60 protein-coding genes and 3 pseudogenes (2 of these 63 only partly in view) are annotated in these 57671 nt (G+C 39.7%); 37 read left to right on the top strand and 26 right to left on the bottom strand.

Annotated elements, in window-relative coordinates; all coding sequences use genetic code 11:
- On the bottom strand, positions 1-1685 hold the 5' portion of the coding sequence (fdhF, locus tag AC0OMA_RS13595) for a formate dehydrogenase subunit alpha (RefSeq protein ID WP_181219968.1). 1258 nt of this gene lie to the left of the window's left edge; only the first 1685 of its 2943 coding nucleotides appear in the window; its start codon is at positions 1683-1685; the stop codon falls past the left edge of the window.
- 315 nt (positions 1686-2000) lie between these two features.
- Between fdhF and AC0OMA_RS13590 the strand changes: the two genes are divergently transcribed.
- From AC0OMA_RS13590 to cypB, 7 genes are all read left to right on the top strand, one after another.
- Entirely contained in the window at positions 2001-2369 is a 369-nt protein-coding gene (locus AC0OMA_RS13590) for a Na-translocating system protein MpsC family protein (RefSeq protein ID WP_004398508.1), read from the top strand.
- 262 nt (positions 2370-2631) lie between these two features.
- Complete coding sequence (locus AC0OMA_RS13585) at positions 2632-3432, top strand: formate/nitrite transporter family protein (RefSeq protein WP_003229815.1); 801 nt, start codon at positions 2632-2634, stop codon at positions 3430-3432.
- Between the two features lie 388 nt (positions 3433-3820).
- Positions 3821-3970, top strand: coding sequence for a YrzI family small protein (locus tag AC0OMA_RS13580; RefSeq protein ID WP_004399102.1), 150 nt, complete (start codon positions 3821-3823; stop codon positions 3968-3970).
- 156 nt (positions 3971-4126) lie between these two features.
- Positions 4127-4285 (top strand): hypothetical protein, encoded by a 159-nt coding sequence (locus AC0OMA_RS13575; RefSeq protein WP_003229817.1) that lies wholly within the window; start codon positions 4127-4129, stop codon positions 4283-4285.
- A 189-nt stretch (positions 4286-4474) separates the two neighbouring features.
- Complete coding sequence (locus AC0OMA_RS13570; RefSeq protein ID WP_181219966.1) at positions 4475-5017, top strand: class I SAM-dependent methyltransferase; 543 nt, start codon at positions 4475-4477, stop codon at positions 5015-5017.
- Between the two features lie 221 nt (positions 5018-5238).
- Positions 5239-5823, top strand: coding sequence for a transcriptional regulator FatR (gene fatR, locus AC0OMA_RS13565; RefSeq protein WP_021480200.1), 585 nt, complete (start codon positions 5239-5241; stop codon positions 5821-5823).
- A gap of 16 nt (positions 5824-5839) precedes the next feature.
- The gene (gene cypB / locus AC0OMA_RS13560) at positions 5840-9004 is read left to right on the top strand and encodes a bifunctional cytochrome P450/NADPH--P450 reductase CypB (protein WP_474222171.1); all 3165 of its coding nucleotides are present in this window, start codon (positions 5840-5842) and stop codon (positions 9002-9004) included.
- Positions 9005-9234: 230 nt separating this feature from the next.
- Here the strand turns inward: cypB and AC0OMA_RS13555 are convergent, their stop codons facing one another.
- From AC0OMA_RS13555 to AC0OMA_RS13535, 5 genes are all read right to left on the bottom strand, one after another.
- Positions 9235-9537: a YrhK family protein gene (locus AC0OMA_RS13555; protein WP_181220069.1), complete on the bottom strand. Its 303-nt coding sequence runs from the start codon at positions 9535-9537 to the stop codon at positions 9235-9237.
- Between the two features lie 83 nt (positions 9538-9620).
- Positions 9621-11540, bottom strand: coding sequence for a peptidoglycan O-acetyltransferase OatA (gene oatA, locus AC0OMA_RS13550; RefSeq protein ID WP_181219962.1), 1920 nt, complete (start codon positions 11538-11540; stop codon positions 9621-9623).
- A 110-nt stretch (positions 11541-11650) separates the two neighbouring features.
- Complete coding sequence (gene rsiV / locus AC0OMA_RS13545) at positions 11651-12508, bottom strand: anti-sigma-V factor RsiV (protein ID WP_015384210.1); 858 nt, start codon at positions 12506-12508, stop codon at positions 11651-11653.
- Positions 12508-13008: an RNA polymerase sigma factor SigV gene (gene sigV / locus AC0OMA_RS13540; protein ID WP_004398891.1), complete on the bottom strand. Its 501-nt coding sequence runs from the start codon at positions 13006-13008 to the stop codon at positions 12508-12510. The genes rsiV and sigV overlap by 1 nt, the downstream gene beginning before the upstream one ends.
- A 198-nt stretch (positions 13009-13206) precedes the next feature.
- The gene (locus AC0OMA_RS13535; RefSeq protein ID WP_181219960.1) at positions 13207-14034 is read right to left on the bottom strand and encodes a TrmB family transcriptional regulator; all 828 of its coding nucleotides are present in this window, start codon (positions 14032-14034) and stop codon (positions 13207-13209) included.
- Positions 14035-14187: 153 nt separating this feature from the next.
- Between AC0OMA_RS13535 and AC0OMA_RS13530 the strand changes: the two genes are divergently transcribed.
- The gene (locus AC0OMA_RS13530; RefSeq protein ID WP_181219959.1) at positions 14188-14820 is read left to right on the top strand and encodes a LysE family transporter; all 633 of its coding nucleotides are present in this window, start codon (positions 14188-14190) and stop codon (positions 14818-14820) included.
- Positions 14821-14915: 95 nt separating this feature from the next.
- Here AC0OMA_RS13530 and AC0OMA_RS13525 read toward each other — a convergent pair whose 3' ends face one another.
- Positions 14916-16304 (bottom strand): amino acid permease, encoded by a 1389-nt coding sequence (locus AC0OMA_RS13525; RefSeq protein WP_015483487.1) that lies wholly within the window; start codon positions 16302-16304, stop codon positions 14916-14918.
- 38 nt (positions 16305-16342) lie between these two features.
- On the bottom strand, positions 16343-16483 hold the full coding sequence (locus tag AC0OMA_RS13520; protein ID WP_181219935.1) for a hypothetical protein: 141 nt from the start codon (positions 16481-16483) through the stop codon (positions 16343-16345).
- 555 nt (positions 16484-17038) lie between these two features.
- Here AC0OMA_RS13520 and levR point away from each other — a divergent pair.
- From levR to sacC, 7 genes are all read left to right on the top strand, one after another.
- Entirely contained in the window at positions 17039-19846 is a 2808-nt protein-coding gene (gene levR / locus AC0OMA_RS13515) for a transcriptional regulator LevR (protein WP_322839726.1), read from the top strand.
- A gap of 189 nt (positions 19847-20035) precedes the next feature.
- Positions 20036-20476, top strand: a complete 441-nt coding sequence (gene levD, locus AC0OMA_RS13510; RefSeq protein WP_003246144.1) for a PTS fructose transporter subunit IIA — start codon at positions 20036-20038, stop codon at positions 20474-20476.
- Positions 20476-20964, top strand: a complete 489-nt coding sequence (gene levE / locus AC0OMA_RS13505; protein ID WP_004399158.1) for a PTS fructose transporter subunit IIB — start codon at positions 20476-20478, stop codon at positions 20962-20964. Before levD ends, levE begins: the two co-directional genes overlap by 1 nt.
- 16 nt (positions 20965-20980) lie before the next feature.
- On the top strand, positions 20981-21790 hold the full coding sequence (levF, locus tag AC0OMA_RS13500; protein ID WP_003229833.1) for a PTS fructose transporter subunit IIC: 810 nt from the start codon (positions 20981-20983) through the stop codon (positions 21788-21790).
- 21 nt (positions 21791-21811) lie between these two features.
- On the top strand, positions 21812-22639 hold the full coding sequence (gene levG, locus AC0OMA_RS13495) for a PTS fructose transporter subunit IID (RefSeq protein WP_474222170.1): 828 nt from the start codon (positions 21812-21814) through the stop codon (positions 22637-22639).
- A 116-nt stretch (positions 22640-22755) separates the two neighbouring features.
- A complete protein-coding gene (locus AC0OMA_RS13490; protein WP_223497671.1) occupies positions 22756-22887 on the top strand; it encodes a hypothetical protein in 132 nt (43 codons plus the stop codon).
- Entirely contained in the window at positions 22826-24829 is a 2004-nt protein-coding gene (gene sacC / locus AC0OMA_RS13485; protein WP_250540426.1) for a levanase, read from the top strand. The genes AC0OMA_RS13490 and sacC overlap by 62 nt, the downstream gene beginning before the upstream one ends.
- Positions 24830-24870: 41 nt before the next feature.
- Here sacC and yraA read toward each other — a convergent pair whose 3' ends face one another.
- From yraA to AC0OMA_RS13470, 3 genes are all read right to left on the bottom strand, one after another.
- Positions 24871-25380 carry a cysteine protease YraA gene (yraA, locus tag AC0OMA_RS13480; RefSeq protein WP_003229836.1) on the bottom strand — a complete coding sequence of 170 codons (510 nt, stop codon included), beginning with the start codon at positions 25378-25380 and terminating at the stop codon, positions 24871-24873.
- A 132-nt stretch (positions 25381-25512) separates the two neighbouring features.
- The gene (locus AC0OMA_RS13475) at positions 25513-26562 is read right to left on the bottom strand and encodes an NAD(P)-dependent alcohol dehydrogenase (protein WP_047182940.1); all 1050 of its coding nucleotides are present in this window, start codon (positions 26560-26562) and stop codon (positions 25513-25515) included.
- A 128-nt stretch (positions 26563-26690) separates the two neighbouring features.
- Complete coding sequence (locus AC0OMA_RS13470; protein WP_047182939.1) at positions 26691-26885, bottom strand: carboxymuconolactone decarboxylase family protein; 195 nt, start codon at positions 26883-26885, stop codon at positions 26691-26693.
- A 182-nt stretch (positions 26886-27067) separates the two neighbouring features.
- Between AC0OMA_RS13470 and adhR the strand changes: the two are divergent.
- Positions 27068-27491, top strand: a pseudogene (gene adhR, locus AC0OMA_RS13465) (aldehyde stress transcriptional regulator AdhR).
- Positions 27492-27752: 261 nt separating this feature from the next.
- Here the strand turns inward: adhR and AC0OMA_RS13460 are convergent.
- From AC0OMA_RS13460 to AC0OMA_RS13440, 5 genes are read right to left on the bottom strand one after another with little or no spacing between them, the layout of a single operon-like run.
- Complete coding sequence (locus tag AC0OMA_RS13460) at positions 27753-28052, bottom strand: spore coat protein (protein ID WP_047182938.1); 300 nt, start codon at positions 28050-28052, stop codon at positions 27753-27755.
- Positions 28053-28067: 15 nt separating this feature from the next.
- A complete protein-coding gene (locus AC0OMA_RS13455) occupies positions 28068-28265 on the bottom strand; it encodes a hypothetical protein (RefSeq protein ID WP_014480384.1) in 198 nt (65 codons plus the stop codon).
- An 18-nt stretch (positions 28266-28283) separates the two neighbouring features.
- The gene (locus AC0OMA_RS13450) at positions 28284-29420 is read right to left on the bottom strand and encodes a zinc-dependent alcohol dehydrogenase (protein ID WP_047182937.1); all 1137 of its coding nucleotides are present in this window, start codon (positions 29418-29420) and stop codon (positions 28284-28286) included.
- A 17-nt stretch (positions 29421-29437) separates the two neighbouring features.
- Positions 29438-29806: a spore coat protein gene (locus AC0OMA_RS13445; RefSeq protein ID WP_009967868.1), complete on the bottom strand. Its 369-nt coding sequence runs from the start codon at positions 29804-29806 to the stop codon at positions 29438-29440.
- A gap of 17 nt (positions 29807-29823) precedes the next feature.
- On the bottom strand, positions 29824-30069 hold the full coding sequence (locus AC0OMA_RS13440) for a hypothetical protein (RefSeq protein ID WP_014477469.1): 246 nt from the start codon (positions 30067-30069) through the stop codon (positions 29824-29826).
- A 274-nt stretch (positions 30070-30343) separates the two neighbouring features.
- Between AC0OMA_RS13440 and AC0OMA_RS13435 the strand changes: the two genes are divergently transcribed.
- From AC0OMA_RS13435 to AC0OMA_RS13420, 4 genes are all read left to right on the top strand, one after another.
- Positions 30344-30730: a VOC family protein gene (locus tag AC0OMA_RS13435; protein ID WP_015251599.1), complete on the top strand. Its 387-nt coding sequence runs from the start codon at positions 30344-30346 to the stop codon at positions 30728-30730.
- A 142-nt stretch (positions 30731-30872) separates the two neighbouring features.
- A complete protein-coding gene (locus tag AC0OMA_RS13430) occupies positions 30873-30974 on the top strand; it encodes a hypothetical protein (RefSeq protein ID WP_144052044.1) in 102 nt (33 codons plus the stop codon).
- Positions 30975-31245: 271 nt separating this feature from the next.
- Positions 31246-31605 (top strand): SH3 domain-containing protein, encoded by a 360-nt coding sequence (locus AC0OMA_RS13425; protein WP_119899611.1) that lies wholly within the window; start codon positions 31246-31248, stop codon positions 31603-31605.
- A gap of 51 nt (positions 31606-31656) precedes the next feature.
- The gene (locus AC0OMA_RS13420; RefSeq protein ID WP_004398671.1) at positions 31657-32013 is read left to right on the top strand and encodes an SH3 domain-containing protein; all 357 of its coding nucleotides are present in this window, start codon (positions 31657-31659) and stop codon (positions 32011-32013) included.
- Between the two features lie 382 nt (positions 32014-32395).
- Here the strand turns inward: AC0OMA_RS13420 and AC0OMA_RS13415 are convergent, their stop codons facing one another.
- Together AC0OMA_RS13415 and AC0OMA_RS13410 are read right to left on the bottom strand one after the other, a co-directional pair.
- Positions 32396-33217, bottom strand: coding sequence for an alpha/beta hydrolase (locus tag AC0OMA_RS13415; protein WP_322839723.1), 822 nt, complete (start codon positions 33215-33217; stop codon positions 32396-32398).
- 136 nt (positions 33218-33353) lie between these two features.
- Complete coding sequence (locus AC0OMA_RS13410; protein WP_015384191.1) at positions 33354-33617, bottom strand: CD3324 family protein; 264 nt, start codon at positions 33615-33617, stop codon at positions 33354-33356.
- Between the two features lie 436 nt (positions 33618-34053).
- Here AC0OMA_RS13410 and csn point away from each other — a divergent pair, with 436 nt between their 5' ends.
- Positions 34054-34887 carry a chitosanase gene (gene csn, locus AC0OMA_RS13405; protein ID WP_322839722.1) on the top strand — a complete coding sequence of 278 codons (834 nt, stop codon included), beginning with the start codon at positions 34054-34056 and terminating at the stop codon, positions 34885-34887.
- Between the two features lie 154 nt (positions 34888-35041).
- Here csn and AC0OMA_RS13400 read toward each other — a convergent pair whose 3' ends face one another.
- The gene (locus AC0OMA_RS13400; RefSeq protein WP_322839721.1) at positions 35042-36022 is read right to left on the bottom strand and encodes an aldo/keto reductase; all 981 of its coding nucleotides are present in this window, start codon (positions 36020-36022) and stop codon (positions 35042-35044) included.
- 135 nt (positions 36023-36157) lie between these two features.
- Here AC0OMA_RS13400 and sigZ point away from each other — a divergent pair, with 135 nt between their 5' ends.
- The 3 genes and pseudogenes from sigZ to AC0OMA_RS13385 all read left to right on the top strand — a co-directional run.
- Positions 36158-36688: an RNA polymerase sigma factor SigZ gene (gene sigZ, locus AC0OMA_RS13395; RefSeq protein ID WP_021480181.1), complete on the top strand. Its 531-nt coding sequence runs from the start codon at positions 36158-36160 to the stop codon at positions 36686-36688.
- 133 nt (positions 36689-36821) lie between these two features.
- On the top strand, positions 36822-37577 hold the full coding sequence (locus AC0OMA_RS13390; protein ID WP_322839720.1) for a metal-binding protein ZinT: 756 nt from the start codon (positions 36822-36824) through the stop codon (positions 37575-37577).
- Between the two features lie 63 nt (positions 37578-37640).
- Positions 37641-37797 (top strand): annotated as a pseudogene (locus AC0OMA_RS13385) (hypothetical protein); the annotation flags it as partial.
- Between the two features lie 278 nt (positions 37798-38075).
- Here the strand turns inward: AC0OMA_RS13385 and AC0OMA_RS13380 are convergent.
- The 4 genes from AC0OMA_RS13380 to AC0OMA_RS13365 form a co-directional block, all read right to left on the bottom strand.
- Positions 38076-38153 (bottom strand): YjcZ family sporulation protein, encoded by a 78-nt coding sequence (locus AC0OMA_RS13380; RefSeq protein WP_072175780.1) that lies wholly within the window; start codon positions 38151-38153, stop codon positions 38076-38078.
- Between the two features lie 582 nt (positions 38154-38735).
- Positions 38736-39443, bottom strand: a complete 708-nt coding sequence (locus AC0OMA_RS13375) for a YrpD family protein (RefSeq protein ID WP_015483480.1) — start codon at positions 39441-39443, stop codon at positions 38736-38738.
- 460 nt (positions 39444-39903) lie between these two features.
- Complete coding sequence (gene murI / locus AC0OMA_RS13370; protein ID WP_322839719.1) at positions 39904-40701, bottom strand: glutamate racemase; 798 nt, start codon at positions 40699-40701, stop codon at positions 39904-39906.
- Positions 40702-41048: 347 nt separating this feature from the next.
- Positions 41049-42092 (bottom strand): nitronate monooxygenase, encoded by a 1044-nt coding sequence (locus AC0OMA_RS13365; RefSeq protein ID WP_474222169.1) that lies wholly within the window; start codon positions 42090-42092, stop codon positions 41049-41051.
- A 395-nt stretch (positions 42093-42487) separates the two neighbouring features.
- Here AC0OMA_RS13365 and aadK point away from each other — a divergent pair, with 395 nt between their 5' ends.
- The 3 genes and pseudogenes from aadK to AC0OMA_RS13350 form a co-directional block, all read left to right on the top strand.
- Complete coding sequence (gene aadK / locus AC0OMA_RS13360) at positions 42488-43342, top strand: aminoglycoside 6-adenylyltransferase AadK (RefSeq protein WP_474222168.1); 855 nt, start codon at positions 42488-42490, stop codon at positions 43340-43342.
- A 226-nt stretch (positions 43343-43568) separates the two neighbouring features.
- Entirely contained in the window at positions 43569-44072 is a 504-nt protein-coding gene (locus tag AC0OMA_RS13355; protein WP_015384182.1) for a DinB family protein, read from the top strand.
- A gap of 191 nt (positions 44073-44263) precedes the next feature.
- Positions 44264-44508: pseudogene (locus AC0OMA_RS13350) on the top strand (MFS transporter); the annotation flags it as partial.
- Between the two features lie 52 nt (positions 44509-44560).
- Here AC0OMA_RS13350 and AC0OMA_RS13345 read toward each other — a convergent pair.
- Positions 44561-44827, bottom strand: a complete 267-nt coding sequence (locus AC0OMA_RS13345; RefSeq protein WP_049141109.1) for a hypothetical protein — start codon at positions 44825-44827, stop codon at positions 44561-44563.
- A 26-nt stretch (positions 44828-44853) separates the two neighbouring features.
- The gene (locus AC0OMA_RS13340; protein WP_474222167.1) at positions 44854-45651 is read right to left on the bottom strand and encodes a Hook-associated protein 2; all 798 of its coding nucleotides are present in this window, start codon (positions 45649-45651) and stop codon (positions 44854-44856) included.
- 717 nt (positions 45652-46368) lie between these two features.
- Here AC0OMA_RS13340 and AC0OMA_RS13335 point away from each other — a divergent pair.
- The 9 genes from AC0OMA_RS13335 (at position 46369) to AC0OMA_RS13295 (ending at position 55606) form a co-directional block, all read left to right on the top strand.
- Positions 46369-46740, top strand: coding sequence for a DUF2568 domain-containing protein (locus AC0OMA_RS13335; RefSeq protein WP_474222166.1), 372 nt, complete (start codon positions 46369-46371; stop codon positions 46738-46740).
- Positions 46741-46970: 230 nt separating this feature from the next.
- On the top strand, positions 46971-47537 hold the full coding sequence (locus AC0OMA_RS13330) for a cysteine hydrolase family protein (protein ID WP_474222165.1): 567 nt from the start codon (positions 46971-46973) through the stop codon (positions 47535-47537).
- A 685-nt stretch (positions 47538-48222) separates the two neighbouring features.
- Positions 48223-49428 (top strand): cytochrome P450 family protein, encoded by a 1206-nt coding sequence (locus AC0OMA_RS13325; RefSeq protein ID WP_474222438.1) that lies wholly within the window; start codon positions 48223-48225, stop codon positions 49426-49428.
- 599 nt (positions 49429-50027) lie between these two features.
- Complete coding sequence (azlB, locus tag AC0OMA_RS13320) at positions 50028-50501, top strand: azlBCD operon transcriptional regulator AzlB (protein WP_015483475.1); 474 nt, start codon at positions 50028-50030, stop codon at positions 50499-50501.
- A gap of 12 nt (positions 50502-50513) precedes the next feature.
- Positions 50514-51278, top strand: a complete 765-nt coding sequence (azlC, locus tag AC0OMA_RS13315; protein WP_309530206.1) for an azaleucine resistance protein AzlC — start codon at positions 50514-50516, stop codon at positions 51276-51278.
- Positions 51275-51607 carry a branched-chain amino acid transporter AzlD gene (azlD, locus tag AC0OMA_RS13310; RefSeq protein ID WP_003245988.1) on the top strand — a complete coding sequence of 111 codons (333 nt, stop codon included), beginning with the start codon at positions 51275-51277 and terminating at the stop codon, positions 51605-51607. The genes azlC and azlD overlap by 4 nt, the downstream gene beginning before the upstream one ends.
- Before the next feature lie 164 nt (positions 51608-51771).
- Positions 51772-53094 carry a branched-chain amino acid transport system II carrier protein gene (gene brnQ / locus AC0OMA_RS13305; protein WP_322839714.1) on the top strand — a complete coding sequence of 441 codons (1323 nt, stop codon included), beginning with the start codon at positions 51772-51774 and terminating at the stop codon, positions 53092-53094.
- A gap of 439 nt (positions 53095-53533) precedes the next feature.
- Positions 53534-54481 (top strand): CDF family zinc transporter CzcD, encoded by a 948-nt coding sequence (gene czcD / locus AC0OMA_RS13300; protein WP_474222164.1) that lies wholly within the window; start codon positions 53534-53536, stop codon positions 54479-54481.
- A gap of 87 nt (positions 54482-54568) precedes the next feature.
- On the top strand, positions 54569-55606 hold the full coding sequence (locus AC0OMA_RS13295; RefSeq protein WP_015384171.1) for a flavin-containing monooxygenase: 1038 nt from the start codon (positions 54569-54571) through the stop codon (positions 55604-55606).
- A gap of 121 nt (positions 55607-55727) precedes the next feature.
- Here the strand turns inward: AC0OMA_RS13295 and czcR are convergent, their stop codons facing one another.
- A complete protein-coding gene (gene czcR / locus AC0OMA_RS13290; protein ID WP_015384170.1) occupies positions 55728-56594 on the bottom strand; it encodes a LysR family transcriptional regulator CzcR in 867 nt (288 codons plus the stop codon).
- 125 nt (positions 56595-56719) lie between these two features.
- Here czcR and AC0OMA_RS13285 point away from each other — a divergent pair, with 125 nt between their 5' ends.
- A protein-coding gene (locus tag AC0OMA_RS13285) for a DMT family transporter (protein ID WP_063335473.1) crosses the window boundary here: on the top strand, positions 56720-57671 show its 5' portion. 14 nt of this gene lie beyond the right edge of the window; the window shows 952 of its 966 coding nt (coding positions 1-952); its start codon is at positions 56720-56722; its stop codon lies off the right edge, out of view.

Here is a 57671-nt window from a genome sequence, read left to right as displayed (position 1 = left end):
CCGCCTGTATTTTGTGTGACACCCATTCCCCAAAGGACACAAGTGCCGTCAGCATCACGAATCATTTCAGCAATTTGAATGATGTTTTCTTTTGAAAGGCCTGTGATGCGTTCTGCATAATCAAGCGTATACGTTTTAAGGGTTTCTTTATAATCTTCAAAGTAATTGACGTTCTCATCAATAAACGCCTGATCGTGCCAGCCTTGGTCGATCATATATTTCGTAACAGCCATTAGCCAAACTTGGTCTGTGCCTTGTTTAGGGCTGATGAACAGATCAGATCGCTCAGCCATCTCATTTTTACGCAGGTCGGCAACAATCAGTTTTTGACCGTGGAGCTTGTGTGCCCGTTTGACGCGTGTTGCGAGCACTGGGTGTCCTTCCGCCGGATTGGCACCGACAATGATGACGAGACCTGCTTTGGCAATATCTTTAATCGTGCCGGCGTCACCGCCCATGCCGACAGTGCGGAACAATCCGTCTGTAGCAGGAGACTGGCAGTAGCGTGAGCAGTTATCGACGTTGTTTGTTTCAAATACCTGACGCGCTAGCTTTTGAATGACGTAGTTTTCTTCATTCGTAATTTTAGAAGAAGAAATAAACCCTACAGAGCCTTTACCGTACTGCTCTTTGATTGATCCTAATCTGCTTGCGACAAGATCGAGGGCTTCTTCCCAAGAAGATTCCACAAAGGCTCCGTTTTTACGGATTAAAGGCTTTGTGATCCGTTCTTTTGAATTGACGAAATCCCAGCCGAATTTCCCTTTGACACATGTGGAAATCGCGTTAACTGGAGCATCAGAAACAGGCTGGATCTTTAAAATATCCCGTCCTTTTGTCCATACTTCAAATGAACACCCGACACCGCAGAACGTACATACAGTTTTCGTTTTTTTCGTTCTTGTTTCACGCATTGCCGCTTCGACTTCAGAAATGGCAAAAATGCTGCCATACCCCGGTTCAACATTTTTCACGAGATCAATCATCGGTTCCATGACGTCCTCTTTAATGCCTGTCATAAAACCAGCCTGCCCGAGCATTGATTTTTCCATCAGTGCATTACATGGACATACTGTTACACACTGACCGCAGCTGACACAGGAAGATTCATTGATCGAAACTCCCTCATCCCAAATGACGCGAGGGCGTTCGCGTTCCCAGTCGATTGAGAGTGTTTCATTTACCTGAAGGTTTTGACAGACCTCAACACACTGGCCGCAGGCAATACATTGGTTTGGATCATAGCGGTAAAAAGGATGAGACATATCAACCGCGCAAGAAGGATCTTCTTTTGGCGTATATGGGTATTTTTGATGCTCGATCCCCATCATTTCCGCTGTATTATGCAGCGTACAGTTTCCATTGTTGTTATCGCAAACTGTACAATACAGCAAATGATTTTCAAGAAGGCGGTCCATCGCTTCGGTTTGCGCTTCTTTCACTCGATTTCCTGAAAGATCAATTGACATCCCGTTTTCTGCAACCGTCGCGCATGAACGAACCAGCTTGCCGTTTGCCTCTACTATGCAAGTATCACAAGTTTGAATCGGGTCAACCTCTGGTACGTGGCAAATCTGCGGGTACTCAATTCCGTTTTCATTTAAAATATCTAAAATTGTGGCCCCTGCTCGTGCTTGAATTTCTGTTCCGTCTACACGGACACTGATCGACTTAACGTCCATCATATTCATATTCCCCTCCATCTTTCTTTCAAGAAGTCAAAAAAAGCCATGTATAGATACACCTGCCCTTAATTCTAAGAAGGTGTAAACACACATGGCGGAATAGTTCACTAGCAAGTCTTACTAACAGACCAATCCTTGATTTTTATAAAACGATAGACTCGTAACAAGATCCTATTACAAATCCATCAACACTGCTTTTATTATAATGTGATATTTATTATAATACAATATGGCAGGAAAATTTTAACCAAGTGAAATGTCCTGAGGGGAACCGGGAAAAGCCTTTATAAGGCAATATCGGAAGGGGTAATCAGCATGTCTAAAAAAATTCATGAATTCAATGATATCATTCGAAAACTTCGCAAAGAATTGTTCGGAAAAGGGCCTGAGAGAATTCATACTGTATTTGTAGAAAACATGGCAGTTTCAACACTATACGGAAATCTGAGTGCAAGCGAGCAGTTTATCGCCCGTACGCCTGAAGGAAGAGAAATGGTACATGCGGCCCGGACAAGCCTAATTCAAGACCTTTATTCCAAACAAACACCGGAAGGAATGGAGGAACTCATGGGAGCTAAGCTAGTCCATTTGTTTTCTGATATTAAAATTGAGGAAAACATCGCTGTATCTGTATTTGTTTTTGACCGAAAAATAGATGAGCAAAAAGAAGCTCTGCAAAGCTAGTATATTTGTCATTGACACAAATTTGTCACATTTGATATGATGTTGCTACAGTTATAGAAGGCTAAAGCAATGGAATGTATGCACGAACTGTATATATTCTCTTTCAATATCTTACATACTGCTTGATATTGTTGTATGGGTATGCATACAAGTTAGGCAGCATTCAAACGCCTGGTTTGACACAGGTTATTTGAGTGCTGCCTTTTTTATTGCCTTTCTTGCATAACTGTGAGAAAAGAAGAAGTAATGGAGGCGTTTAATTATGGCTTTTCGAAAACCGGATGAAATAGCGGAAGCAGCAATTGAAGCAGGGATGAAAAAAATAAAGCTCCCGCTGCCGTCACTGCTTGTGCTGGGGTTTTTAGGCGGTGCATTTATCGCGCTTGGGTATTTGCTTGATATCAGGGTAATCGGCGATCTTCCGAAAGAATGGGGCAGCCTGTCCAGTTTGATTGGTGCAGCAGTATTTCCAGTCGGCCTGATCCTTGTCGTTCTCGCTGGCGCTGAACTGATCACAGGCAATATGATGTCAGTTGCGATGGCGTTATTTTCGAGAAAAATATCAGTAAAAGAGTTAGCGATTAACTGGGGAATCGTCACAATTATGAACTTAATCGGCGCATTGTTTGTTGCGTACTTTTTCGGGCATTTGGTTGGATTGACTGAAACAGGTCCTTATTTAGAAAAAACGATTGCCGTTGCCCAAGGAAAGCTCGATATGAGCTTTGGCAAGGTTCTCATTTCCGCCATCGGCTGTAACTGGCTTGTATGTCTTGCAGTGTGGCTTTCTTTCGGCGCCCAAGACGCAGCAGGAAAAATCCTTGGCATCTGGTTCCCAATCATGGCTTTTGTGGCTATCGGATTTCAGCACGTTGTCGCCAACATGTTTGTGATTCCTGCTGCCATTTTTGCAGGCTCATTCACGTGGGGGCAGTTCATCGGAAACATCATTCCGGCTTTTATCGGTAATGTCATCGGCGGAGCTGTATTTGTAGGTCTCATTTATTTTATTGCATATCATAAGAAAGACCGCTCCAGAAAAGAAATGAAGCAGGTGTCATGACCAACGGGCAAATCCATTCGATGATTTGCACAATTTCCGTCCATTTTTAGAAAAAGATGTTTACAAAATGGAATTTGGTGGATATACTTACAAAGTAAGAAAAAAAGCAAAGGAGGCTGAACCAAAATGACAATGAGACAACGACGTCAACCTGTACGTGATACACATGTAAAAGTTCATGGTTTATTCAGCCTGTGGAAGAGTTCGTGTCCTTCCTTAACCGATGCTTATCGCACGCATTAAATTCGGAATAGTCGGACATACGCAACTCCCCGCAGGCAGTAGAGGCATTGGTGTCTTCTTTTGTCTGCGGTTTTTATTTGCCCGCAGCAGAAGAGTGTGCCGCGGGTTATTTCGCTTGTGCGGACTTTGAAAGGGGGTGAGCGATATGACGATTAACCTATTCTTTTTAACGTTAACGATTAAAAAACGGTTTAAAAGCCTGGAAGAATTCGAACGAGAACAGCAGATTGAGCAGATTTATGATGAAATGAAAGAGTCTCAGTTAAAGCATCTTTATTTAACAAACTGGCGTTAAAAGCAACGAAAAAAACTGAAGGGGGAATGGCATATGCTTAGAATGGAACTATTGATGCATTATACTATGGAGAAGGACCAAGTTTAGCGAAACAGCTGTCAAGAAAATGCCTGCCTGCATACAATAAATCAACGTTACTGTGAGGCAGGTGATGGCATGATGAACGATTATCAAAAAAGACTGCCGTCGATTGGCCATGGTTATGCGTCCATGCCGCATTCCTTCAAACATGGTTATGGAAATCCATTCCGACAGCAGAGGCTGATGGCAATGCAGCAGCAAAGGCTGTATGTATTCCCTTATCATTGGCATTAGAGAGAGGGCAGAAAACATTTTGTTTTCTGCTTTTTTTTGCGGAAAAAAATGAAAAAGTTTAGTTCTATTGAAACATTTTTCAATACATTGCCGTCTAGTTGGTACCTTCCTTCACTTTTAGAAATGAAGATGATGTTTATTTTTTTAAGATAATAAATAAACATAGGAAACCAAAAGCAGGTGTTTAAAATGCTAGAAAATAGACTCTATAAACGATCGGATTTTTGGAAATTATTTTCTCGGAAATATAAGCTAACCAAAACAATTGAGCATATGATGATTGACTCTATAGATATACAAGGAAATGACAGAATTTTAGAAATTGGAATTGGAAATGGCACTGTCTTTAAAAGCATAACCAAGAAACTAGAAAAGGGAAGCCTAAAAAGCATTGATCCTTCAAAACGAAAGGTAAGACAGATATCACGTGCGAATCGAAAGAACATGGGGAACGGGAAGGTTTGTCATGGCTATCCAGAGGACATTCCCTTTGATGACCGTACCTTTAATAAAGTCTTTTCTTTACATACGGTTCAAAGCTGCACCGATATTAGGCTTGCATTAAGAGAAATTTACAGGGTGCTTCAAATTGACGGCCGGTTTTATATCAGTATTGACACAAATACCGGTGAAAAAGAGAAAACGTATATTCAACTGCTGAAAGACCAGCATTTCAGGGATCTTTCTGTTATCCGGCGTGATTCCTGTCTATGTATTGTGGCTGTTAAATAAAAAATTTCTCGGGAAATATATCCAAGATCCTTGCTTTAGGATTTGGGTATATTTTCTTAATTTTTTATTTTTTGCATATACTTTATATTAAAAAAAGTTTTTTTCATATAAACTTATAACAGAAGAAATAACAAAGAGGTGATTTCAGACAGGGCAGACATTCTTTGTGAACAAAAGGAATGAATATTCATTCCGCAAACGAATCGGAGGTTGTCGATTACATGTTATCCGCATCCAGCAGTAAATACGACATGATTATGAAAGCGTCGGTCTCACTTTTTACGGAAAGGGGTTTTGACGCTACCACTATTCCTATGATAGCTGAACGTGCTCATGTAGGGACAGGAACGATCTATCGTTATTTTGACAGCAAAGAAACACTCGTTAACGTACTGTTTCAAGAAAGCATCCAGCGATTTACGGAAAAACTGAAGCAAGACGTTTCAGAATTGCCTGTCAGAGAAGGCTTTCACCACGTATTTTGCTGTCTCGTTCAGTTTACGAAAGAGAGCGACTATGCGCTTTTTTTTCTTGAAACCAAAAAAGATGCTCATTACTTAAATCATACAAGCAAAAAAATGATAGAAAATCTGACTCAAATGCTTGATGACTATTTTAATAAGGGAAAAGCGGAAGGCGTGATTCGCAGCCTGCCCTCTAATGTGTTAATTGCGATTGTATTAGGGGCGTTTCTCAAGATATATCAGCTCGTCCAAACAGGTGATATAGAGATGGACACTGATTTAATTACTGAATTGGAACAATGCTGCTGGGACGCCATTAAGCTTCATTCATCACAAAAATAAGGAAAGGGAGATGTTAATGAAACAGGCAAGCGCAATACCTCAGCCCAAAACATACGGACCTTTAAAAAATCTTCCGCATCTGGAAAAAGAACAGCTTTCTCAATCCTTATGGCGGATAGCTGATGAATTGGGACCGATTTTCCGTTTTGATTTTCCGGGAGTATCCAGTGTTTTTGTCTCGGGCCACAATCTTGTGGCTGAAGTATGTGATGAAAGCCGCTTCGACAAGAACCTTGGCAAAGGCTTGCAAAAGGTGCGCGAGTTCGGGGGAGATGGCTTATTTACAAGCTGGACGCACGAACCGAACTGGCAAAAAGCCCACCGCATTTTGCTGCCGAGTTTTAGTCAAAAAGCGATGAAAGGCTATCATTCTATGATGCTGGATATCGCAACCCAGCTGATTCAAAAGTGGAGCCGCTTAAACCCTAATGAAGAAATTGATGTAGCGGACGATATGACACGTCTGACGCTTGATACGATTGGGTTATGCGGGTTTAACTATCGATTCAACAGCTTTTACCGTGATTCACAGCATCCGTTTATCACCAGTATGCTCCGTGCCTTAAAAGAGGCGATGAATCAATCGAAAAGACTGGGCCTGCAAGATAAAATGATGGTGAAAACGAAGCTGCAGTTCCAAAAGGATATAGAAGTCATGAACTCCCTGGTTGATAGAATGATAGCGGAGCGAAAGGCGAATCCGGATGAAGACATTAAGGATCTCTTGTCTCTCATGCTTTATGCCAAAGATCCAGTAACGGGTGAAACGCTGGATGACGAAAACATTCGATACCAAATCATCACATTTTTAATTGCTGGACATGAGACAACAAGCGGGTTGCTTTCCTTTGCGATTTATTGTCTGCTTACACATCCGGAAAAACTGAAAAAAGCTCAGGAGGAAGCGGATCGCGTGTTAACAGATGACACGCCTGAATATAAACAAATCCAGCAGCTCAAATACATTCGGATGGTTTTAAATGAAACCCTCAGACTGTATCCAACAGCTCCGGCTTTTTCTCTATATGCGAAGGAGGATACTGTTCTAGGCGGGGAATATCCGATCAGTAAAGGGCAGCCAGTCACTGTTTTAATTCCAAAACTGCACCGGGATCAAAACGCTTGGGGACCGGATGCGGAAGATTTCCGTCCGGAACGGTTTGAGGATCCTTCAAGTATCCCTCACCATGCGTATAAGCCGTTTGGAAACGGACAGCGCGCTTGTATTGGCATGCAGTTTGCTCTTCAAGAAGCGACAATGGTTCTCGGTCTTGTATTAAAGCATTTTGAATTGATAAACCATACTGGCTATGAACTAAAAATCAAAGAAGCATTAACGATCAAGCCGGATGATTTTAAAATTACTGTGAAACCGCGGAAAACAGCGGCAATCAATGTACAGAGAAAAGAACAGGCAGACATCAAAGCAGAAACAAAGCCAAAAGAAACCAAACCTATACACGGCACACCTTTACTCGTTCTTTACGGTTCAAACCTTGGGACAGCTGAGGGAATAGCCGGTGAACTGGCTGCTCAAGGCCGCCAGATGGGCTTTGCAGCTGAAACGGCTCCGCTTGATGATTATATCGGCAAGCTCCCTGAAGAAGGGGCAGTCGTCATTGTAACGGCTTCTTATAATGGGGCGCCGCCTGATAATGCTGCCGGCTTTGTAGAGTGGCTGAAAGAGCTTAAGGAAGGCCAATTGAAAGGTGTTTCCTATGCGGTATTCGGCTGCGGGAACCGGAGCTGGGCCAGCACGTATCAGCGGATTCCCCGCCTGATTGATGACATGCTGAAAGCAAAGGGGGCATCGCGTTTAACAGAGATTGGGGAAGGTGACGCCGCCGATGATTTTGAAAGCCATCGCGAGTCTTGGGAAAACCGCTTCTGGAAGGAAACGATGGACGCATTTGATATTAACGAAATAGCCCAGAAAGAAGACAGGCCTTCATTATCGATTACTTTTCTCAGTGAAGCGACGGAAACGCCGGTTGCTAAAGCATATGGCGCGTTTGAAGGGGTTGTGTTAGAGAATCGAGAACTCCAGACAGCTGACAGCACGCGTTCAACCCGCCATATTGAATTGGAAATTCCGGCTGGTAAAACATATAAAGAAGGCGATCATATCGGAATCCTGCCGAAGAACAGCAGGGAGCTTGTTCAGCGGGTTCTCAGCCGATTCGGTTTGCAGTCCAATCATGTGATAAAAGTAAGCGGAAGCGCTCATATGGCTCATCTGCCGATGGATCGGCCGATCAAAGTAGTGGATTTATTGTCGTCCTATGTAGAGCTGCAGGAACCGGCATCAAGGCTTCAGCTTCGGGAGCTGGTCTCTTATACAGTTTGTCCGCCGCATCAAAAAGAGCTGGAACAGCTCGTTTCAGATGATGGCATTTACAAAGAGCAGGTACTTGCAAAACGTCTTACCATGCTTGATTTTTTAGAGGATTATCCTGCCTGCGAAATGCCGTTTGAACGGTTTTTAGCACTTTTGCCATCACTAAAACCGAGATACTATTCCATTTCAAGCTCACCGAAAGTTCATGCAAATATCGTGAGCATGACGGTAGGAGTTGTGAAAGCCTCAGCATGGAGCGGCCGAGGTGAATACCGGGGTGTCGCCTCTAATTATTTAGCAGAATTGAATACAGGTGATGCAGCAGCCTGTTTCATTCGTACGCCGCAGTCCGGATTCCAGATGCCGGATGAGCCTGAAACGCCTATGATTATGGTCGGGCCGGGCACAGGAATTGCGCCATTCAGGGGCTTTATTCAGGCAAGATCGGTTTTGAAGAAGGAAGGAAGCACTCTTGGTGAAGCACTTTTATACTTCGGCTGCCGCCGCCCGGACCATGACGACCTTTACAGAGAAGAGCTGGATCAAGCGGAACAGGACGGTTTGGTCACAATCCGCCGATGCTACTCGCGCGTCGAAAACGAACCAAAAGAATATGTCCAGCACTTGCTCAAGCAAGATACGCAGAAATTGATGACACTCATTGAAAAAGGGGCTCATATTTACGTATGCGGTGATGGATCGCAAATGGCTCCTGATGTAGAGAAAACTTTGCGATTGGCGTATGAAGCTGAAAAAGGAGCAAGCCAGGAAGAATCAGCTGAATGGCTGCAAAAGCTGCAAGACCAAAAACGTTATGTAAAAGACGTTTGGACAGGAATGTAAAATATAAAATCCCGCCAATCTGATTGGCGGGATTGCTTTGCATGTGAGAAAACCGGCACGATAATGAAATCTACTGAAAAGGATGTTATAGGGAGTATCGCGCCGGCCTTATTATTCATATCGGCATGCAGAGGCAAAAGTTTAGTTCTTTTTGCCTTATTTTTAAAAATAAATAGTCTAAAAGTCTTGTTTTTGATTTTCAACTCAGGCTTTTGGCATTTTGTTCTTGCTTATTCCTTAAGATAGTCATCTGTTGAAGATTGATGCTTGAATTGCTGTTCCACATGCTTACGGTAATGAAAGTCATGAATCAGCCGAATGGTCGGCCTGATTAACAGCAGCAAACTTCCGATCGCAAACAGCCATATCCCTGCCGACATTAATCGGTCATAAAAAAAGAAAAAGCTCCCGACGAGAAACAAAGCACCAATGATAAAATCGTTTACTGTATAAAGAATCTTATATCGTTTTTTGAAAAAAAGTTCATATCGTTTCAGCTCTTTTTGGAAGTCATGTTCTTCATTTACTGTCACCATCATCCCTCCATTCTATTTTGGCTTACCCTTACGTAAACGGAATGTAAACATAAGGGCAGCCTTGCTGAAAGGAGACATAATCAACGATCAGAAACTAAAGTGAAAAAGTGATCCGCAATAAGAGCGGTCAAAGCTTTTGCCCCTTTAGGAACCAAGTGAACACCATCAGGGGTAAAATATTCCGGATGCTGAAGGGCTTCTGTATGCCAGTCAACTAACGTAACATTTTGATGTGCGTTTGCCTGGTGCTGTAAAGATTCATTAACCTTGCTTTCCCATTGGCGGGGAACCCGTGTATTGACAAGATAGATATGGGCTTTTGAGAAAGATTGAAGCAGTTGTTCGATTTGGCTGTTTGTAAAGTAGCCATTGGTTCCAAGCTCAATGATGACAGCCTTGTTCGGCTGATTAAAAGACTTGTACTCCCTTGCGAGTTCCAAAGCTTGAGACATTTGTCTTCCTACCTTTCCATCAATCGTCACATGTGAAAGTGACTGACGCAGGTGTGAAGAAATATCAAGCATGACGGAATCTCCTATAGCTAACACCTCTTTCGCAGTGTCTGCTGGTTTTTTCGCCTGTTGAGATTGCGTGTCTTTCTTTTTATGAGTCTCTTGCCCACTATCTTTGTTTTCCTTTTGACGTTGATCGGATTCTGTTGTCTTTTGTTCAGGATTGTGTTTTTTATCTGCTGCAGCATTCTTTTTATCCCCAGAAGCCAGGCTGGTGTCAACATTTGTTTCTTGTGAGCTATATGTCCATTTGGTAGGGTGCTTTTGCTCTCCGGCTAGCCCAGACAGCCCGCCTGCAAAAATAAGTATAGCGAAAATGACGAAACCAATTGACATTTTGCTGATGACAGATGTCGTTTTCCATTCCTTGATTCTATGTATCAAAACACGGCGGAAAAATGACCTAAATCCCTGTGTCCGTATCGGCTTCTCAATAAAAAGATAGGAAAGCTCGGCAAGTATACATGTCACAATGACCTTTAGCACGATATGCCAAAAAACAGGGTTTCCGATTTCTTGAACTGGCGTGCTTAACACAATAACAGGGTAATGCCAAAGATAAATTCCGTAAGACCTCGTTCCAAGCCACCGAAGCGGCCTCCATGAAAGCAGATTGCCTAAAAAGCTGCTCGGATGGCAAACACATGCAATAAGGATTGCGGCAGTCACGCTAATGAATAGCATTCCGCCTCTGTAAAGAAAAGGCTCGTATTCATCTGTGAAATAGACACACAACACTAAAATACAAAATGCCGAAAATTCAGTGGCGTGCAAAGTGTGCTTCAGTTTGCTTGGCAGCCTGTTGGAAGACAGCCTTTTCATCGGCCATACCAAAGCCAAGGCACATCCGATGAGAAGTCCAAACGAACGAGTGTCTGTGCCATAGTAAACGCGGCTCGGATCTCCGCCAGGTTCATACAGTACGCTCATCATCACGGCTGAACAAAGCGCAAGCAATGATATCACCGCAGCCAATCTGGCGCGGCTTTTCATTATGTACATTCCAACAACTAAGAATATCGGCCATATGATATAAAATTGTTCTTCAATCGCCAGCGACCAAAGGTTTTTTAGAGGTGATGGGGAACCGAAACTATCAAAATATGATAGCTTGTGAAAAATAAACCACCAATTGCTCATATAAAAGAGAGAAGAGATCGCATCTCCACGTAGAGTGTGCAATAGTTCTCGATCAAACAATACGACCCACACAACAGTGGAAAAGATCATAAGGTACGCTGCCGGCAGAAGCCGCCGAATGCGGCGCACCCAAAAGTCCCGAAAATCAAGATTGATATCATTTCCATATGCCGGTAATAGAATAGATGTAATCAAATATCCGGATAAAACAAAAAAGATATCAACTCCGATAAAACCACCGTTAGCCCAATTGAAATTTAGGTGATAAGCGATAACTGAAAGGACGGCAAAAGCGCGAAGGCCATCAAGTCCAGGGATGTATCGATGATGCTGTGTCTTGTGATACATGGGTATTCCTCCAATAGTATGCAAATATTCTCGTTGTTTTTGATAGCGAGGTTACGACCTCGAATAGAGAAGAGAGAAAACATCCATGATCTTAGATGGATGTTTTTATTTTATCGAATATAACGTTCTCCCACGAGCAAGTTTGAAATGACGCTGGTTGGAATTGTAAACTCGGTAACGCCCATATAGCCGGGGGCGACTTCATATTCGTCAAATGAGATCACAAGTTTATGGTCTTCAGTAATGTAAAACGTCTGATCAGGAAGAATCGTTTTGAACGGTTCTGCATCTTCGTCAGTGAGCCAATATATTTTATTTGGATCTTCCTTCATTTGCTGTTTCATTTGTTCTTTGATGTTTTGACTGATGACTTTGATATAGCGCTCATCTTTGAATAAGCTTTTTAATGTAAGTAAAATATCATTCTTTTTGTCAATTGTAATATAACGGCTTTGTGTGTAGGAAGATGCTTGTGTTTTTTCAATATTGCGCCGGATAGAGAGTAAATCTGGCGTGTCTGTGACCGTCTCGTAATCACTGTAGATGCTGAGATGCCCTTTTTTGTTTTTGGATGTGGACTGTATAAACTCTTTATACAGCTGCTGGCTTTCTTTCAAGTATTTCTGGTTAATGCTGTTTTCAAGCTCTTTATTAGAAAGCCCGGACAAAGCAGGTGTTTTGACATCAATGCTTGATTGGTCTTTTTCCTCTTTGATTTCAATAAAGGTGATCGCTTTGACGATTTTGCCGATGACAGGGATCTTTGACATAGCCTGAGCAGCGTCAGGGTTGATATTAACAAGCGCAGTGAATAAAATAGCTGCAGCGATTGCTGCTGATGTCGGCCACATGACGATTCTTTTCTTTTTTGGTTCTTGCTGAAGGGCTTTTTCAACAATGATATCCAATTCTTTAGGAATCTGAACATTTTTATATTCTTCTCTTAATTGCTGTAATCTCTTATCCATTAAGAAAGATCCTCCTTCGTCAACTGAATGCGCATCAGCTTCAATGCTCTGTATAGGCGCGTTTTGACGGTATTCGTGTTTTCTCCTGTAATTTCCGCAATTTCTTCTAATTTGAGGTCTTCAAAAAAGCGTAAAATAATAATGGTTTTATAGCGGTACGGCAATTCGTCAAGCGCTTCATGGAGATCAGTATCCTTGTAATGGTCTTCCTTTCCTTTGCTTAAAAATTCTATCGTTTCGTCGTCCATCACTCTTATCTTTTTTTGTTTGCGCAAAAAATCAATGGCTGTCCGTACTAAAATTTTATAAAACCAGCTTTTTATCGTCTCAGGGTTTCTGACCGTTTCAACTGAGCTCAGCGCTTTTTTTATAGATTCTTGAACAATATCTAATGCGTCATCTTGATTTTTCACATAACTGAAAGCCAACCTGTAGAAATCCTGCTTATGGTCAGTTATACATGTGACAAGCAACGCTTTTGTTGTTTGTTTTTTCTTCATTGCAATAAAGGGCTCCTTTTTGAATATACGTATATCGTAGGCTGTTACCTAGGATAGACGCGGCAGGCTGAAAAATAGTTTGCGCAGAATCGCATTTTTTTAAAAGAGAGAAGTAAATCAGCAAGGGGGAGTTTTATGCATAAAAAAACACGGCTTGTTTTGTACAAGCCATGTTTTTGGGGTAAGAGATGCGAAACATTATTCCAAATAATGTTTTTTGAAATCTGAATGGATAGAAAATTTACGGCGCAACTGGATGAGATTTTTCCCGAAGCTCTCTTCTAAAAGCTCTCTATGCTTTTTCAGAATTTCCATGAGGTACAGATCATGAATGATCACTTCAGTAATAGGCATGACTAAACCTACATGCATCGTCCATGCAGCACGGCTGTCGTTGCCAAGTGAGACAATGCCCGCTACTACTTCTGAATCATCTCCGCTATAGACAAGCCACCGTCCGTCATACTCTTCTGTAATTTCACTGCTCATATCATGAAGGTAAACATTGGCAAAATCAGATACGATGTCTCCGTACGCAATAATGGTGACAATAACGCCTTGATCTGCCGCATGTTTGAGCTCTAATTCTATCTCCTCAAAATCCTCTTTCCATATTTCTAAGAGGATTCTTTTTTTGGCGGATAAGATACAAGCCTTCACCTTTTCAAGAATTTCACTGCGGCCGGTGATATTCCAGATGTTTTCCCGGTCATTAGCAGTCTGCTCGAACTTTTCAAAATATTTCTCAGCCTGATCAAAATGCTCTTCCGCTTTGAGCCGGCGGTTTTTAATCAGTTCTTTTGCGGGGACAGGAACATACTGAGGCGTATTTCCGTGACTGACAAAAACATCTCCCCTTATGACAAGGCTTTCCAAGACTTCATAAATTTTAGAACGGGGAACTCCGGATTTTTTGGCAACGGCATAGCCTGTTAAAGGTGATTCTTGCAATAATGCCAAATACGCTTTCGATTCATATTCTGTAAAATTGAGGTTTTTTAAAATGTCTAACATATTTTCTTTCATATATCCTCCAATATAAAGAGCAATCGCTGCCTTTGTAATCGCTATTTTAACAAACCATATTGATTTATTCCAAACTGATTGATACACTTTTATAAGTAGTTACTTTTGTAGTCACTAAATTATTGAGGGGATTTTTTAAAGGGGGAGAGAACAGTGCACAGCTTACTCGCATACATACCGATCGCTGCCATGATGGTTATCATGCCGGGGGCAGATACGATGCTTGTGATGAAAAATACGCTTAGGTATGGCCCGAAAGCCGGCCGTTATAACATTCTCGGATTGGCAACAGGACTTTCCTTTTGGACGGTGATTGCCATTTTAGGGTTATCAGTGGTGATCGCAAAGTCAGTGATTCTTTTCACAACGATCAAATATTTGGGAGCGGCATACTTAATTTATTTAGGTGTAAAAAGTTTTTTTGCTAAAAGTATGTTTTCGTTAGATGACATGCAATCCCAAGCAAAAAATATGGCAAGTTCTCCGAAACGGTATTATAAAACTTCCTTTATGCAGGGATCACTCAGTAACATTCTCAATCCTAAAACTGTTTTGGTGTATGTTACAATCATGCCCCAATTTATCAATTTGAACGGAAATATAAACCAGCAGCTCATTATTTTAGCTTCAATCCTAACCTTATTAGCGGTGTTGTGGTTCCTGTTTCTTGTTTATATTATTGATTACGCAAAAAAATGGATGAAAAACTCGAAGTTCCAGCAAGTGTTTCAAAAAATTACCGGAATAATATTAGTAGGTTTCGGCATCAAAACTGGTTTGAGTTAACACTTAAATGAAGTGAATGAAATTTGAAACCAAAGTTTAATTTAGTGTTTGGCCCTATAAAAAAGACAAGGGAGTAAGTATCCCTTGTCTTTTTTTTATTTCATCTTATGTCCTCTGCGGGTTTGCACCTTATACAAAATAATCAATAAAACAAACCAGACCGGGGTTACAAACAAAGCAATACGTGTATCATTCGCCAGTGCCAATATGACAAGAATGAACGCGAGAAATGCAAGTGTTAAATAGTTGGATAATGGGTAAAAAGGCATTTTAAATTTGTTTGCTTTCGCTTCATGCTGCCTTGTTTTTCGATATTTCAAATGGCAAATCACTGTGATGCCCCAAATAAAAATGAAGCATATTGTAGAAACACTTGTAATCAGTGTGAAGACTTGCTCGGGCATTAAATAATTCAGGCTAACGCCAATCAGAATGGCGACGGATGAAAAGAACAGCGCATTGCTTGGCACGTTAGAAGAAGTTAATTTCTTTAATAGTCCAGGTGCGTGATGATCCTTTGCAAGTGAATAGACCATTCGGCTTGTGCTGAATAAAGCGCTATTTGCAGCTGACGCGGCTGATGTTAATACAACAAAATTGATCAAACTGGCAGCCACAACGATGCCTACTGCAGAGAAGACCTGAACAAATGGGCTTTCGTTTGGATTCAACACATTCCAAGGATAGATACACATAATCACGAAAAGTGCGCCAACATAAAAAAGTAAAATCCGGACAGGGATTTGATTGATGGCTTTAGGGATCACTTTTTGGGGATTTTCTGTTTCACCTGCTGTCAGCCCAACAAGTTCAATACCCACGAAAGCGAAGACGACCATTTGGAACGATAGGATAAACCCATGCCATCCATTTGGGAACATGCCGCCGTGGCTCCAAAGGTTGGTGAGGCTGGCAGGGCCGGAAGCTGCGGAAAAACCTTTCGCAATCAGGAAAATACCAGTTACGATCAGAGCCAGTATGGCAATGACTTTGATCAATGCAAACCAAAATTCTAATTCTCCGAAAAGTTTAACGGTGGCAAGGTTCATGATCAGCAGGATAATAAGCGCAAGAAGACCCGGCAGCCATTGAGGCACATCGGGAAGCCAATATTGCGTATAAATGCCAACCGCCGTTAAATCAGCCATCGCGAGGGAAATCCAACAGAACCAGTAGGTCCACCCAGTGATAAACGCTGCCATGTTTCCTAAATAGTCCCTTACAAAATCAACAAAAGAGTGGTATCCCGCATTTGATAAGAGCAGTTCTCCGAGCGAACGCATAATGAAAAAGCAAAATACGCCGGTGATCAAGTAAGCAAATAAAATGGATGGTCCTGCAAAATGGATGGATTTACCTGAACCTAAAAATAAACCTGTACCGATTGCACCTCCAATCGCCATTAATTGTATATGCCTGTTTTTAAGGCCTCTAGACAATTTCTGTTGCTGGCCAAAATTGTCTTTGCTAGAATTGCCTATCAATTTTATTTTCCTCCAGTAATAAAAAGATGAGTAAAGTTTTATCGGATATTATAACATTTAAAAGAATAGATACTTTTATTTTTAAATTTTAAAACTATTTTAAGTGCTGTTACATGTCTTCTGGCTCTATTTTCACTCGTTGATTCTACCTGAATAGCAGAGTAAAACAGGAAAGTCATTTGGACAACTGACAGCCTAGTTTTAATCGGTAACGATTTGTATAATTGCATACCCACTATGATTGAGGCCTGCAGGGGGGATCAAATCGAGAGAATCGGAGATAAAGTTTTTAAGCTTACAGATTCCTTAACCTTCAAGGTGGATTGCAAAAATGACGAAGTTTTGCATATTGTAATACTGCGGCGGTCACATAGAGTGTCCGTCTTTTTTGTTGTGAACGAACTTAAGGGGTTATAATTAGGAAAAATGTCCTGATCTATAAGATTCATTTTTTGTCATTGATGATTTTGACATCATTACATTCCCCAAGAATGATAAACTGTTTACTGATTATTACTTTTGAAGGGGACTGGCCCTCAAGAACTGCGAATCTATCATACTAATATGAGATGCAAATGATTCAAAATGTAAATATATACGCATAAAAGCCAGCTTTGTCAATCTGCTATAGAGACCTTTTTAAACGTGTATCAGCAGATAATCTCAACGCGGACTATAAAGTTTCGAAATATTCTTGTTAATGGCTTATCTAATAAGGACAAAGGATGATAGACGTGAGAAGAAAAGATAAAATATACCATCAGCTCATGCATAATTTTCATGATTCAACCTTAGATCATCTTTTAAAAATACAAGGGAATTCAGCAAAGGAAATTGCCGAGCAGCTGAAAATGGAGCGGTCTAATGTCAGCTTTGAATTGAACAATCTCGTCCGGTCCAAAAAGGTCATCAAAATTAAAACGTTTCCTGTAAGATACATCCCAGTCGAGATAGCAGAAAAATTATTCAACAAGAAATGGGATACAGAGATGATGGAAGTGAAAGACCTTCAGGCGTTTTCCGGAAATTCAAAGCAAAAACATCAACACATTTCCACGAATCCCTTAGAGCTTATGATAGGGGCAAAAGGGAGTTTGAAGAAAGCGATCTCCCAGGCAAAAGCAGCTGTCTTTTATCCGCCGAACGGTCTGCATATGCTCCTCCTAGGGCCGACTGGTTCCGGTAAATCCCTTTTTGCGAACCGAATTTACCAGTTTGCCATTTACTCTGACATATTGAAGGCCGGCGCACCATTTATTACATTTAACTGTGCAGACTACTACAACAACCCTCAATTATTGCTTTCTCAATTATTCGGACACAAAAAAGGTTCATTTACAGGTGCTGCCGAGGATAAGGCAGGTTTAGTCGAACAAGCCAATGGGGGCATTCTTTTTATGGATGAAATCCACCGTCTCCCTCCCGAGGGACAAGAAATGCTGTTTTATTTTATTGACAGCGGTTCTTATAACAGGCTTGGAGAATCTGAACATAAACGAACATCGAATGTATTGTTTATTTGTGCGACTACAGAAAATCCGAGTTCTGCACTATTGAAAACATTTTTGCGAAGAATCCCAATGACCATTCATATTCCTTCGCTTGAAGAACGATCGCTTAAAGAAAGAGTAGATTTGACGACGTTTTTATTAGGGAAAGAAGCAGAGCGAATTAAGAAGAATCTGAGTGTGCATATCGATGTCTATAATGCGCTTATTCATTCTGCGAAATTTGGGAATGTCGGACAGCTGAAATCAAATGTCCAGTTAGTTTGCGCACACGGATTTTTGCATAACCTTGACAGAAATGAGGTTATTGAACTGACTGTTCGCGATCTGCCTGATGAAATCAAGCAAGAATGGATGTCCAGCAGCAAAAACATGCAAAGAAGCAAAGCCATTTCTGAATATGTCAATATTACAACGATTATCTCTCCGATTGTAGAAGATGAAACAACAAAAATTGACGAAGACCTCTCATTTAACTTATATCATTTGATTGAGGAAAAAGTGAAAACGCTTATGAAAGAAGGTTTATCCAAAAAGGATATTAACCAATACATCTTGACTGATGTCCATTTGCATGTCAGAAGTTTTTTTCACCATCAAGCTTTTCAAAAAGACAACCTGCTGACATTCGTTGAAGATGATGTGATTCAAATGACAAAACAGTTAAAAGAAATAGCTGAACATGAGCTGGATTGCACATTTGACCGTAAGTTTATTTATTTCTTGAGTATGCATATTGACGCATTTTTAAAGCGAGGAAAGCAAATTGATGTTTTGAATACACAGGAGACGGATGAAATTCGTGATACTCATGTGAAAGAATATCGGGTGGCGATGATTTTTAAAGATAAAATTCAGGAATATTTTAAAGTGGCTATTCCTGAAATAGAAGTCATCTACTTAACGATGTTAATCCATTCCATCAAATCGTTAAAGGAGAACAAAAGAGTCGGTATCATCGTGGCTGCTCATGGAAACAGCACGGCGAGTTCGATGGTTGAAGTCGCGACAGAACTGCTAGGGAGCACGCCGATTGCAGCAGTTGACATGCCGCTTTCTGTTTCACCTTCGGACATTATTGAATGCGTAGCGGAAAAAATGAAACAGGTTGATGAAGGTGAAGGTGTTTTAATGCTGGTAGATATGGGGTCGCTTGCAATGATGGAAAGCAGGCTGGAGGAAAAGACAGGCATTTCCATCAAAACGATCAGCAATGTTACGACTTCAATGGTGCTGGATGCTGTCAGAAAGGTAAACTATTTGAATTTAAATTTGCATGCGATCTATCAATCGGTCACGAAGGATTTTATCGAGTTGTGGGAGCGTCAGCCAGCGGCACCCGGCAAAAAGAAGGCATTGGTATCCATCTGCACGACGGGCAGCGGAACGGCCAAAAAGCTGGAAGACATTCTAACCACGATCGTAAACAAGGCCTCCGATACCCCGATTCACATATTGACCGTATCATCGATTAAGCTGGCCAACAGCATAAAAGAAATCGAAAAAGAGTATGAAATCCTTGCGACAGTCGGAACGAAAGACCCTAAAATCAATGCTCCGCATGTATCTTTAGAAGTGTTAATTGAAGGGGAGGGAGAGAAGCTGATTCAACAGGCGATTACAAAAGGAAGCATCCCCTTGAGCAATGGATTGAACGAAGCAAATATGATTGTCAGGGAGCTTTGCGAGGATAGTCTGAAAAAATACCTTGTCTTCTTGAATCCTCATCATGTGATCGAAATGTTATTGGAGTGGCTGCAAACCGTTCAAGATGAGCTGGGAGTCATTTTCAATAATGCGGTTTTGATCAAAGTCATTATGCACACGGCTTTCGCCTTTGAAAGGGTAATTAAGCAGAACCCGATCGCTTTCTCGGAGGAAGAAGAGATCAATGATCAGCTGAAGGAAATGGTGTACGTGACAGAGCGAACATTAGCCCCTTATGAAGAAAAGCTCGGACTTCGCATAAGTGATGATGAAAAATTATTTATAGCCGCCATATTTGCTGAAGAAGTGCATGGCCAGCTGTTTTAAAAATAGTTTTTTTATATGAACCTGTATTAAATGGAACACCATTTTAATACAGGTTTATTTTTTTCGTTTTAAGTGTTTCAACAACAAATTGCTATTGGCTGAAATAACAATGAAAACGCTTAACACAACTGTGTTGGCACGATCCTTGCATTATATATGGATGTACAAAACAGGAAAGGAGCAATAGATATGATTTCAGTTATTATCAGCGGTCATGGAGATTTCCCCATAGCATTAAAAGAATCTTCAGGGATGATATTCGGTGAAGAAAATAACCTGATTGCAGTGCCGTTTTTTAAAGGGGAAGGAATACAAACGTTGCAAGAAAAATATCATCAGGCGCTCAAGGATATCCCGGAAGAACATGAAGTGCTTTTTTTAGTCGATATTTTTGGAGGGACGCCATATAACGCGGCAGCTTCCTTTATTGCTGAGGATCAAAGAATGGATATGGCAGCCGGCGTAAACCTGCCGATTCTGCTGGAGGTATTAAGCCTGAGAGAACATCTGGCTCTCAAAGATTTGCTGAACAACTTAAAAGCAATGAGTCAGCAAAGCTTTCAAGTGTGCAGTGAACATTTAGAAAAAGTAAAAACAGCCAATCAAGATACAAGAGAGGATGAATTATGATGAACATTGTGTTAGCAAGAATTGATGACCGCTTTATTCACGGCCAAATCCTGACAAGGTGGATAAAAGTCCATGCAGCCGACCGAATCATCGTTGTCTCCGACGATATTGCTCAGGACGAAATGAGAAAAACGCTGATCCTTTCTGTTGCGCCTTCAAATGTAAAGGCGAGTGCCGTCTCGGTTTCTAAAATGGCAAAAGCATTTCATAGTCCGCGCTACGAAGGGGTAACGGCAATGCTCTTGTTTGAAAATCCGTCCGATATTGTATCTCTTATAGAAGCAGGTGTACCGATCAAAACCGTAAACGTGGGGGGAATGCGTTTTGAAAATCATCGCAGGCAAATCACAAAATCAGTCAGTGTCACAGAACAAGATATAAAGGCATTTGAAACATTAAGTGACAAGGGCGTGAAACTGGAATTGAGGCAGCTGCCTTCAGATGCCAGTGAGGATTTTGTACAGATTTTACGGAACGTAACAAAATAATCAAGGGGATGAGAATATGTCTTCATTACAAATTATTTTGTTGTTAATCATTGCAGCAATCACCGGAATCGCAAGTGTATTGGATGAAGGGCAGACACACCGTCCGCTTGTGGCCTGTACGTTGGTTGGCTTGGTGCTCGGGGACTTAAAAACGGGAATTATTCTTGGAGGCACACTGGAGCTGATGGCGCTCGGCTGGATGAACGTCGGGCTTGCCATGGCACCTGATACAGCGATCGCCTCTGTCATCTCAACCATTTTAGTTATTACCGCTGATCAGGGAATTGGCGAAGGGATTGCTGTCGCTGTTGCTTTAGCAGCTGCGGGTCAGGCGCTGACGATTTTTGTTCGGACGATCACTGTCTTTTTCATCCACCGCGCTGATCAATATGCAAAAGCGGGAAATATAAAAGGAATTGAAATTATGCATATTACCGCGATGGTGTTTCAAGCTTTGCGCGTCATGATTCCTACATTGATTGTTGCTTTAATTAGTGTCAGCGCTGTTCAGGCGTTCTTGGGAAATATTCCTGATGTCATTACAAAAGGACTGCAAATAGGCGGAGGCATTATTGTGGTTGTCGGGTATGCCATGGTGATCAATATGATGAATATTCCTTATTTAAAGCCATTTTTCTATATTGGTTTCTTATTAGCGGCGTTTACCGATTTTAACTTAGTGGGATTTGGAGCCCTTGGTCTCTGTCTGGCGCTTTTATACCAGCAGGTGATGCAAAAACAAAGCGCTCACGGAGCAGTCGCGGCCGCATCAGACAGTGGCAGTGTTGCTGTTTATGATGACGATGATGATGATCTTGATGCCTAAACGATGAGGGGGGAAGAAAAAATGGAGAAAGAAAAACGATTAACGAAAAAAGAAATTTTAAGCATGTTTATTCGTTCAAATTTTTTACTCGGTTCCTTTAACTTCGAACGTGTGCAGGCAATGGGATATTGTTATGTCATGATACCGGCGATCAAAAAATTGTACGGTCCCGGAGCGAAAAGAAACGAAGCCTTGCAGCGGCATTTGGAATGGTTTAATACACATCCGTGGCTGACAGCGCCTATATTTGGCGTGACGGCAGCCATGGAAGAAGAAATGGCGAACAATAAAGGAATTGACGGAAAAGCGATAAGCGGAATGAAAATCGGTTTGATGGGACCAATAGCGGGCGTAGGCGACCCGATTTTCTGGGGAACGATTCGTCCTGTCTTAGCTGCGCTAGGAGCCTCCCTTGCTTTAGGAGGAAACATTGCCGGTCCTTTGCTATTCTTTTTCTTGCTGAATGCCATAAGATTAAGCACAAAATATTACGGATTAAAGTATGGCTATGTGAAAGGAATGGAGATTCTTCAGGATTTAGCGGGGAATCGCATTCAAAAGCTTACAGAGGGCGCTTCGATTCTCGGATTATTTGTTATGGGGGCTCTCGTGTCCAAATGGACCACCATCAACATTCCAATCGTTGTATCCAGGATTAAGGATGAAAGCGGAAAAGTAGATGTTCAAACTGTACAAAACGTGTTAGACAGCATTATGCCGGGTGCGCTGCCTCTCGGATTAACGTTATTGGTGGCATGGATGCTTCGCAAAGGGGTGAATCCTCTTCTCATTATTTGCGGCATCTTTGTCATCGGGATTCTCGGGTATTGGGCTGGATTCTTAGCATAAGCTGTGTGAAGGAAAAAGAGAGAAACTGCAGCAGTCTTTTCATATATAAATCATTCGGATAACAGCGAAACAGAGGAGAATTGCCAGAAACGGACCAGCTTGCTTAGCAGTCTCTCTTGAAAGTGTTCAAACATGAAGAGAGGAGCGAAGGAACAAATGAAAAAGAGACTTATTCAAGTCATGATCATGTTCACCCTGCTGTTGACTATGGCATTTTCGGCAGATGCAGCCGATTCAAGCTACTATGATGAGGATTACCGTCCTCAATACCACTTCACACCAGAGGCAAACTGGATGAATGACCCAAACGGAATGGTATATTATGCCGGGGAATATCACTTGTTCTATCAATACCATCCATACGGGCTTCAGTGGGGGCCCATGCATTGGGGGCATGCCGTCAGCAAAGATTTGGTTACATGGGAACACCTTCCTGTTGCGCTGTATCCGGATGAAAAAGGCACGATCTTTTCTGGAAGCGCAGTTGTAGATAAAAATAACACTAGCGGTTTTCAAACAGGCAAAGAGAGGCCGCTTGTGGCCATTTATACACAGGATCGGGAAGGCCATCAAGTGCAAAGTATTGCCTATAGCAACGACAAAGGAAGAACATGGACGAAATACGCTGGCAACCCTGTCATTCCAAACCCGGGTAAAAAAGATTTTCGCGATCCAAAAGTCTTTTGGTATGAGAAAGAAAAAAAGTGGGTAATGGTGCTTGCGGCCGGTGACCGAATCCTCATTTATACATCAAAAAATCTGAAGCAGTGGACGTATGCAAGTGAATTTGGACAGGGTCAAGGAAGCCACGGGGGAGTATGGGAATGCCCGGATTTATTTGAGCTTCCGGTAGACGGCAATCCGAATCAAAAGAAATGGGTCATGCAGGTCAGTGTCGGAAACGGAGCGGTCTCGGGAGGATCAGGCATGCAATATTTTGTAGGGGACTTTGATGGAACTCATTTTAAAAATGAAAACCCGTCAAACAAAGTTCTCTGGACGGATTACGGCAGAGACTTTTATGCCGCTGTATCCTGGTCCGATATTCCAGCCACAGATAGTCGGAGACTATGGTTAGGGTGGATGAGCAATTGGCAATATGCGAATGATGTTCCGACATCCCCATGGAGAAGTGCAACGTCCATTCCAAGAGAGTTAAAATTGAAAGCGTTTACCGAAGGGGTTAGAGTGGTCCAAACACCAGTGAAAGAGCTGGAAACGATTCGCGGGACCTCTAAGAAGTGGAAGAATCTGACCATATCGCCTGCAAGTCATAATGTGTTAGCAGGGCAATCTGGAGATGCCTATGAAATAAATGCAGAATTTAAAGTAAGCCCTGGTTCAGCTGCTGAATTTGGTTTTAAGGTCCGAACAGGTGAAAATCAATTTACGAAGGTCGGCTATGACCGAAGGAACGCCAAATTGTTCGTTGACCGGAGCGAGTCGGGCAACGACACCTTTAATCCGGCCTTTAACACCGGAAAAGAAACAGCCCCATTGAAGCCGGTAAATGGGAAGGTTAAGATGCGCATTTTTGTTGACCGCTCCTCGGTTGAAGTATTTGGGAATGACGGAAAGCAGGTCATAACGGATATTATTCTCCCAGACCGATCAAGCAAAGGGCTTGAATTATATGCTGCAAAGGGCGGTGTAAAGGTAAAATCTTTAACCATACACCCTTTAAAAAAGGTATGGGGAACGTCACCTTTTATGTCCAATATGACTGGCTGGACGACTGTAAATGGCACGTGGGCCGACACAATTGAGGGGAAACAAGGGAGGTCGGACGGAGATTCCTTTATCTTGTCTTCAGCATCCGGGTCAGACTTCACTTATGAATCTGATATCACCATTAAGGATGGAAACGGAAGAGGGGCAGGAGCACTAATGTTTCGCTCTGACAAAGATGCCAAAAACGGTTATCTTGCCAATGTGGACGCGAAGCATGACCTGGTGAAATTCTTTAAATTTGAGAACGGTGTTGCTTCTGTCATTGCTGAATACAAAACACCGATAGACGTTAATAAAAAGTATCATCTGAAAACAGAGGCCGAGGGCGATCGCTTTAAAATCTATTTAGATGATCGTCTTGTGATTGATGCAAATGATTCCGCATTTTCAGAAGGCCAATTTGGCTTGAATGTGTGGGACGCGACTGCTGTCTTTCAGAATGTAAAGAAGGAGTCTTAATTTTAAAAAAGGCACAGACCCGAACAGTCTGTGCCTTCTCGTTATTTTAACAAATTTAAAGATTCGCGGTTAAATGCTTCCAAATCATCAGGTGTTCTGCTTGTGACAATGTTGTGGCTGACGACTACTTCTGCATCTTTGTAGTTTGCACCGGCATTGATTAAATCTTTGCGGATGCTGCGGTAGCCTGTGATATCTTTGCCTTTTAGAAGATCCGTATCAATCAGTACTTGCGGGCCGTGGCAAATTGCGAAAACAGGTTTTTTGTTTTCGACAAATGCTTTTGCGAATTCACCCGGACGGTCATCTGCACGAAGCAAATCCGGAGAGAATCCCCCAGGAATTAAAAGTGCATCAAAGTCACTTGCATCCACATCAGAGATGGCTTTGTCAATCTTTACTTTCTCGCCATGCTTACCGGTCACTTCTTTGCCGGCTTCCAAATCGATAGCTACAACACTGTAGCCAGCTTCTTCGTATGCTTTTACCGGACTTGTATATTCGATGTCTTCGAATTGGTCTGTAACAAGAACTGCAATTTTTTTGCTCATAAAAAACCCTCCTAATAACTCTCTATTCATAGAATAACAGGAAGATTGACCGGCCTTCAAAATATTTGCTTAACGAGATCGTTTTTCGTGAGTTTCAATAAAAGCGGGTCAGCCCATATAAGGACTTACCTATTACAATGTGGAAATATCAATCACAAATCGATAACGGACATCGCTTCGGAGGATACGTTCGTATGCTTCGTCCACTTGGTCAGCTCGGATGACTTCGATTTTAGGTTCGATGTCATGCTCAGCTGCGAAATCCAGCATCTCTTGAGTTTCTTGAATTCCGCCGACTAGAGAACCTGCAATGCTGCGGCGCCCCATGATTAGGGAAAACACACTGTATGTGTCCGGCTTGGCAGGAGCTCCAACGTTTACAAGTGTCCCGTCTATACGAAGCATTGATAAATAGGCATCCACATCAAGATTCGCCGATACCGTATTTAAGATCACGTCAAAACGCCCGGCCAATGCAGTGAATGTAGCTGGGTCACTTGTTGCAAAGTAATGATTTGCACCGAGTTCCAGAGCTTCTTCTTTCTTATTCATGGAACGGCTCAGGACGGTTACCTCTGCACCCATCGCATGTGCAAATTGAATCGCCAAATGTCCAAGGCCACCCACGCCTACAATCGCAACCTTTTTACCAGGGCCAACATTCCAGTGTTTCAGCGGGGAATACGTTGTGATACCTGCACACAACAGCGGACTGGCAACATCCATTTCCAAACGGTCTGGTATGCGAACAACAAATCTGTCAGTGACAACGATTTTTTGGCTGTACCCGCCATAAGTGGGGTTTCCGTCGTAGTCTACTGAGTTATACGTTTGAACAACACCCTTCGTGCAGAATTGTTCCTCTCCGTTGAGACAGTATTCGCATTCTCCGCAAGAGTCAACAAAACAGCCGACACCAACGCGGTCTCCGACAGCAAACTTGGTGACTTCTGCTCCAACGGCTGTTACGACACCGGCTATTTCATGTCCTGGCACCATTGGGAAGATGCCACCGCCCCATTCATCAAAAGCACTATGAATGTCTGAATGGCAAATACCGCTGAATTTAATATCGATTAAGACATCGTGCGGCCGTAATTCTCTTCGCTCAATCGTCGTTTGTTCAAATTTGGCTTTTGCATGTGACACGCTTAATACACGGGTTTGATGTTGAGTACACATATGAACCTTTCCTTTCTTCATCATAAGTGTTGTAAAAAAACATGCACTTATTTATGTTTTATGGTGTCTTCAACATAACGATAAACCTTAAAGTCTGCTTTAAGGCAAGGGTTTTTTTAAAATAGCATTTAAAATGAACCTGATTTATAAGGTGAGCTACAGTCAGCAATTAACGCAGAAACTGTAATCATGCTGCGATCCCGGGGTGAAAGTTCTTCCTCTCTTGCCCAAATGTCACCGAATAGAACATCATCATGAAGTTCAGCAAACTTTGGCGCAAATTCTCCTAATTGTTCTCTTCCGGCAGTTTGTTTATTTGCCATTCAGCAATCCCTCCATCTAAACTGTTTTTATTGCATGGAGAAGTATAGAGCTTAAAGTGTGCTTTAAGACAAGTCCCGAATATATAAACCCAGATTCAGCAGCTAACCACTTGTTTTGAGCTTGACTTAAAGTTAACTTTAAGTGTTACCTTCACAACATGCAGGATAGAGAGGTGAAGATCATGAATATTGCTCAGGTGGCAAAGCAGTTTGGCCTGACAGCCGCAACACTCAGATATTACGAACGTGTAGGATTAATCCCGCCTGTAAAACGAAAAGACAGCGGCATTCGCGACTATGATGAAGAAGATATCAAATGGATTGAATTCATTAAATGCATGCGAAATGCGGGACTATCGATAGAAGCGCTAATTGAATATACAACATTATTTACCGAAGGTGACCGTACGGTAGAAGCTCGAAAAAATATCCTGGCTGACGAACGACAGCGGCTGATAGAGAAGCGGAAAGAAATTGATGAAACAATTAAGAGATTAGACACAAAAATTAAAGATTATGATGGGAAATTGCGCGAAAATGGAGGCAAAGCTCAAAAGCAGGCCTAAAACGGAAAGTCTTCACGGATCAGTGGAGCAAAGAAGGTAGCATTCTTTGCGTGTGAAGAGGGCAGGTTAAAACCAAGGATTTTGATTCTGGCCTGTTTTCTCCATCAAGAGATCGCATAAAAAGAGGTGGTTACGATTCCTTATTTGGATTGGAGAATTTGCAAACATTATCGGAGAACAGATGGAGAAAAGCGGTTAATCTATTTACGGTCATAGAACCCGAACAAACAGTGCTCATTTTGAAGCTGAGGAACAGTTGTGCACAATCAATACTGTTCCTCAGCAAATCACTCATTGTATGTTAAAGGGTTGGCAATTGAATGGCTGTATCAATATTTTTTAAATTCAGCTTGACTTGTTCGTCTGTGTTCCAAGGATGGTACCAGCCTTTTTCCATCATATAGCTTGAGAGTTGTTCGTGCATATCGAGTGCTTCTTCCAAATGACGGACAAGGACCTCCTTCACTTCAGGCGTTCCGGCTTCAGTTGCTGCCATCGCATAATTTCTGACTCCGTTTTTTGCTGCAATTAATAAGTCCATAGCAATGATTTGGTCTGTTAGAACATTCATGCCGGTCAGATATTCAATGATAGGATTCATTATTCAATCATCTCCTCATTCATGCTTTGCATTAGATAAAATAGAGGCGAATTCCTGCAGCTGCCGTGTGGTGATGTCAACGTCTTGCTGCATGATTTCTTTAAGCTTCGGATCAGATACCAGTGCTTTCATTGTTTTAGATTTCGTCAAACAAAGTGTCTTGAAAGCAGTCATTTCTTGAACCTCAAGCACTTCATGTAAGGCGTATTCCATTTCTGTAACCTCCGTTTTTTAAGGCTTTAACACAACTTTGATACAATCATCCATTTTTGAATCAAAAATGTCATAGCCATGCTTGGCTTCACTAAGCGGCAGGACATGGCTGACAACATCTCCCGGATCAATTTTGCCTGTCGATACTAGTTCAAACATGTACGGCATATAGTGGATCACCGGAGCCTGTCCAGAGCGTATATTGACGTTTCGCTGCATAATATCTCCTAACGGAAAACCGTTATATCTGCCTCCATACACACCTGTAATTTGTATGGTTCCTCCTTTGCGAACAGCTTGGGAAGCAATGACCAATGCACTCATCGTTCCGCCATGAAGCTTTAATCCGCTGGCAAGGAACTCGAGATCGCTCATTTTACCATCCATCCCAACAGCGTCAATGACTACATCCGCTCCGCCTTTCGTGATTTCCTTTAAATAATTCCCTGTATTCTCATGGTCTTCAAAATTAACGATTTCTACTTTGTTTGTACGTTTCGCATGCTGTAAGCGATAGTTTACATAGTCAACTGCTATGACGCGTTTTGCGCCTTTTAGCCAACAAAACTTTTGAGCAAACAGGCCGACTGGTCCGCAGCCGAGAACGATAACAGTATCGCCGTCTTTTACACCGGCATTGTCCACACTCCAAAAGCCGGTGGTCATAGCATCGGCAATCACGCTTAATTTCTCATCGGGTTCCTCACAAGATTCAGGGATTTTAAAATGGGTAAAATTCGCAAACGGCACTCTTAAATATTCAGCTTGCCCGCCTGGATAACCGCCAGTTTGCCCTGAATAACCGAAATAAGCACCCATATCTCCGTTGTCATTCGATTGATCACATTGGCTTTCCAGCTGGTTTTTACAAAAAAAACATTCACCGCAGGCGATCGTAAAAGGGATAATGACGCGGTCTCCTTTTTTTACCTTTGTAACCCCTGGCCCAACTTCTTCAACAATTCCCATCGGTTCATGGCCAATGACATAGTCTTCTTGCATATTAGGAATGAATCCATGGATTAAGTGTAAATCTGATCCGCAAATGGCTGTACTGGTGACTTTGATAATCATGTCATCGGATTTTTCAATCTTTGGATCGGGGACATCTTTGACAACAACATTTTTAATGCCTTGATACGTTACTGCCTTCATGCTTAAAACCTCCAGTGTTAGTGTTCATCAGGTGTCCGGTCAAACATCCCTTTTCGATTTGTTTCATCAGGAAAGAGGTTCATATTGCCGACCATGATCGTGTTTTTTGCAGAAAGCTGATCCAGCTTATACTGTTCGCTCAGCTCATATGGATGGAACCATTTTTTGCTGATCATCAGTTCCGTAATCTCTTGGTGCATCGCAATTCCTTGCATCAGCTGTTTCCGCAGCAAGGCTCTTACATCTGGTGAAGCGGTTTCTGTCAAAGCTACAGCAGTATTCCTTACGCCTTCCTTAGCTCGTATAAGAAAATCCATCGCGAATGTAGTGTCTGCTAGTTCAGGCACATTCAGCGAATTAATGGGGTCTAAATGATCATTATTCAAAGAGGCTTACCTTCCTTTCAATTGATGATTGGCGTTGGGCGGCTTTGAGGGACAGGGGCCTGAAATGAGGCACGCTCATACACCGCCTGTAATTCAGTAAGGTCTTGAATGGATTGCTGCACATCTTTTTGCATCAAGTCCTTCAGTTCTTGGTCAAACACAAGCCCTTGCATTAACTTTGATTTCGCTATACAAAGTGTTTTAAAGTTCACGATTTCATGTAAGTCAACAGCCTCATGAGCTGCCAATGTTTGATGATCCATATTGATGTAACCTCCTTTTATCAACGTTACATTTCCCGAAATGACGTTGAAGCATACAGAAAGTACACTCGGTATCATTTTTTGTTTTAAGAATCGCTTTTTTTGCTCGTTAGCGTACATTTCTTATGACAAGGAATAAACGGCACTTAAATCTGAAATAAGGTGAAGTATGGAAATTTATTTATGTAAACTTGACATAGTGCTGTCAGGTTTCCTTTTGTATCATTAAATTGGATGACCAGTAAAAAGTATGGTTTTATAGGAGGCACTCGATATGAAGCTGTTACAAATTAGACTGTTGGTGAATGATTTTAAGAAAAGCGTCGAGTTTTACAAAGATTCATTAGGACTTCCAATAAGTTGGTTAGAGAATGAAATGGAATATGCACTCTTTGATAATGGGGAAACGAAAATAGAGCTTTTATCTCGAGAAACGATGGCTGAAATCGTTGGAGAGGAAAAAAAGTCCTTGGAAGGAGAAGCTCAATCAAAATTTTTGCTTCAGTTTAAGGTAGAAGATGTTGATAAAACATATGACGATTTACACGAAAAAGGAGTTAAATGTGTGAATAAACCGCATGATCGCAAGGAATGGAGTGCCCGAGTTGCTCACTTCAGAGATCCTGATCATAATCTGATTGAAATATATAAAATGTTATGATTTTTCGACTCGCAAAATCATAGAATAACGTTTGATAACGTACCTCATCATTTTTATACGCCCTGGTAAAAGAAAGCAAAGTCATAATAGGTTGCGGACACTGAACTTGCAACATTTACGCTGATTTGTTTGGTGTCCGTTTTTGATTGGTGAAAAAGGTGGAGTATCCATGAATCGAGGAGAAGCGTGGATACAAGGAAGCAGTACACTGATTGAGTTAATTGGTGGGCACGAAGCCGCTTAATCCATGTCCTTTTTCCTGATTGTCAATCGTGATTACCGACTGGAGAAATGATTAAGAGCCAAATGTAACACACCATCAATATCAAGCCTGAATACCATTTATTTTGTATCCTTAATTGTCGAAAACATAGGAATAATTCCACTTTTGAAAGATCTAGTTTATGGTACATTGATAAATATATGGGAGGGGAGGGGGCATGGTATCTGAAAGTAAATCCTTAACTGGATGTAAGAAAGTCAAACGTACGGCATTTATAAGGGGAGGGTATAAGGTGAATAAGTTAAAGAGGCTAAGTATGCTAACGGTGATGATTGCATCTTTGTTCATTTTTTCTAGCCATGCACTTGCAGCTCAGTATTATACGGTTTCAACAAGCAGCGGTGCTCCTGTCAATATGCGCAGCGGCCCAGGTACAAGTTGGGGAATTGTAACGACCATTCCGAGTGGAACCCGCATCCCGATCTATTGCTACAAAACCGGTACAACTGTAACTGGAAAGTATGGAACGAGTAATATTTGGAATTACACAGAGCGGACGCTTGCCAGCGGGGAGATCGTTCCTGGATTTGTCTCTGATACATATATGTATACAGGCTCAGACGGTCCGGTTGTTCCTAAATGCAGCTGGTAGCATTGTTCTATTGTTTCTTAAAATGAAGGAATTGAAGAAAGAGGGATGACATTGACTAAACTGAAAATGCTGAGTATGTTAACCGTTATGATTGCATCTTTATTCATTTTTTCCAGTCAGGCACTTGCCGTTCAGTACTTTACTGTCTCAACAAGCAGCGGTGCTCCTGTCAATATGCGCAGCGGTCCTGGTACAAATTATCCTATTATGCTTTCCATTCCGAGCGGCTCCCGTGTTCCTTATTATTGTTACGCTTATGGAACGACTGTTACAGGGAAGTATGGAACGAGTAATATCTGGGACCAAATCCAGTGGAAAGATTCCCGGGGTGTCGTGAATATTGGATATGTTTCTGACACATATGTGTACACAGGTTCAGACGGCCCTGTCGGTTACAAATGCAATTAGCTAAATACTCCGTACAATAGAATCTCTTCTTAAGGGCCTATCTAGGACGAACCATACCAACAACAATAGTTGGTATGGTTTTTGTTGCGATGAAGTCTTCCATACCTGCATTTGTGGTGATTTTCAAAAGAGATTCATGATGTTAGACACTGGTTGTTGTTGAGGCCAAAATAACGAGCCGCTTTAGAGTTGTATCTAATGGTATAAAATACGGAATTAAGATAGGAAATAATCAATAGGAGAACGTAATGTACAAACCTATTTTTCGATGAAATCCCTAATATCACTTTGGTTAGACATCTCACATTGCGTTCTCGTTAGTGAAAAGTTCTTTTTACGCTTCGTGAAATCTTCTCTAATTCTATAGTTAGTTTTACCTGTCCTATTTTGAACACGTATGTTTCTTTTCTTTTTCTAACATGTCGTGTAACCTCTCAGAAAATTCTTTATGGTACATTGTGTACCCCGTATGATTTCCGGGGAATTCAACCAATTCTGTTTCCAATAGTTCCGCTAGGGCGTTCGCGCAACGATAAGGAAAAAGCTCCCGAGAAGCACTTCCGCCAGCTGGGAGTACCTTTATCGGTGAAGATGTAAACACAGTTTTTAATGCTTCGAAATCTAATGTATAGCTGAGAATTCCTTGAATTTCATACTCAGTGAAATACGTTGAATTGCCGAGAAGCCGCTTTGTCAGCACAGCCTTTGATTGTTCGTCTGTCTCTAATCTTGACATTAACTTAATGACTTCACTTCGATGATTTTTCTTAAGGTCTTCCATGAATTGCTCGGCTTGTTTCAGCTCATTTCCATGCAGAAGCTGCAATAAGATTGGTTCGTGTGGGATCATGACATGTACTTGTTCGGGATGGCGTATGCACAGATCAAGCCCGATAACAGCCCCGGAGCTGCTTCCAAATACGTATGCCGGCTTATTGGTGATTTTGGCTAGAAGACGGTGAGCATCGTCACTGTGTGTTTCCACACGGTAATCCTCAATCTGATTGGCGAGATTGCTGCGGGAATGGCCGCGGCGATCATAAGTAACAACCGTGTACCAGTTAGCCAGATGATTGGCAACATGATGGAACTTGTCGGCATCACCGCCTCCGCCGTGGACCAAAAGAATGATGGGACCTGAGCCACGCACCTGATAGTGGATGTTCGCGCCGGGTACTTGCAACGTTCCATTGTTTATCGTCATTTGTAGGACCTTCCTTTCTTCTCATCTCCCTTAACTTTACTCAATTGGCCAATTGTATCATATGCAGGAATTAACTAAGAAACAAACCCGCCATATAAAAAGCACTGATTATATTTCATCAGTGCTTCCGTTTTGTTTATTTAGAGTAGACAATTTTTTTTATTGTTTCATCAGAGAGGTGATATTCATCAGATAATTGATGAATGGTTTTGCCGTTTTTAAATGCTTTTTTAATAGAAGCGTTTCTGTCATCGATCAGCTTTCTTGTTCCTGAACACGCACCCCATTTTTGATGAGAGGATTCAGGTTTAGGGATATATATTGTTTTTCCTTGAACATACTTTTGAATTTCCGATATCAGCTTTTCAGGTAAAATAGCGGTTGCTTTTACATATGCCATTTCTGCCAGCTCCTTATTTTTTTATGTCAAATAAGGTGCAAAGCCACTATATCAGAAAAGCTTACTTGGGCGATCTTTTAGAAAGTCTACCCCATGCAAAGTATCGCCTTCCCAATAATAGGCTTTGCATGGGACGTTGCGGAATCTGGCATTCTCATCTTGCTTGCCATTTACATCACCTCCCTAACGATTTTCGATGATCATTTCCATTATAAAATAGAGTAAAGCCTTATGGCATCTTGTTAATTAAAGTTGGCAGTATGAAAGTGACCTTCCCAGTGAGAGGGGCTAAGGCTGACTGGCAATCAAAAGAGTAAGATTCAAGCTATATTACTTTAGATTCAAAATATTGACAAATTGATGTGTTTTCAACAATAGGGCAGTCTCTTCATGTATACTGAGTCTGTATTTACAATATTTAGAAAGGGGAAGTGCAATGAAAATCAGTATGCAAACAGCAGATTTTTGGAAAAAGACAGCGATCTCATTACTTGTTTTCACCATGTTTTTTACCCTGATGATGAGCGAAACGGTTTTTGCGGCGGGACTGAATAAAGATCAAAAGCGCCGGGCGGAACAGCTGACAAGTATCTTTGAAAACGGCACAACGGAGATCCAATATGGATATGCAGAGCGATTGGATGACGGGCGAGGCTATACATGCGGACGGGCAGGCTTTACAACGGCTACCGGGGATGCATTGGAAGTAGTGGAAGTATACACAAAGGCAGTTCCGAATAACAAACTGAAAAAGTATCTGCCTGAATTGCGCCGTCTGGCCAAGGAAGAAAGCGATGATACAAGCAATCTCAAGGGATTCGCTTCTGCCTGGAAGTCGCTTGAGAATGATAAGGAATTTCGCGCCGCCCAAGACAAAGTAAATGACCGTTTGTATTATCAGCCTGCCATGAAACGATCGGATAATGCCGGACTAAAAACAGCATTGGCAAGAGCTGTGATGTACGATACGGTTATTCAGCATGGCGATGGTGATGACCCTGACTCTTTTTATGCCTTGATTAAACGTACGAACAAAAAAGCGGGCGGATCACCTAAAGACGGAATAGACGAGAAGAAGTGGTTAAATAAATTCTTGGACGTACGCTATGACGATCTGATGAATCCGGCCAATCATGACACCCGTGACGAATGGAGAGAATCAGTTGCCCGTGTGGACGTGCTTCGCTCTATCGCCAAGGAGAACAACTATAATCTAAACGGACCAATTCATGTTCGTTCAAACGAGTACGGTAATTTCGTAATCAAATAAGCATTAAATGAATAAAACGGCAGCATTTTTGTCGATGTTTAGCCAGCATTTTCAGCATGATGCGGAAAAGACAAGAGACAAACAAGCTCTTGTCTTTCCTAATATGATAGTTCAGTATAAATATTTAAGAAAAATGTCAGTATTGAGTAATGTATCACCAGGCGTATGCCTCAGGTGTCTCTCCTCCAGGTCCGGGAAAGATATTATTTAACATGCGGAGAATCTCCTCATCCAGACTGATTTCAACGGCTTTAATCGTATCACGCAGCTGCTCAACCGTTCGTGGCCCGATGATCGGAGCAGTTAAAACTGGATTTGCCAGCACCCATGCCAAAGCCACATTTGCTTCTTTTTCTCCTAGTTCTTTGCATAAATCTGAAAATTTCTCGAGTTGCAAACGATGTTTTTCAATTAAATCTGCTCTTTTTGCTGTACGAGTTCCGGCATTGCTTTTCAATGCCTTCCCGCCAAGAAGCCCTCCTGCAAGGGGACTCCACGCCACTACTCCTAAACCAAGATCCCGTGCAGCCGGCAGCACTTCCATCTCAGCTGTTCGTTCTAATAAACTATACTTGTGCTGTTCAGTGACGAGTCCCATGAATCGCCGTTTTTCAGCTTCAGCTTGCGCTTTAACTAAATGCCAGCCTGCAAAATTACTGGATCCAATATAGTCTACTTTGCCGGAGCGAACCTGAGTCTCAAAAGCTTCCCATATCTCATCCCACGGTGTCCGCCTATCGATATGATGCATTTGGTACAATTCGATATGATCTGTCTGAAGCCGCTTCAGTGATCCTTCCAGGTGACGTCTGATTTTGTATAGAGACAAGCCCCTCATATCATTTGGTCCGTCATTCGGATCAGAAATCGGTTCATATACTTTTGTCGCCAGAACAACTTTCTCGCGGCGCTGTCCTCCTTGTGCAAACCATTTTCCAATGATGCTCTCTGTCAATCCTGCGTTTTTGCCCCAGCCGTAAATATTGGCAGTATCAAAAAATTGAATGCCGTTATCAAGCGCTTCATCCATGATACGGAACGCAGTCTTTTCGTCTGTATCAACTCCAAAATTCATCGTGCCTAAACATAAACGGCTCACCCGCAATCCTGTTCTCCCTAAATAGGTATACTCCACAACAAACCTCTCCTTTATCATTATTTTTTGCAACAGCTGCAATACAATTGATTCAACAATTGTTTCGCTCTTTGTTACGATTAAAAAGACGAAGCAAATGTAAAGCAGACGCAAAATTATAGGAGGTTTTTTCAAATGAATATAGAGGATCTATGGGATCAATTTCATCAGCCGTTAAAAACATATATTTCACATAGGGTTAACGATCAATCTATCGTTGATGACCTCTTGCAAATCGTATTTATGAAAATACAAGTGCATCTCCCAAATCTGATCGATGAACAAAAGATCGACAGCTGGATTTATCGGATCACTAGAAATACGATTATTGATTTTTACCGTACAAAAAAAACAAGCGAAATATTGCCTGATGTTCTACATTTTAATGACAGTGCAGAGGAAGAAAATTTCACCAAGGAAGCAACTGTGTGTATTCGATCGACCATCAAACGGTTGCCTGAAAAGTATCGAGAGGCTCTCGAGTTAACTGAATTCCAGGGGTTATCACAAAAAGAGTTGAGTGAAAAGCTCGGCATTTCTTACTCGGGAGCAAAATCAAGGGTACAACGCGGACGGAGAAAATTAAAACAGCTGCTTGAGGGGTGCTGTCATATTGAAGCGGATCGATATGGAAATATCGTAGACTTTCGTATTTTAAAGGAATAACTGATGAACAAAGTCAGTTATTCCTTTAAAATAGGCCATCCGCATGAAGAGCATTTTCCCTTTGATGTTTGTAAGAGATGTATGTATAATATAAATCGTAACGTTTTCGATTTAATAAAAAAGGAGTGTTGGAATGAACATTTTATTTTCAAAGCCGCTAGGCATATTAACGATTGGTTCATTACTAGTTTTGGCAGGATGTCAGACTTCCGGTTCTTCTGCAGGTGAGTCTAATCAAACAACATCATCCTCAGCAGTTGAAGAAGACTCTTCCAAAACGCAAGAGCAAACATCTGACAGTCATACACACGAACATTCTCACGATCATAGTCATGCGCATGATGAAGAAACAGAAAAAATATATGAAGGCTATTTTAAAAACAGCCAAGTAAAGGATCGCTTACTTTCTGATTGGGAAGGAGATTGGCAATCTGTATATCCATACCTGCAAGATGGTACTCTTGACGAAGTGTTTTCATATAAATCAGAATACGAAGGCGGCAAGACAGCTGAAGAATATAAAGAGTATTATAAAAAAGGCTATCAAACAGATGTTGACCGTATTGTAATCCAGAAAGATACTGTAACGTTCTTCAAAAATGGAAAAGAATATTCTGGTAAGTATACGTATGACGGATACGAAATTCTAACCTATGATGCGGGCAATAGAGGGGTAAGATACATATTCAAACTAGCTAAAAAAGCAGAAGGGCTGCCTCAGTATATTCAGTTTAGTGATCATAGTATTTACCCGACTAAAGCTAGTCATTACCATCTCTATTGGGGGGACGACCGTGAAGCTTTACTTGATGAAGTCAAAAACTGGCCTACCTACTACCCGTCAAAAATGGATGGACACGATATTGCCCATGAGATGATGGCTCATTAAATGATGATTACTCTATGAAAGTTGTTCTGCCATAGCCATTTTTTTCTGTGGAGAATTGATAGAATGGGGAAAAAACTGATTGAGACCATTCAGGATCCGCCACATTATTGTGACGTGCATACCTTGAGTTCATCCCACATGAAGAGTAGAAGAAACCTATTTCAAAATAAAATCATTGGATGTATGGCAGTGGATTCCGCTTGAAATCTATAGGCTTATACAAAGCAAAAAAGAGACCCAAAGACCGCAAAGCTTCTTCAAGAAAGCTTTGCGGTCTTTTATATGATTCATCTCACCATAAAAAGGTATTTCAACTTTCTCTTTTGATCGACAATAGTCCATAAAGAGAAGAACATTTCCCTCACAAAGAAGTCGTGGCAGTAATCTCCATAGGTGTGTTTGCATGGCCCCACTTTAATGGTTTTGTTTAAATCTAATAAAAACAGACGCCATAAAGATTTCTTATGGCGTCTGATGGATATGAGGTAAGGTGTGTTCTTAATAGCCACCAAAGAAAGATGTCCCAACGATGATTAATAGGATGAATAGAACTACAATTAATGGAAATGACCTCATAACATCACCTTCCTTAAAAGAGGATAGTACATGATATGCAGATCGAGCTTATTCGATAGTGATACTAGTTTAATTGATGTAAAAATATTTTTTAGCCTAAGGCTGGACTGCTAACTGATCTATATTAGTTATGGGATCATACTTATCATTTTGGAATGAATCCGTTTCAAAGTGATGTGTTGTTCTCGGCCAATCGCTGGCTAATCTTCCTGATGCAATCGAGCTATATGAAGACATCCCTCTTTTATGGAATTACACCCAAAACTTCTCTCTCTTGCAGACCCTTAATCATTTGACTTGCATATCGAGCGTAAGCATGCCTCATCTAATAATAAAGTGCACCATCTGCCATTTGTTTTAACATTTTTAAGACAGTGATGCACACCTTTTGCGTTGAGCAAATGGAACAGGTTCAGAAGGGGCGAGCTGCTTCTTACTTTACCCAGATAAAAGACGGAGATAGACGGCATGTACCGAAGCTAACTGAAAGTTAAATTGAAATGAAAAAAGGGGCATGTTAAGCCCCCTTTAAGACTATCGAGAGCTTCTCAATAGCCTAACGCATTGTATGTTTAACATGTTTTAATTTTTCACAACGGATAAACTGACACTGTTGCCTGAGACAGTTACTTTTGCGAAGTCTTGTGTATCAATTACAGGTGTTATTGCTTTGTTGTCGATGGTGATGTTTGTAAAAGATGTTGAAAAATTTGATTTGATAGATTGGCGTGAACCTGTTGTTGCAACTGTAGCGAGCGCTTTCCATTTTGAGATGGAGCCGACATTTGTTTTGCTGATTTCTGAAATGAGACGGCCGTTGTATCCCGCATTGTTCGTGCCCCAGTATGTAGCGCGGGTATTGCCGTTAAGGTTTTTGTAGATGGTAAGTTGTACGGTGCTGCCGGGACGGAAGCCTTTCGTATTCGTGAATTGGCTTCCTCCTTCGAGGTACTGAACCTGATCCTGCCCTTTTGAACCAACTTTCATATATGGTTTCCATACATTATATTTATCACTGTACTGAAACCCGATATCGGATTCTGTGCCTCCGCTAAAGCCAGAGTAGATGTAGGCTGTCCCATTTGAAACCTGAATGGAGCTAGGAAGCTGGATTTTCGTAACAAAAATTGCACCAGTGCTGTTCAAGTAAGCCCTCCCGCCGATTCCATCAGTTAGCTGTGATGCAGCTTCTGCGGTTTTTGGGCTAATAATACCCGGCACATCTACTGCACATGTGCCAAAAAGCACAGTTGCCGTAAGCGCACCCGCAAGCAGTCCTTTTTTCATCATCATTATTTCCCCCTATTATTATAATTAAAAAACGCTATCATCTTGTATTATAAAACATTATGAAAATAATTCCATAATTAACATGCAAATAGACACAGGATTTACACATTATGACTTTTTATATCTGGCAAACGGTCGATTCGCAATCTCGAAAAATGTCCTGTGAAGTGTACATGTTACGATAACTTTTCAATCGATACTTGTGCTTTATTGAAATAGAAAAGCTATAGAGATGGGGGAGAAATAAGAGGGGAAAGAGCGAAAACACTGTAATCAGAGATGTGTGCATAACTCAATTGTATGTTAGAAAAAAAGTGGGCTTTTTAAGCCCGCTTCTTAGTTCATGTTTCCCTTCAGGAGACTGTCTTTTTCATTTACATTGGATAACAAACCCGAGAATTCATACTTCTCTCTTTTGTAAATTTATTGAAAAATTGTTTATAACCAGAGCCCCTTACATTCAATGTCCAACATGACTCCTTTGATTTTTATCTAATATTTCAAACAATTTTTTGTACTTTGATATGATATCTTGGTCCACAATTTTATGGCCAGAATTGAAAAAGGTGATTGAGCCCGATCCTTTACCAAGCTGATTACGATCTGCAAGAACTTTTTTCAACTGTTTTGCAGTACCGACACTGCCTGAAATAATATCAACTTTTATCCCAAACAGTTTTTCAAAACTGTTTTTGAAAAACGGAAAATGAGTGCATCCTAACACAATCGTTCCGTATTGTTTCAAATCAAAAGAAGATAGTTCGTTCTTTAGATATTTAATGATTTTGTCTTCACTAAAATCAAAGTTCTCAGCAAATTCAACTAGTCCTGGAAGAGCTAAGCAATCAACAAGGTCATGGTGATCAATTTCTTTAACTAGATTATGAAATTTCTCTTCTTTAAGCGTCAAATTAGTAGCAACTACGAGAACTCTTTTTCTTTCCTCTGTACATTTATTTATAGCAGGCTTTACAGCGGGTTCGATTCCGATTATCGGAAAGTCGAAGTTTCTCCGAAGATCCTCTATCGCAATGCTAGTAGCTGTATTACACGCAATAACAAGAGCTTTGATATTTTGACTGGCCAGGAATTCAGCTGCATTGAAAATATATTCTTTAACTTTACCCTTTGATTTTTCACCGTATGGAACGTTTAACGTATCTGCATAAAAAATGTAATCTTCATAAGGAAGAACTTTTATGGCCTCATACAATACAGTCATGCCACCAATTCCAGAATCAAAAAATCCTATTTTCATCACTTCTCACGCTTTCTGTCTCATTCTTTTTTTATCATATGACTTTATATCATCTGAATCAAACGAAAAACAACCATTTTACTATTCGAATGTAATATGGGAGCTATCGATTTTTCGAATAGATAGCAAAACTTGAGAAGAGGAGATAAGATCGAAATGTTGGTGATGTATTGTGGTTGTGGTGAAATCATTAAGATCGCATCGTATCAGTGGGATGATTGATAACCCGAATCAATTAGCTTTGAAAATGTAGGAGTATTGAGATTTCCAGAGTCAGAGGATGAAATTACAAAAAAAAAGCAAACTGCCTGTCGAAGTTTGCTTTTTGCTCTATCAATGAGGTGCGCCTATATTTTTATATCCTCTTGGCAAAGCTGATTTAAAAGCTGCTTAACCGACATTTCCTCAGTCAATGACCGTATCCCTTGACCTGCCCATAAAGACATCTGATCATGGTTATTTTGAAGTGAAGCCTTCTGTCTCATTGCCTTCGTTAGTGTATTTTGATAAGGGTACGGAAGGGTTTGTGTCTCAAACTGTTCTTTTTCTTCCATCCATTTATTTACGATTCCTCTGGCCTCTTTACCTGAAAATAATGTCGTAAGCTTTGTATCTGCTTCGTTTGCTTCTAGTATTTTCTGTTTATGTACTGGATGTGCGTTACTCTCGTGACAAATTAAAAAGGCAGAACCGATTTGAGCTCCTTGGGCTCCAAGGGTTAAAGCTGCTTTTACTCCTCTGTGGTCCATAATTCCCCCAGCAGCTATGACAGGTACGCTCAGTGCATCTGCTGCTTGTGGAATCAGAGCCATTAAACCTACGGCAGATTCACCTTTGGAAGGTAAGAATGCTCCGCGATGTCCACCGGCTTCACTTCCTTGAAGGACTACTATATCCATTCCCCGTTCTTCCATTAACAATGCTTCTTCTACTGTTGAAGCGGTTCCTATTAAACAGCATCCAGCGGTTTTTAGCTCCTTTACTGCGTCTTCAGGCGGCAGATCAAAAGTGAATGAGCAAGCCTTAACCTTGTATTTTAAAATAAGATCAATTTTTTGATAGAAGTCATCCCACTCTTCTTGTACAGATGTGAATTGATTTACTTGATTAGCTAACGGTATGTTTTCTTTCCACTTTTTAATCTGATCTTTTGGTGGCATCTCTAGACCTAGCGGAACAAACACATTAATTTGAAAAGGAGCGTCTGTCAGCTCAAACATTTCTTTTATTTGTTGCTCTAGTAATTCTGGCGTAAGATATCCCGATGCTAAGCTGCCGAGAGCACCTTGATTTGAAACGGCAGATGCCAGTCGCGGCTTTGTAATACCGCCAGCCATTGGAGCTTGAATAATCGGTTTTGTTAAGGAAAACTTCTTCATAAATTCATTCATACCGAATCCCCCCGTTAAGACATGATTTTTGAAAAAGTGTCATTTTTAAGTTTACTCAAAAACTCGTATTCGCTTAAATATATCGTTTTCCTTCTTTTTGTCAATCTCTCATACCAGTTAACATGACGATAAAGCAGGGGGGGATTAAAGTGTGTCAAAGATAGTGTCGTCCCATGGCGGCTCTACAAAAAACTGAATATTTATGTAGTCCTTCATAGTTGATATCTGATTTTGAGATGTCTTGCATCTTAATTTTGAATGATATATAGGAGAACATCATATAAAATAAAGCTTAGAAGAATACATCACATTCAAGAGTAAAAAAATCTATAAGACGTACAGGTCAATATTCGATTTTACAGTTAGATATTAAGGCTGAAACGGAGGAACATGCGATGCGAAGTGAGCAGGAAATGATGGACATTTTTTTAGACTTTGCTTTGAACGATGAGAGAATCCGATTGGTCACTTTGGAAGGGTCACGTACAAACAGAAATATCCCTCCTGACAAGTTCCAAGATTATGACATCTCGTATTTTGTAACTGATGTAGAATCTTTTAAAGAAAATGATCATTGGCTCGAAATCTTTGGGAAGCGCATTATGATGCAAAAACCAGAAGATATGGAGCTTTTTCCTCCCGAATTAGGTAATTGGTTTTCATACATTATTCTTTTTGAGGATGGCAACAAATTAGATCTAACCCTTATTCCAATTCGTGAAGCAGAAGATTATTTTGCTAATAACGATGGTTTGGTTAAGGTCTTGCTCGATAAGGATTCGTTCATCAACTATAAAGTGACCCCAAATGATCGCCAATACTGGATGAAAAAGCCGACTGCAAGGGAATTTGATGATTGCTGTAATGAGTTCTGGATGGTTTCGACTTACGTAGTAAAAGGACTAGCAAGAAATGAAATCCTTTTTGCCATTGATCATTTAAATGAAATTGTACGTCCTAATTTATTGAGAATGATGGCCTGGCATATCGCATCTCAGAAAGGGTATTCATTTAGTATGGGGAAGAACTATAAATTTATGAAACGGTACCTTTCAAATAAAGAATGGGAGGAACTCATGTCTACATATTCTGTGAATGGGTATCAGGAAATGTGGAAGTCTTTATTTACTTGCTATGCATTATTTAGAAAGTATTCAAAAGCTGTATCAGAAAGTCTTGCATATCAGTATCCTGATTACGATGAAGGCATCACTAAGTATACGGAAGGTATTTATTGCTCAGTAAAGTGATAAGAATATAGGATTGTCTTCATATGATATTTGATTCTCGCTGACAATGGAGACCAAGGAGTCACCATGTTTGTAAAAAGATGCGTAAATCATTACGTTTAAGAATGTCTACGCATTTTACTATGATTATTCTTGTCCAAAATTTTTGTTCTTTTTAACGAAAAGAGGCATTATAATTAACCTATAGGTAAATTGAAAAAACAAAAGAATAAAAAGGAGGATTTTTGTGTTTCAAACCTTAGACCATTTTTTGAAATCTTGGGAGTTCGAAGCAGATGCTACACAGAAACTATTAAATAGTCTAACTGATGAATCACTTAAACAAGAAATAACTTCACAAAATTGGACTCTAGGCCGTATTGCTTGGCATACTGTTGCTGCCATTCGCATCATTACCTCAAACACAGACTTAACGTTCCATGCCCCAGCTGAAGATTATCCTGTTCCAACTTCAGCTCAGTTTATAGCTGACAGCTATCATCAAGCCAGTAATGCATTTGTACAGGCATTAAAAACCCAATGGACTGACCATACACTTCAAGAATGTATCAACTTTATCGGACAACAATTGCCTAATGGTTCACTTTTGATGTTTTTAATTCAACATCAAAATCACCATCGAGGACAAATGACTGTTCTTATGAGACAAGCAGGTTTAACTGTTCCAGGTATTTATGGTCCAGCAAAAGAAGAATGGGCAAAATTTGGTTTGGAAGCCCCGAAAATGTAATCAACCTTTTTATAAAAAAGTTACGCTATGACAACATATAAGAAGATGTTTTGATCTATCTTTTTTCAAAACATGTTCTTTTTTTGTTCGTTTACCAATGATAAGAACATATTCGAATCATTTTTATTCCAAACAAGAATGCCATCGCCATTTCATACGAAACGGCACTATCAATGGCTAATATTAATTAATATTTGATTGCACCTTCAGCCCCTGAAGCTCCTGATTTCGCAAATGGCTTATTTATATCATCCTGTAACGTAGGAACAACAATTGGTTCAGCTGTAGGCGGGTTATTTATATCAGAAATGGGTACAAAAAACGTCATATTGGTGGGAATTCTATCATTGATACTAAGTTGGGTAAGTATTTTCTAAGAACTTATATGTTTTCTTCTGCACAACAACTTTCTAGACAGGGAATACATTCGCTTTAAAAACCCCACTTTTAAAAGTGGGGTTTTTTTGAATTCGTTTTAAGGGTGTTAACTATTCTTCATCTTCAAAGAAACCAAATAGTTTTTCTTCATCATATTCATATTTACGTCCTAGATTATCTGTATCTCTTTCGTGCTGTAAAAGGACCTTATAGTTTTTTCCCTTTGAAGATTCGTCTTCAATAACACTTAGGACGGTTACTTTATCGTTCTCATATGTCTTTGCAAAAAGTCTAATTTCCTCAATTGTATCCTTTAAATCTGTCTCGTCACCATTAAAAAAGTCTAAAGAAACTTCAGTTGTATATTTTTCAATCATGGTTTAGCTCCCCGCTAAAGAATGTTTTAGTTCTTAAAAGATAACGGAAATTGTGTATTTTTACTACTGTCTGCTGTATTAATAATGACACGATGATGAGTCGTAGAAGTGTCTTTTGTGCTTATATTTTTATTAAATTGCTTTCTATAGAATGTCCGCCATGGACCACCTTTGTCACGAGAAGACCAAGCTTGATCGGGCTGTGTCATCGTTAATCTTCTCAGTTCAGCGACATCTACATCTTTTCCATATTGAGTTCTATTACTTGTAGATTTTCGGCTTGCGTCATACTTGTGTCTTTTATACGCATGTTCACTTATAAAATCTTTTTTAATTGTACCACCATTCTTTTTATATGGAACATCTTTAGTGATTTTTGGTTTTTTCGGCTTAGGCTTCGGTTTAGGTTTTGGCACCTTTCTAAGCATTTGAAACTGTGGCGATGCCTTTTCTTGATTTGTAACTGCTGTTGTAATTGTCGCTGATTGTTCTTCGGTATCTGTTAAAGATACTGAAGTTAATTTGTTGTTATGTACAACTAAATTTAACTTTAAAATGGTTGTTTTGTTATCAATATTAGTATAGAAATAATTTACTTGGTTTGTTGAATTTGGACTAAAATCGCTTGAATTAAATAATTCTAATAACTCTTCCTCAGTTATAAGTTTTTTGCCGTTTTTATCAACAATTTTATCTAAACCATTAATTGCTGATTTTTGGAGATGCGCACTTTCTACTTCTTTTGCTTTGACTTCACTGCCATCAATAGCAAATAAAGAAATAAGTAGACTGAAAGTGAGTATTGTCAATAAAACTTTCTTCATATTTTTTCCTCCTTTTTATCTGTTACTCAAGTATTATAACGCAACTAACAAGAAAAAAAAGTATTTTTATCATAAATTTTCAATTGATTGAAAAAAATGATAAAGAGAGATTGAGAGATATTCAATATATGTAAAGATTAATTGAATAGATAATATTCACATCTTAGGCGAACCTTATTATTAAGGTTCATCGATTGCGGAGACTACTCTCTGGTTCAGAAATTCCAATGAAACATTCAGGTGTTGCTCAATTTCGACTAGAAGCAGCTGCGTCAAAAGGAAGCCTATTGGAAGAGTCTAGCTAAGTTGCAACAAATGGATACAAGAGGGGGAACGTCTTCTCAAAAGGGAAGGTAGTTTATTACTGTAATTCATACAATGAGTAAAGCCTCCCAGCGATAAGCGAGGTCAATATTCAGCTTTTATGGTATATTCTTTACTTCGTTCGACAAATTCTGCAAATTGTAGACAACTTCCTGATTATTTGGATAATTAACTGGATAGGAGGGGAAAAGTTGTCATATTTCATTATACTTATCAATCGTTCTATTAATCGGAGCATTGGTAACAGCAGCAGTCGGTATCATCTCTTCAAAAGTAGAGGTAATCTCGCCGAAAACTACAATAGAATCTAAAGAGGAAGAACAGAAAAGTTTTTATACGCTGAAATAAAGCAGAGAAAGAGCATCTCCTGCGGGGGTGTTTTTTATAGAGGAGTTGGAAAAACTGAATCAGACTAATTTACTTTTAAGATTCACCCTTGAAATGGCTGCACTAATCTCCTTAGGGGTGTTTGCTTGGATAAGCTTTAATGGTTATTTTAAATATGTTTTAACTTTGGTTTTACCTATTGGAGTTATGATTGTCTGGTCTGTATTTGCAGTACCTCATGATCCTAGTCGAAGTGGACAAACTGTAATAGCTGTAAACGGGGTAACGAGGTTAGTTATTGAATTATTGATCTTTGCAATGGCTGTTGCAGCGCTTTATTTTAGTCATTTAAAACCAGTTGGTATTGTCTTTTTATGTCTAATAATACTCCACTACATCTTTTCAGCTGAGCGTATCAAATGGCTTCTAAATCAATAGTTTTTAATTTCAGCACTCGTTATTAGAGTGCTTTTTATCATTCTCTGTAGAGCCAGTGATTCTCAGATTAGATTATTGAAGGTTAACGGCTTGGGCACAGTTGCAGTTTAGAACGCATTTTCCAATAAAGAGGGCGCTTATTTGAAATTCATCATTAAACAATTGTACAAAAGTAAAATTTGTATTTAAAATGTAGTAATAAATAGAAATTCTACGTAGGAGGCTATCTTGTGGAAGAAAAGAAAAAAGCTTTAATCATTGTGGATGTGCAAAAAGCCTTTGATGATAAAAAATGGGGGGAACGAAATAACGTAAAGGCGGAAGAAAACATTAGTAAAATACTAAAATTATGGAGAGAAAAAGGATGGACAGTCATATACATACAACACACTTCTGATAAACCTCATTCTTTATTCCATCCAAAGAATGAAGGGTTTGCGATAAAGGAAATAGTTAAGCCTATGGATGAAGAAAGCATTATAACCAAGACAGTAAATAGCAGCTTTATTGGAACGAATTTAGAAGAACTCTTAAAATTAAATGAAATAACAACTGTAGTCATAACTGGTTTAACCACGCCTCACTGTGTATCAACAACCACAAGAATGAGTAGTAATTTAGGGTTTGATACATACCTGATTTCAGATGCAACAGCAGCCTTCGGAATGAGAGACCAAAATGATACATATTATGATGCGGCGACTATTCATAATATATCTCTAGCTACATTGCATGATGAATTTGCCACAATATTGACAACTGATCAATTAATAAATGATTTTATAAAAACTCACTGATGAAAAACATTTTGCACAGTAAAACGGCAGGCGCCTTTCCAATAGGAAGGGCGCTTTAATTCGATTTCCTGCTTTACTTGCTCATAGGAGATGTATCAATGTTTCTTTATCGACAAGCAAGGGCAGATGAATGAAGCAAAGTGGCAAAGCTATTCCATGAATCTTTCAATCAATATCCTTTTATGGATTTACTCGTAAAACGCTAAAAAAAGATCATTCATTTATTTTATTTTTGAAATGCATAAAGTACTGACAAGAGCATATTTTAAAAAGCATTTCTTTTTTGTTGACATTCAGAATGGTGAAATTGTTGTTGCCGCTCTATTAAAAACATCGTGATAAACCCGACATTAACTTGATCGATTATATAGCAGCAGGGGGGGAACATTAATCAAAATGAGGCTAAAAAAATCTTCCAAATCCTTAAAAGAGCCGGCATGGTATTTAGAAGTATTAGGAGTTTCGCCATTTTATCAAGGAAAGAGTTTGGGCAGCAAAATGATTAATGACTGTCTCATCCCTTTTATTTCAAAATGCGGGGGCGGCATTTTGGCACTTATCATGAATACTGATCTCAATAGATCATTTTACAAATCGTACTGATTTTATATTTAAAGATTAACATAACCTTTCATAAAGATGGAGGTCGAATGAATGTCTTCAAAAGAAAAAAAAGAGTGTAACCATTTTGACGGAAAGTCAATTGTCTTCGAGAGCATTTAAAGATGAAGCGTATGAATTTTATAAAGAATTGCGAAAATCACAGCCTCTCTACCCATTATCTTTAGGAGCTCTGGGGAAAGGCTGGCTCATATCGAGATATGATGATGCAATACATTTATTAAAGAATGAAAAATTAAAGAAAAACTATGAAAATGTAATTACCGCAAAAGAAGAGAAACTTCCTGTTCTATTGAAGAATGAAGAGCCTTTGACAAAGCATATGCTTAATTCAGATCCCCCTGATCACAATCGTTTGCGAACTCTTGTTCAGAAAGCATTTACTCATCGAATGATTTTGCAGTTGGAAGACAAAATCCAACATATAGCAGATTCTTTATTGGATAAAGTACAACCCAACAAACTCATGAACCTAGTAGACGATTATGCGTTTCCTTTGCCGATTATCGTGATAAGTGAAATGCTTGGCATTCCCCTAGAAGATCGTCAAAAATTCAGAGTGTGGTCGCAAGCAATTATTGATTTTTCAGATGCCCCTGAAAGACTTCAGGAGAATGATCATTTGTTAGGAGAATTTGTTGATTATCTGGAATCCTTAGTTCGCAAAAAAAGGAGAGAACCTTCAGGAGATTTAATCAGTGCATTAATTCAAGCGGAAAGTGAAGGCACACAATTAAGTACAGAAGAATTGTACTCGATGATTATGCTGCTTATCGTTGCAGGTCATGAAACAACCGTAAACTTAATCACCAATATGACATATGCTCTGATGTGTCACGGTGATCAATTTGAAAAGCTCCGCCAGCAGCCGGACCTGATGAATTCAGCCATAGAAGAAGCATTGCGGTTTCACAGCCCTGTTGAGTTAACGACTATTCGCTGGACGGCTGAACCGTTTATACTGCATGGGCAGGAGATTAAACGGAAAGACGTGATCATCATTTCTTTAGCATCAGCAAACCGTGATGAAAAGATATTTCCAAATGCCGACATATTTGATATTGAAAGAAAGAACAACCGCCATATTGCTTTTGGCCATGGCAATCATTTTTGCCTTGGTGCACAGTTAGCCCGCTTAGAAGCCAAGATTGCGATTTCCACCTTATTACGCCGCTGTCCAAATATACAGTTAAAAGGCGAAAAGGAACAAATGAAATGGAAAGGGAATTTTCTGATGAGAGCACTCGAAGAACTGCCGCTTAGTTTTTAATTTTTTGGGGGATATGTGATTTTCAAACATATCTCGTTTTACTCCTCAAATTAGATTAAACGATAGTAAAAGCTGTAACATAAAAATTTGATATGATAGCTTTTCAAAAACAAAGTTTAGGATTATTTATGCCTACCGGACATGAAAATGTCTTGCAAACACCAATAGTTTCCCCCTATCGGTGTTTTTTATTTGTTTTCAGCCTCATTTGGACAAACAGCTGTTACATAGTAAACGTTTGTTAAGATAAAATAATGGAGGGCATAGTTTCTAATGAGAAAAATAATAATAGTGTAGACTTTCTGTTTTGTGAATTTTAACAGTTTTTGTTCGAAGAAAAAGGCAATAGGGCACCGCAAATTAAATTTTCGGTGAGACCGCAATAACTTTTTGGCTTCTGATAAGTTTCTTATGATGTTGGTATCAAGTCACACAAGTACATAACTCTCCCAGGACTTTTTTCTGCGATAATAATTTTATTCTGTAAATAATGTTTTAAAAGGATTTAAATTTAAATAATATTTGATTAACGAATAAAAATTCGTTATGATTTAAATCAGATGAAATATAATTCTATTGAGGGTATTGGGGGTTATGAAATGGGTATTACGCTTGACGAAACTGATAAGGCCATTTTAAGAGAATTGCAGGAAGATGCTTCAATATCAAATTTAAATTTATCTAAGAAAATTGGGCTTTCACCATCAGCTTGCCTTGCAAGAACAAAGAACCTATTAGAAGCAGGTATAATTAAAAAGTTTACGACTATTGTTGATGAGAAAAAACTTGGAATCGAAGTCACAGCACTAGCTCTCATCAACTTATCACCTTTAAATAGGGAGACAATTCATTCATTTTTAGAGGATATAAACAAATTCCCACAGGTTCAAGAATGCTACACACTTACAGGAAGCCATGACTATATGCTTAAGATTGTGGCGAAGGACATGGAGAGTTATCGGAATTTTATCATTGATTCATTAATGCAGAACCCTGCTATTAGTGGAGTTGACACAAGCATAGTCATGAGTACAGAAAAAAGAACTGTCAGTGTGCCAATTGATGAAATGTAGGAGGTTGTTGATTTGAATAAAAATAAAGAATCGTTACATTTAAGCTCTCCTGCTATAAACACTCATATGAATAAGAGAAGTCAAATATGGGCTGCATTTCGTTCTGCATTCCCATATACAATTCCGATTTTTGCGGGGTTTTTGTTTTTGGGGATAGCTTATGGAATCTTTATGCATTCTTTGGGATTTAGCGCAATCTATCCAATCATCATGAGTTTTATGATATTTGCGGGCTCAATGGAGTTTGTTGCAGCGAATTTTTTACTTGGTGCGTTCAACCCTATGAATGCTCTTTTTTTGACGTTAATGGTCAATGCCCGGCATTTGTTTTATGGAATTTCCATGTTGGATAAGTACAGGGGGACTGGAAAGAAAAAGCTTTATCTGATTTTCGGAATGTGCGATGAATCATTTTCTATTAATTATACCGCTAATGTTCCGGCGAATGTTGACAAGGGCTGGTTTATGTTTTTTGTGACACTGCTTAATCATTTATATTGGGTCGCGGGGGCAGCGATAGGAGGGATTTTTGGGTCGTACGTGAAGTTTAATACCGAAGGGCTTGATTTTGTGATGACTGCTCTGTTTATTGTGATATTCATAGAACAATGGATGAAAGAGAAAAAGCATTACAGTGCTCTCACAGGACTTGGACTTTCAGTAGCCAGTCTTATCATTTTTGGCGGAAACCAATTTATTATTCCTGCTATGCTCGCCATTTTAGGGGTACTGACTGTTTTGAGAAAACCATTGGAGAAAGCTGAGGTTTCCGTATGACGATGACTATGACGCAGCAAATGATCACCATTGCAATGGTCGTGCTTGGAACAATGCTGACACGGTTCCTTCCATTCATGATTTTCCCTTCAGGCAAACCGACACCGAAATATGTACAGTATCTTGGCAAAGTACTGCCATCAGCGGTAATTGGGCTTTTGGTCATTTATTGTTTAAAAGATGTGAGTCTGCTTTCTGGAAGTCATGGCATTCCTGAATTGGTTGGGGCAGCTGCAGTTGTACTGCTTCACTTGTGGAAGAAAAATATGCTTCTTTCCATAGCGGGGGGAACCGTTGTATATATGGTTTTGGTGCAATTGGTTTTTTAACCGATATCAGAAACTATCAACATGATCATGCTTTTATTGAACTTGATAAAAATATATAAAACTGACACAAACTTATTTTGGAATCAACACTGCGCCAGTGCAAATAGCATCTGTAATGTTTCCTGGCTATTCAAGAAGTGTCTACTTTAATCGGAGGATATATAATGTCAAAAAAAGTGTCTGCTTCCTATATCATCATTATAGGATTAATGCTATTTGCATTGTTTTTTGGAGCAGGAAATCTCATTTTTCCGCCTATGCTTGGTCAAATGGCTGGAAAAAATGTATGGATCGCTAATGCAGGTTTCTTAGTGACCGGAGTTGGATTGCCATTACTGGCTATAACAGCATTTGTTTTTTCGGGTAAACAAAACTTACAGTCGTTAGCCAGCCGTGTTCACCCGGTGTTTGGCATTGTATTTACGACGATTCTCTATTTGGCAATCGGGCCTTTTTTCGCTATCCCGAGATCAGGAAACGTATCGTTTGAAATTGGGGTAAAACCTTTTTTATCAAATGATGCAGGCCCTGTCTCATTGATCATATTTACAATATTATTTTTCGCATTGGCATGCTTGTTATCACTTAATCCTTCAAAAATCATTGATATAGTTGGAAAATTTTTGACGCCAATTAAGCTGACATTTATCGGATTGCTTGTAGTGGTAGCTCTTATTCGCCCAATTGGAACCATTCAAGCACCATCAAAAGGGTACACATCACAAGCGTTTTTTAAAGGATTTCAGGAAGGATACCTCACTCTGGATGCCCTTGTAGCATTTGTTTTTGGAATTATCATTGTGAATGCATTGAAAGAACAAGGAGCTTCTACCAAAAAACAGCTGATGGTTGTTTGTGCAAAAGCAACCACGATTGCTGCTACACTTTTAGCCCTTATCTATACTGCTCTTTCATATATGGGGGCTTCCAGTGTTGAAAAGCTGGGGATTTTAGAAAATGGAGCAGAGGTTTTGGCTAAGGTTTCATCCTATTATTTTGGATCTTATGGTTCAATCTTATTGGGCTTAATGATTACAGTGGCGTGTCTGACGACAAGTGTCGGACTGATCACAGCGTGTTCTTCATTTTTTCATGAATTATTTCCGAACATTTCTTATAAAAAAATTGCTGTCGTTTTATCAGTGTTTAGTACGCTTGTCGCAAATATAGGATTAACCCAGCTCATTAAGGTGTCAATGCCTGTCTTACTGACGATGTATCCTATCGCGATTTCCTTAATATTTTTAACGTTTTTGCATTCTGTATTTAAAGGGAAGACAGAAGTGTATCAAGGCAGTTTATTATTCGCATTCATCATCAGCCTATTTGACGGTTTGAAGGAGGCGGGAATAAAAATTGAAGTTGTGAATCATATTTTCACTCAGATTCTTCCTATGTATAACATAGGGCTGGGGTGGCTCATTCCAGCTATTGCAGGGGGAATATGCGGCTATATACTGAGTATATTCAGAACAAAAACAAGTTGATCAATCAACAGCAATATCACTCAGATCTGCAGGAAGGATAAAGTGCTTGCATGTTTTTAATCTCATTTGGACAAACAGCTGTTACATAGCATAATGTATTTTATGAAGGTAAAAATCATCGAGTGTCCGCAATACCTTTTATAAGGGATATGAAGAAGAAAAGGATAGAGAAACTAGGGTAGAGGAGTAAACCACAGGTTTGCTTCTCTTTTTTTATGTTTATAAGAGAATCCTCGTGAATTTATATTAGGAAAGATTAAGGAGGTATTAGGGGATTTTCATAAAAATATTTTGACATTTCAGTAAAGAGCAGATATATTTATATATGAACACATGCTCATATATAAATATTGTTTGCACCATGTTAGAATGCTTCATAACAGATTTGAAATAATAAATACATATGTATCAATAAACTTTAGTTAAGGAGGAGTTTTTTATGGGGCACAATCATAGTCACAATCATAATGAAGGAGCAAATAAAAAGGTTTTATTGATCTCTTTTATCATGATTACAGGTTATATGATAATAGAAGCTATAGGTGGATTTTTAACAAATAGTCTGGCGCTTTTATCAGATGCAGGCCATATGCTGAGTGATTCAATTTCATTAATGGTTGCCCTGATTGCTTTTACATTAGCTGAAAAAAAGGCAAATCACAATAAGACATTTGGCTATAAACGATTTGAGATTCTTGCAGCTGTGATAAACGGTGCTGCCTTAATTCTTATTTCTCTTTATATCATTTATGAAGCAATCGAACGCTTCTCTAATCCACCAAAAGTAGCAACAACCGGCATGCTTACAATTAGTATCATCGGGTTAGTTGTGAATCTATTGGTCGCTTGGATTATGATGAGTGGCGGAGATACAAAGAATAATCTGAATATAAGAGGAGCTTATTTACATGTAATAAGCGATATGCTCGGCTCTGTAGGTGCCATTTTAGCAGCCATACTTATCATCTTCTTTGGATGGGGCTGGGCAGATCCATTGGCTAGTATCATTGTGGCTATTCTTGTTCTAAGAAGCGGTTACAATGTGACTAAAGATTCCATTCACATCTTAATGGAAGGAACTCCAGAAAATATCGATGTCTCTGATATCATTCGTACAATTGAAGGGACAGAGGGAATTCAAAACATTCATGATTTACACATATGGTCTATCACAAGCGGATTGAATGCTCTTTCTTGCCACGCAGTTGTTAACGATCAACTGACCATTTCAGAAAGTGAAAATATTTTACGCAAAATTGAACATGAACTTGAGCATAAAGGCATTACGCACGTAACCATTCAAATGGAAACCGAAGCGCATAATCACGACAATGCGATCCTTTGTCAGCCAAAAATAGAGAAGCCATGTGACCACCATCACCATTAAATTTTTTATCTAACTTTATAGTGAGGAGATCAACTAGCATTTTGCAGATTCTGTCTACTGACAATTTGAAATTGGCGGGGTGATAATGTGTACGACACTATAGTAATCGGGGCTGGTCAAGCAGGGATCTCGATAGGATATTATCTTAAGCAGTCCGATCAAAAGTTTATCATTTTGGATAAAAGTCATGAAGTGGGGGAGAGCTGGAAAGATCGGTATGACTCATTAGTTTTATTTACTTCTCGAATGTATAGCTCTTTGCCTGGAATGCATCTTGAAGGAGAAAAACATGGATTTCCTTCAAAAAATGAAATTGTTGCTTATCTAAAGAAGTACGTTAAAAAATTTGAAATTCCAATCCAATTACGGACAGAAGTAATAAGTGTCCTAAAAATAAAGAATCATTTCTTAATAAAAACAAATCGGGAAGAATATCAAACGAAGAATCTTGTCATTGCTACAGGTCCTTTTCATACCCCTAATATTCCATCAATATCAAAGGATTTAGCTGATGATATTAATCAACTACACTCATCACAATATAAGAATTCAAAACAATTGGCATATGGAAATGTACTAGTAGTTGGTGGTGGGAATAGTGGTGCTCAGATAGCTGTTGAATTATCCAAAGAAAGAGTTACATATTTAGCCTCTAGTAATAAACTAGTTTATTTCCCTTTAATGATCGGAAAAAGAAGCATCTTTTGGTGGTTTGATAAATTAGGAGTTTTAAATATAAGTCATACATCAATAGTAGGCAAATTCATTCAAAAGAAAGGTGATCCAATATTTGGGCATGAATTAAAACATGCAATAAAACAGAAGGAGATCATCTTAAAAAAAAGAGTCATTGCCGGAAAGCAAAATGAAATCATTTTTAAAGATTCATCTACATTAGAAGTAAACAATATTATTTGGGCTACGGGTTTTAGGAATCCCCTATGTTGGATAAATATAAAAGGTGTTTTGAATAAAGAAGGCCGAATCATACATCATAGAGGTGTTTCACCTGTAGAAGGATTGTACTTTATAGGTTTGCCTTGGCAGCATAAGCGAGGTTCAGCGTTGCTTCAAGGCGTAGGAAATGATGCTGAATACATTGTAAAACAAATGAACGGTGAATAAACGAAGCAGAGCAGTAACTCACATGTTTACTGCTCTATTTTATTGTGAATAAGGGTAGCGAAGTGGAGATGCGCCTTCTCTTTTATTTAAGAAGGTAGAACATAGAAAGAGAAAAAGCACTTTAAGACATACTCATATTTTTATGTTCAACAATGGTCTTAAGGAGACTGCGCATTGAATTTGTCAGGTATGCATCTTTATGGCGTATAAAGATTGTTGAGATACAGCTGTCTTTCTCAGGTAATGGGTGACAATAAACCTTACCTTGTGCAGCAAGATGCATAACAGCAGATTCCGGTACCACTGTTATACCGAGTCCAAGTGCAACACTATTTAAGATTGTCTCCAGGATGTTAAACTCCATCATTCTGTTTGGGAGCACACCTTCATCTTTGAGCCATTGTTCAAGCCTAGACCGATACCCGCACCCCTGATTAAAAACAAGAATCGGAGTCGTTGAAAAATCCTCTATATTAAACGTTTTGTTACTGGTTACAAGAGTAAGTTTTTCAGTATAAACATCATACTGTTCCAGAATAGAATGTTTCAAAGGGCCTGAAATAAAAGCTCCGTCTAATTCGTGATTCATGACCTTTTTAATAAGTTCCTCTGTTAGACCAGCCTGCAATGATAAATCCACATTAGGATACTTTTTATAATAGGAAGCTATGATGGTCGGCAGTATCCTCACTGTTTCCACTGTACCGATTTTTAATATTCCAGACGGTATATCAGTATCTAGAAAGACTTGCTCCAGTTCTTCAACATCTTTCAAAATTTTGTTAACGTATTCAATCATTTTTCGGCCCTCTGGGCTTAGTGAAACCCCTTTTTTATGGCGATTGAAAAGAGGTGTTTTGAGCTCATTCTCTAATTGCTTAATCCGCGCAGTTACATTAGATTGTACATAATTTAACTCTTTTGCAGCACCGGTAATACTCTTGTGATGGGCTACGCATTTGAAAATTTGTAAGTCTCGCAGTTCCATGAAGATCCCCCCTTCATTAAAGTATCATTATTAATGATGTTTTTCATCACTTTTGTTCATTTTACTTGATGCTTACTTCTTTTTATAATTCTCATTGTAATTTTAAAGAAAAGGAGGGGAATTCAATGAAAAAAGGTCAATTATTCATTGGTGCCCTTACATGTTTAGTAGCAAGTATGTCTTGGGGCGCGATGTTTCCAGTTGCAGATCATGCATTAGAATTTATTGATCCGTTTTATTTTTCATTTATTCGCTACGGTGTGGTAACGATTATGTTAGTGATTTTATTATTGGTGAGAGAAGGAAAAAAATCATTTCATTTAGAAGGTAAAGCAAAATGGATCATTTTATTTGGGGTGATGGCGTTTACTGTATACAATGTTCTTATTTTTTTAGGTCAAAGGTTGATGGGGAAGTCTGGAATTATGACAGCATCCATTGCCGAGGCACTCATGCCGATGCTTTCAATTGTTATTCTATGGGGATATAAACATGTGAAACCTAAAAAATACACAATGATCAGTATATTGATTGCCTTTTTGGGGGCTTCGATGGTCATAACCAAAGGTAATATAAGTTTCTTTTTTTCATTAGGGGATCATCTATTCTCGCTACTCTTTATATTAATTGGTGTTTTAGGATGGGTTGTCTACACAATGGGGGGACAGTTATTCCAAGAGTGGTCCACACTTCGTTATTCAACATTGACATGTTTATTCGGCACAGCTATAACAGGAATCATGACAGCTATACTTACCGCGCAAGGTTACGTGTCGGTACCGAGTATTAAAGTGATTGCAGCAATTAAGTATGATTTTTTATTTATGATTACTTTACCAGGTATCATAGCCCTCCTTGGTTGGAACTATGGCATTAAAATCCTATCATCCATTAATGGGATTTTATTTATTAACTTTGTCCCCATTACTACATTGTTAATCATGGTGATCAAAGGATATAACATAACTGCATTTGATATAGTAGGAACACTGTTTGTGATTATTGGACTTATTTTAAATAACATATATCAGCGTAAGGAAGATTATAAGCAGGTATTACAAAAAGAAAAAACACATT

Source organism: Bacillus sp. AMCV2, from assembly GCF_056033925.1.
This window is presented reverse-complemented; position numbering and strand designations above follow the sequence as displayed.

Bases quoted from the DNA above. Each gene is read 5' to 3' on its own strand.
- AC0OMA_RS13590 (WP_004398508.1), top strand. From the start codon at position 2,001: ATGTCTAAAAAAATTCATGAATTCAATGATATCATTCGAAAACTTCGC.
- AC0OMA_RS13585 (WP_003229815.1), top strand. From the start codon at position 2,632: ATGGCTTTTCGAAAACCGGATGAAATAGCGGAAGCAGCAATTGAAGCA.
- AC0OMA_RS13580 (WP_004399102.1), top strand. From the start codon at position 3,821: ATGACGATTAACCTATTCTTTTTAACGTTAACGATTAAAAAACGGTTT.
- AC0OMA_RS13575 (WP_003229817.1), top strand. From the start codon at position 4,127: ATGATGAACGATTATCAAAAAAGACTGCCGTCGATTGGCCATGGTTAT.
- AC0OMA_RS13570 (WP_181219966.1), top strand. From the start codon at position 4,475: ATGCTAGAAAATAGACTCTATAAACGATCGGATTTTTGGAAATTATTT.
- fatR (WP_021480200.1), top strand. From the start codon at position 5,239: ATGTTATCCGCATCCAGCAGTAAATACGACATGATTATGAAAGCGTCG.
- cypB (WP_474222171.1), top strand. From the start codon at position 5,840: ATGAAACAGGCAAGCGCAATACCTCAGCCCAAAACATACGGACCTTTA.
- oatA (WP_181219962.1), bottom strand. From the start codon at position 11,540: ATGTATCACAAGACACAGCATCATCGATACATCCCTGGACTTGATGGC.
- rsiV (WP_015384210.1), bottom strand. From the start codon at position 12,508: ATGGATAAGAGATTACAGCAATTAAGAGAAGAATATAAAAATGTTCAG.
- sigV (WP_004398891.1), bottom strand. From the start codon at position 13,008: ATGAAGAAAAAACAAACAACAAAAGCGTTGCTTGTCACATGTATAACT.
- AC0OMA_RS13535 (WP_181219960.1), bottom strand. From the start codon at position 14,034: ATGAAAGAAAATATGTTAGACATTTTAAAAAACCTCAATTTTACAGAA.
- AC0OMA_RS13520 (WP_181219935.1), bottom strand. From the start codon at position 16,483: ATGACTTTCCTGTTTTACTCTGCTATTCAGGTAGAATCAACGAGTGAA.
- levD (WP_003246144.1), top strand. From the start codon at position 20,036: ATGATTTCAGTTATTATCAGCGGTCATGGAGATTTCCCCATAGCATTA.
- levE (WP_004399158.1), top strand. From the start codon at position 20,476: ATGAACATTGTGTTAGCAAGAATTGATGACCGCTTTATTCACGGCCAA.
- levF (WP_003229833.1), top strand. From the start codon at position 20,981: ATGTCTTCATTACAAATTATTTTGTTGTTAATCATTGCAGCAATCACC.
- levG (WP_474222170.1), top strand. From the start codon at position 21,812: ATGGAGAAAGAAAAACGATTAACGAAAAAAGAAATTTTAAGCATGTTT.
- sacC (WP_250540426.1), top strand. From the start codon at position 22,826: ATGTTCACCCTGCTGTTGACTATGGCATTTTCGGCAGATGCAGCCGAT.
- yraA (WP_003229836.1), bottom strand. From the start codon at position 25,380: ATGAGCAAAAAAATTGCAGTTCTTGTTACAGACCAATTCGAAGACATC.
- AC0OMA_RS13475 (WP_047182940.1), bottom strand. From the start codon at position 26,562: ATGTGTACTCAACATCAAACCCGTGTATTAAGCGTGTCACATGCAAAA.
- AC0OMA_RS13470 (WP_047182939.1), bottom strand. From the start codon at position 26,885: ATGGCAAATAAACAAACTGCCGGAAGAGAACAATTAGGAGAATTTGCG.
- AC0OMA_RS13460 (WP_047182938.1), bottom strand. From the start codon at position 28,052: ATGAATCCTATCATTGAATATCTGACCGGCATGAATGTTCTAACAGAC.
- AC0OMA_RS13455 (WP_014480384.1), bottom strand. From the start codon at position 28,265: ATGGAATACGCCTTACATGAAGTGCTTGAGGTTCAAGAAATGACTGCT.
- AC0OMA_RS13450 (WP_047182937.1), bottom strand. From the start codon at position 29,420: ATGAAGGCAGTAACGTATCAAGGCATTAAAAATGTTGTTGTCAAAGAT.
- AC0OMA_RS13440 (WP_014477469.1), bottom strand. From the start codon at position 30,069: ATGGATCATCAAACATTGGCAGCTCATGAGGCTGTTGACTTACATGAA.
- AC0OMA_RS13435 (WP_015251599.1), top strand. From the start codon at position 30,344: ATGAAGCTGTTACAAATTAGACTGTTGGTGAATGATTTTAAGAAAAGC.
- AC0OMA_RS13415 (WP_322839723.1), bottom strand. From the start codon at position 33,217: ATGACGATAAACAATGGAACGTTGCAAGTACCCGGCGCGAACATCCAC.
- AC0OMA_RS13410 (WP_015384191.1), bottom strand. From the start codon at position 33,617: ATGGCATATGTAAAAGCAACCGCTATTTTACCTGAAAAGCTGATATCG.
- csn (WP_322839722.1), top strand. From the start codon at position 34,054: ATGAAAATCAGTATGCAAACAGCAGATTTTTGGAAAAAGACAGCGATC.
- sigZ (WP_021480181.1), top strand. From the start codon at position 36,158: ATGAATATAGAGGATCTATGGGATCAATTTCATCAGCCGTTAAAAACA.
- AC0OMA_RS13390 (WP_322839720.1), top strand. From the start codon at position 36,822: ATGAACATTTTATTTTCAAAGCCGCTAGGCATATTAACGATTGGTTCA.
- AC0OMA_RS13380 (WP_072175780.1), bottom strand. From the start codon at position 38,153: ATGAGGTCATTTCCATTAATTGTAGTTCTATTCATCCTATTAATCATC.
- AC0OMA_RS13375 (WP_015483480.1), bottom strand. From the start codon at position 39,443: ATGATGAAAAAAGGACTGCTTGCGGGTGCGCTTACGGCAACTGTGCTT.
- murI (WP_322839719.1), bottom strand. From the start codon at position 40,701: ATGAAAATAGGATTTTTTGATTCTGGAATTGGTGGCATGACTGTATTG.
- AC0OMA_RS13365 (WP_474222169.1), bottom strand. From the start codon at position 42,092: ATGAATGAATTTATGAAGAAGTTTTCCTTAACAAAACCGATTATTCAA.
- aadK (WP_474222168.1), top strand. From the start codon at position 42,488: ATGCGAAGTGAGCAGGAAATGATGGACATTTTTTTAGACTTTGCTTTG.
- AC0OMA_RS13345 (WP_049141109.1), bottom strand. From the start codon at position 44,827: ATGATTGAAAAATATACAACTGAAGTTTCTTTAGACTTTTTTAATGGT.
- AC0OMA_RS13340 (WP_474222167.1), bottom strand. From the start codon at position 45,651: ATGAAGAAAGTTTTATTGACAATACTCACTTTCAGTCTACTTATTTCT.
- azlB (WP_015483475.1), top strand. From the start codon at position 50,028: ATGGGTATTACGCTTGACGAAACTGATAAGGCCATTTTAAGAGAATTG.
- azlD (WP_003245988.1), top strand. From the start codon at position 51,275: ATGACGATGACTATGACGCAGCAAATGATCACCATTGCAATGGTCGTG.
- brnQ (WP_322839714.1), top strand. From the start codon at position 51,772: ATGTCAAAAAAAGTGTCTGCTTCCTATATCATCATTATAGGATTAATG.
- czcD (WP_474222164.1), top strand. From the start codon at position 53,534: ATGGGGCACAATCATAGTCACAATCATAATGAAGGAGCAAATAAAAAG.
- czcR (WP_015384170.1), bottom strand. From the start codon at position 56,594: ATGGAACTGCGAGACTTACAAATTTTCAAATGCGTAGCCCATCACAAG.